50 protein-coding genes (2 of these 50 only partly in view) are annotated in these 57,671 nt (G+C 42.5%); 2 read left to right on the top strand and 48 right to left on the bottom strand.

From position 1 onward, the window contains the following. From trmD to JI665_RS03430, 26 genes are all read right to left on the bottom strand, one after another. Positions 1-553 carry the 5' portion of a tRNA (guanosine(37)-N1)-methyltransferase TrmD gene (gene trmD / locus JI665_RS03555; RefSeq protein ID WP_206837649.1) on the bottom strand. The gene continues 185 nt to the left of window position 1, outside the view, so only the first 553 of its 738 coding nucleotides appear in the window; its start codon is at positions 551-553; its stop codon lies off the left edge, out of view. Next, positions 553-1,074 (bottom strand): ribosome maturation factor RimM, encoded by a 522-nt coding sequence (rimM, locus tag JI665_RS03550; RefSeq protein WP_206836328.1) that lies wholly within the window; start codon positions 1,072-1,074, stop codon positions 553-555. Before rimM ends, trmD begins: the two co-directional genes overlap by 1 nt. 12 nt (positions 1,075-1,086) lie before the next feature. Then, the gene (locus JI665_RS03545; RefSeq protein WP_206836325.1) at positions 1,087-1,473 is read right to left on the bottom strand and encodes a YlqD family protein; all 387 of its coding nucleotides are present in this window, start codon (positions 1,471-1,473) and stop codon (positions 1,087-1,089) included. Between the two features lie 148 nt (positions 1,474-1,621). Beyond that, positions 1,622-1,852 carry a KH domain-containing protein gene (locus tag JI665_RS03540; protein ID WP_009330783.1) on the bottom strand — a complete coding sequence of 77 codons (231 nt, stop codon included), beginning with the start codon at positions 1,850-1,852 and terminating at the stop codon, positions 1,622-1,624. 11 nt (positions 1,853-1,863) lie between these two features. Further along, entirely contained in the window at positions 1,864-2,136 is a 273-nt protein-coding gene (gene rpsP, locus JI665_RS03535) for a 30S ribosomal protein S16 (protein WP_009330784.1), read from the bottom strand. Between the two features lie 109 nt (positions 2,137-2,245). Next, positions 2,246-3,598: a signal recognition particle protein gene (ffh, locus tag JI665_RS03530; protein ID WP_206836322.1), complete on the bottom strand. Its 1,353-nt coding sequence runs from the start codon at positions 3,596-3,598 to the stop codon at positions 2,246-2,248. 12 nt (positions 3,599-3,610) lie between these two features. Then, a complete protein-coding gene (locus tag JI665_RS03525; RefSeq protein WP_009330786.1) occupies positions 3,611-3,943 on the bottom strand; it encodes a putative DNA-binding protein in 333 nt (110 codons plus the stop codon). Between the two features lie 258 nt (positions 3,944-4,201). Then, positions 4,202-6,982, bottom strand: a complete 2,781-nt coding sequence (locus JI665_RS03520; RefSeq protein WP_206836319.1) for a VWA domain-containing protein — start codon at positions 6,980-6,982, stop codon at positions 4,202-4,204. Continuing rightward, positions 6,966-8,738 carry a vWA domain-containing protein gene (locus tag JI665_RS03515; protein ID WP_206836317.1) on the bottom strand — a complete coding sequence of 591 codons (1,773 nt, stop codon included), beginning with the start codon at positions 8,736-8,738 and terminating at the stop codon, positions 6,966-6,968. The genes JI665_RS03520 and JI665_RS03515 overlap by 17 nt, the downstream gene beginning before the upstream one ends. A 7-nt stretch (positions 8,739-8,745) precedes the next feature. Continuing rightward, the gene (locus JI665_RS03510) at positions 8,746-9,612 is read right to left on the bottom strand and encodes a DUF58 domain-containing protein (RefSeq protein WP_206836315.1); all 867 of its coding nucleotides are present in this window, start codon (positions 9,610-9,612) and stop codon (positions 8,746-8,748) included. Then, positions 9,612-10,616 (bottom strand): AAA family ATPase, encoded by a 1,005-nt coding sequence (locus tag JI665_RS03505; RefSeq protein ID WP_206836313.1) that lies wholly within the window; start codon positions 10,614-10,616, stop codon positions 9,612-9,614. The genes JI665_RS03510 and JI665_RS03505 overlap by 1 nt, the downstream gene beginning before the upstream one ends. A gap of 5 nt (positions 10,617-10,621) precedes the next feature. Further along, positions 10,622-12,250, bottom strand: coding sequence for a hypothetical protein (locus JI665_RS03500; RefSeq protein ID WP_206836310.1), 1,629 nt, complete (start codon positions 12,248-12,250; stop codon positions 10,622-10,624). A gap of 31 nt (positions 12,251-12,281) precedes the next feature. Continuing rightward, on the bottom strand, positions 12,282-13,130 hold the full coding sequence (locus JI665_RS03495) for an ABC transporter permease (protein ID WP_206836305.1): 849 nt from the start codon (positions 13,128-13,130) through the stop codon (positions 12,282-12,284). Continuing rightward, the gene (locus JI665_RS03490; RefSeq protein ID WP_206836302.1) at positions 13,127-14,062 is read right to left on the bottom strand and encodes an ABC transporter ATP-binding protein; all 936 of its coding nucleotides are present in this window, start codon (positions 14,060-14,062) and stop codon (positions 13,127-13,129) included. The genes JI665_RS03495 and JI665_RS03490 overlap by 4 nt, the downstream gene beginning before the upstream one ends. Continuing rightward, the gene (locus JI665_RS03485) at positions 14,059-16,434 is read right to left on the bottom strand and encodes a hypothetical protein (protein WP_206836299.1); all 2,376 of its coding nucleotides are present in this window, start codon (positions 16,432-16,434) and stop codon (positions 14,059-14,061) included. Before JI665_RS03485 ends, JI665_RS03490 begins: the two co-directional genes overlap by 4 nt. A gap of 301 nt (positions 16,435-16,735) precedes the next feature. Next, complete coding sequence (gene ftsY / locus JI665_RS03480) at positions 16,736-17,737, bottom strand: signal recognition particle-docking protein FtsY (RefSeq protein ID WP_206836296.1); 1,002 nt, start codon at positions 17,735-17,737, stop codon at positions 16,736-16,738. Positions 17,738-17,809: 72 nt separating this feature from the next. Continuing rightward, the gene (smc, locus tag JI665_RS03475) at positions 17,810-21,376 is read right to left on the bottom strand and encodes a chromosome segregation protein SMC (protein WP_206836294.1); all 3,567 of its coding nucleotides are present in this window, start codon (positions 21,374-21,376) and stop codon (positions 17,810-17,812) included. A 43-nt stretch (positions 21,377-21,419) separates the two neighbouring features. Beyond that, positions 21,420-22,160 (bottom strand): ribonuclease III, encoded by a 741-nt coding sequence (gene rnc / locus JI665_RS03470; RefSeq protein WP_206836291.1) that lies wholly within the window; start codon positions 22,158-22,160, stop codon positions 21,420-21,422. 487 nt (positions 22,161-22,647) lie between these two features. Next, the gene (locus tag JI665_RS03465; protein WP_009330799.1) at positions 22,648-22,881 is read right to left on the bottom strand and encodes an acyl carrier protein; all 234 of its coding nucleotides are present in this window, start codon (positions 22,879-22,881) and stop codon (positions 22,648-22,650) included. A 92-nt stretch (positions 22,882-22,973) separates the two neighbouring features. Continuing rightward, the gene (gene fabG / locus JI665_RS03460; protein WP_206836289.1) at positions 22,974-23,717 is read right to left on the bottom strand and encodes a 3-oxoacyl-[acyl-carrier-protein] reductase; all 744 of its coding nucleotides are present in this window, start codon (positions 23,715-23,717) and stop codon (positions 22,974-22,976) included. Continuing rightward, on the bottom strand, positions 23,714-24,661 hold the full coding sequence (gene fabD, locus JI665_RS03455) for an ACP S-malonyltransferase (protein ID WP_206836285.1): 948 nt from the start codon (positions 24,659-24,661) through the stop codon (positions 23,714-23,716). The genes fabG and fabD overlap by 4 nt, the downstream gene beginning before the upstream one ends. Before the next feature lie 26 nt (positions 24,662-24,687). Next, the gene (gene plsX / locus JI665_RS03450) at positions 24,688-25,692 is read right to left on the bottom strand and encodes a phosphate acyltransferase PlsX (protein ID WP_206836283.1); all 1,005 of its coding nucleotides are present in this window, start codon (positions 25,690-25,692) and stop codon (positions 24,688-24,690) included. 20 nt (positions 25,693-25,712) lie between these two features. After that, complete coding sequence (gene fapR / locus JI665_RS03445) at positions 25,713-26,273, bottom strand: transcription factor FapR (protein ID WP_206836280.1); 561 nt, start codon at positions 26,271-26,273, stop codon at positions 25,713-25,715. A 111-nt stretch (positions 26,274-26,384) separates the two neighbouring features. After that, positions 26,385-28,433, bottom strand: a complete 2,049-nt coding sequence (gene recG / locus JI665_RS03440) for an ATP-dependent DNA helicase RecG (protein ID WP_206836276.1) — start codon at positions 28,431-28,433, stop codon at positions 26,385-26,387. Positions 28,434-28,663: 230 nt separating this feature from the next. Then, on the bottom strand, positions 28,664-30,340 hold the full coding sequence (locus JI665_RS03435; RefSeq protein WP_206836274.1) for a DAK2 domain-containing protein: 1,677 nt from the start codon (positions 30,338-30,340) through the stop codon (positions 28,664-28,666). 16 nt (positions 30,341-30,356) lie between these two features. After that, positions 30,357-30,719: an Asp23/Gls24 family envelope stress response protein gene (locus JI665_RS03430; RefSeq protein ID WP_009330806.1), complete on the bottom strand. Its 363-nt coding sequence runs from the start codon at positions 30,717-30,719 to the stop codon at positions 30,357-30,359. Between the two features lie 446 nt (positions 30,720-31,165). Between JI665_RS03430 and rpmB the strand changes: the two genes are divergently transcribed. Continuing rightward, the gene (rpmB, locus tag JI665_RS03425; protein ID WP_019381740.1) at positions 31,166-31,354 is read left to right on the top strand and encodes a 50S ribosomal protein L28; all 189 of its coding nucleotides are present in this window, start codon (positions 31,166-31,168) and stop codon (positions 31,352-31,354) included. A 147-nt stretch (positions 31,355-31,501) separates the two neighbouring features. Here rpmB and spoVM read toward each other — a convergent pair whose 3' ends face one another. From spoVM to JI665_RS03340, 17 genes are all read right to left on the bottom strand, one after another. Beyond that, positions 31,502-31,582: a stage V sporulation protein SpoVM gene (gene spoVM / locus JI665_RS03420; protein WP_019381739.1), complete on the bottom strand. Its 81-nt coding sequence runs from the start codon at positions 31,580-31,582 to the stop codon at positions 31,502-31,504. 177 nt (positions 31,583-31,759) lie between these two features. Then, positions 31,760-32,407: a thiamine diphosphokinase gene (locus JI665_RS03415; protein WP_206836271.1), complete on the bottom strand. Its 648-nt coding sequence runs from the start codon at positions 32,405-32,407 to the stop codon at positions 31,760-31,762. Positions 32,408-32,470: 63 nt separating this feature from the next. Beyond that, positions 32,471-33,121 carry a ribulose-phosphate 3-epimerase gene (rpe, locus tag JI665_RS03410; protein ID WP_206836268.1) on the bottom strand — a complete coding sequence of 217 codons (651 nt, stop codon included), beginning with the start codon at positions 33,119-33,121 and terminating at the stop codon, positions 32,471-32,473. A 3-nt stretch (positions 33,122-33,124) separates the two neighbouring features. After that, the gene (gene rsgA, locus JI665_RS03405) at positions 33,125-34,006 is read right to left on the bottom strand and encodes a ribosome small subunit-dependent GTPase A (protein WP_206836265.1); all 882 of its coding nucleotides are present in this window, start codon (positions 34,004-34,006) and stop codon (positions 33,125-33,127) included. A 15-nt stretch (positions 34,007-34,021) separates the two neighbouring features. Next, a complete protein-coding gene (gene pknB / locus JI665_RS03400; RefSeq protein ID WP_206837645.1) occupies positions 34,022-36,016 on the bottom strand; it encodes a Stk1 family PASTA domain-containing Ser/Thr kinase in 1,995 nt (664 codons plus the stop codon). Beyond that, entirely contained in the window at positions 36,009-36,773 is a 765-nt protein-coding gene (locus tag JI665_RS03395) for a Stp1/IreP family PP2C-type Ser/Thr phosphatase (RefSeq protein ID WP_206836263.1), read from the bottom strand. Before JI665_RS03395 ends, pknB begins: the two co-directional genes overlap by 8 nt. A 4-nt stretch (positions 36,774-36,777) precedes the next feature. Then, a complete protein-coding gene (gene rlmN, locus JI665_RS03390; protein ID WP_206836258.1) occupies positions 36,778-37,863 on the bottom strand; it encodes a 23S rRNA (adenine(2503)-C(2))-methyltransferase RlmN in 1,086 nt (361 codons plus the stop codon). After that, positions 37,864-39,219 (bottom strand): 16S rRNA (cytosine(967)-C(5))-methyltransferase RsmB, encoded by a 1,356-nt coding sequence (gene rsmB / locus JI665_RS03385; protein WP_206836255.1) that lies wholly within the window; start codon positions 39,217-39,219, stop codon positions 37,864-37,866. Continuing rightward, entirely contained in the window at positions 39,216-40,166 is a 951-nt protein-coding gene (gene fmt / locus JI665_RS03380) for a methionyl-tRNA formyltransferase (protein WP_206836252.1), read from the bottom strand. The genes rsmB and fmt overlap by 4 nt, the downstream gene beginning before the upstream one ends. Then, positions 40,163-40,648 (bottom strand): peptide deformylase, encoded by a 486-nt coding sequence (gene def / locus JI665_RS03375; RefSeq protein WP_206836249.1) that lies wholly within the window; start codon positions 40,646-40,648, stop codon positions 40,163-40,165. Before def ends, fmt begins: the two co-directional genes overlap by 4 nt. Before the next feature lie 191 nt (positions 40,649-40,839). Beyond that, positions 40,840-43,254, bottom strand: coding sequence for a primosomal protein N' (gene priA / locus JI665_RS03370; protein ID WP_206836246.1), 2,415 nt, complete (start codon positions 43,252-43,254; stop codon positions 40,840-40,842). After that, positions 43,251-44,459, bottom strand: a complete 1,209-nt coding sequence (coaBC, locus tag JI665_RS03365; protein ID WP_206836243.1) for a bifunctional phosphopantothenoylcysteine decarboxylase/phosphopantothenate--cysteine ligase CoaBC — start codon at positions 44,457-44,459, stop codon at positions 43,251-43,253. Before coaBC ends, priA begins: the two co-directional genes overlap by 4 nt. 197 nt (positions 44,460-44,656) lie before the next feature. Further along, on the bottom strand, positions 44,657-44,878 hold the full coding sequence (rpoZ, locus tag JI665_RS03360; RefSeq protein WP_206836240.1) for a DNA-directed RNA polymerase subunit omega: 222 nt from the start codon (positions 44,876-44,878) through the stop codon (positions 44,657-44,659). A 2-nt stretch (positions 44,879-44,880) separates the two neighbouring features. Next, positions 44,881-45,495, bottom strand: coding sequence for a guanylate kinase (gmk, locus tag JI665_RS03355; RefSeq protein ID WP_206836237.1), 615 nt, complete (start codon positions 45,493-45,495; stop codon positions 44,881-44,883). 10 nt (positions 45,496-45,505) lie between these two features. Next, positions 45,506-45,769, bottom strand: coding sequence for an extracellular matrix/biofilm regulator RemA (remA, locus tag JI665_RS03350; RefSeq protein ID WP_009330821.1), 264 nt, complete (start codon positions 45,767-45,769; stop codon positions 45,506-45,508). Between the two features lie 60 nt (positions 45,770-45,829). Continuing rightward, entirely contained in the window at positions 45,830-46,702 is an 873-nt protein-coding gene (locus JI665_RS03345) for a YicC/YloC family endoribonuclease (protein ID WP_206836233.1), read from the bottom strand. Positions 46,703-46,881: 179 nt separating this feature from the next. After that, the gene (locus tag JI665_RS03340) at positions 46,882-49,560 is read right to left on the bottom strand and encodes a calcium-translocating P-type ATPase, SERCA-type (protein WP_206836230.1); all 2,679 of its coding nucleotides are present in this window, start codon (positions 49,558-49,560) and stop codon (positions 46,882-46,884) included. Between the two features lie 358 nt (positions 49,561-49,918). Between JI665_RS03340 and JI665_RS03335 the strand changes: the two genes are divergently transcribed. Beyond that, positions 49,919-51,634 carry an Rqc2 family fibronectin-binding protein gene (locus tag JI665_RS03335; RefSeq protein ID WP_206836229.1) on the top strand — a complete coding sequence of 572 codons (1,716 nt, stop codon included), beginning with the start codon at positions 49,919-49,921 and terminating at the stop codon, positions 51,632-51,634. 55 nt (positions 51,635-51,689) lie between these two features. Here JI665_RS03335 and pyrE read toward each other — a convergent pair whose 3' ends face one another. The 5 genes in view from pyrE to carB are tightly spaced (each overlapping or abutting the next) and all read right to left on the bottom strand, a layout consistent with a single transcriptional unit that may run on beyond the window. Continuing rightward, on the bottom strand, positions 51,690-52,322 hold the full coding sequence (gene pyrE / locus JI665_RS03330; RefSeq protein WP_206836226.1) for an orotate phosphoribosyltransferase: 633 nt from the start codon (positions 52,320-52,322) through the stop codon (positions 51,690-51,692). Beyond that, on the bottom strand, positions 52,312-53,028 hold the full coding sequence (gene pyrF / locus JI665_RS03325) for an orotidine-5'-phosphate decarboxylase (RefSeq protein WP_206836223.1): 717 nt from the start codon (positions 53,026-53,028) through the stop codon (positions 52,312-52,314). Before pyrF ends, pyrE begins: the two co-directional genes overlap by 11 nt. Beyond that, positions 53,000-53,941 (bottom strand): dihydroorotate dehydrogenase, encoded by a 942-nt coding sequence (locus JI665_RS03320; protein ID WP_206836221.1) that lies wholly within the window; start codon positions 53,939-53,941, stop codon positions 53,000-53,002. Before JI665_RS03320 ends, pyrF begins: the two co-directional genes overlap by 29 nt. After that, entirely contained in the window at positions 53,938-54,714 is a 777-nt protein-coding gene (locus JI665_RS03315; RefSeq protein WP_312886138.1) for a dihydroorotate dehydrogenase electron transfer subunit, read from the bottom strand. The genes JI665_RS03320 and JI665_RS03315 overlap by 4 nt, the downstream gene beginning before the upstream one ends. After that, on the bottom strand, positions 54,714-57,671 hold the 3' portion of the coding sequence (gene carB, locus JI665_RS03310; RefSeq protein WP_206836216.1) for a carbamoyl-phosphate synthase large subunit. The gene runs 255 nt beyond the window's last position; only the last 2,958 of its 3,213 coding nucleotides appear in the window; its start codon lies off the right edge, out of view — the gene reads right to left on this strand; its stop codon occupies positions 54,714-54,716. The genes JI665_RS03315 and carB overlap by 1 nt, the downstream gene beginning before the upstream one ends.

Below are 57,671 nucleotides of genomic sequence, written 5' to 3'. Positions count from 1 at the left end.
CCGGACGGGTATAATGAGGGTGTTCAAGAAAACCTGTGCTGAAAGAGTCTTTCATATGTGATTCTTCGTTGCCCAATACTCCAGGCAGCAAACGGACCACACTATCGATTACGACCATGGCTCCGAGCTCTCCTCCAGTAAGCACAAAATCACCAATCGAAATTTCATCGGTTACCACATGTTCCCGTATTCTTTCATCATACCCCTCATAATGGCCGCAAACAAAAATCAGGTGATCCATTTTTGCAAGCTCTTCAGCCTTCTTCTGTGTAAAGCGTTCTCCTTGAGGACACAGAAGAATAACCCTCGGAGATGCCCCGCTTTTACTGCGAAGATCATCTACAGCATCAAATATGGGCTGCGGTTTCAAAACCATTCCTGCCCCTCCGCCATATGGATAATCATCTACCGTTTTGTGTTTATTGTCGGCGTATTCCCTAAAGTTGACCACATTGTATTTCACTGCTTCATTTTCAGCTGCCTTTTTTAAAATGGAATGCCCAAAAACTCCTTCAAACATTTCAGGAAACAGCGTGAGCACATCAATATTCATCATGAAAGCAATCCTTCTATCGCATTTATTTTCACAAGTTTGTCTTCTACATTAACTTCCTTGACAACATCTGCAATATACGGAATCAGAATATCCTTCCCGCCTTTTGCTTTGATTACCCAAACATCATTTGCTCCAGGAGAAAGAATTTCCTTGATTTTACCTACTTCTTCACCATCAAGCGTTTCAACTGTACACCCTATGATTTCATGGTAGTAAAATTCATCTTCTTCCAGATTGCCTAACTGATCTTCTGAAATTTTCAGGATGCCGCCCTTCATTTTTTCAATCCCATTAATATTTTCGTATCCTTCAAAGGTAAGCAGATCGAAGGATTTATGGGTACGGTGAGATTTCACTGTCAGCTCAATTGGATCACCCTTTGTGTCAGGCATGAACAAATAAAGTTTATTTCCCGGCTTATACCTTTCTTCTGCAAAGTCTGTCTTGGAGATGACTCTTGCTTCTCCTTTAATGCCATGGGTGTTCACGATTTTTCCTACATTGAACCATTTCTGCATTTACTATCACCTCTAGCGAATTTCATCAACAATTCCATCTCTTATGATGATTGTTTTCCCTTTTTCTATGTCTTCCCAGCGGGTACCCTTTTGAACCTCAATAATCGCCTGGACTTCTTTTTCCTTTAATTCACTTCCTAATGGTAGCATATGTAATTGTTCTATTTGAAAATCGAGCAGCTGGACTTTTTCCTGCCTCATTTGAATTTCCTTTTCAAAATGCTTTTTTAGACTGGCCGGATGCAGTTTTTTGGTTTTTTCCTGTTTTTTCAGTTCAAACCTCAACTGATCACTTTCTTTTTGCAGCTGTTTTTTTTGGGCAATATAGCCTTCCAGCAGTTCGTTCTTGCTGTTTTCTGTCAGCACCTGCTTAACTGTAACCGATTGAATAATGTTCATGTACAGCGCCTCCCAAATTGATCCGATTAAAAAACGGCTTTACTGACTGCTGTCAAATTCTTAGTTGGCGATGTTTATTTTTTTAGATTGTAAAAAAAGGAGGGGAAACCCCTCCTTTTTTGGTAATACCCTGCTCAGTGCAGGATAATTATTCGATGATCTCTAAAAAGATCTTCTTTTGTTCTGATGAACCTGCTGCATAGACAACGGTCCGTATTGCTTTCGCAACGCGCCCTTGCTTCCCAATTACTTTCCCCATGTCATTCTTGTTGACGGAAAGCTGATAGGTTACGCGCTGATCCTCTTCTTGGACATTCACTTGAACATCTTCCGGAAAATCAACAAGGGGCTTAACAATCGTTTCGATAAGCTCTTTCATCTTATAATGAATTACTTACCGTTTTTAGCGTTATGGAATTTCTCCATAATGCCTTGCTTAGAGAAAAGGTTGCGTACTGTATCTGATGGCTTAGCACCTGTCTGAAGCCATTTAAGAGCCAACTCTTCATTGATTTCAACGATCGCTGGCTGAGCAACCGGGTTGTAAGTTCCTACTGTTTCAATGAAACGTCCGTCACGAGGAGAACGAGAATCAGCTACAACAATACGATAGAAAGGGTTTTTGTGAGCACCCATACGCTTTAAACGAATTTTTACTGCCATTTTAAAAAGCACCTCCGAATAGTTTCACACAAGATAGTATAATATCAGATAGTTAATTAGTTTGTAAAGGTTTTTTTCTTTACATCTTATGAAAAGCTTTACTGACAGCTTAAAAAGGGTTAAAAGGAAGCTTAAATCCGCCTTTTTTCTTGCCCTTTTGCTGCATGCCAGCCATTTGCTTCATCATCTTTTTCATGTCTTCAAATTGCTTCAGCAGACGGTTTACTTCAGGAACGGTTCTTCCGCTTCCCTTGGCAATCCGTTTGCGGCGGCTTGAATTGATGATTTCCGGATGAGTTTTCTCTTCTTTCGTCATCGATTTAATAATCGCTTCAACATGAGTGATTTGCTTCTCATCTATTTGGATATTATTCAAGCCTTTAATTTTGTTTGCACCAGGCATCATTTTCAGCAGCTCATCGAGCGGTCCCATGCTGCGGACCTGACCAAGCTGATCCAAAAAATCATCGAATGTGAAAGAAGCCGTGCGCATCTTCTGCTCAAGCTCTTTTGCCTTTTCTTCATCCACATTGGCCTGTGCTTTTTCAATTAGGGATAGGACATCTCCCATACCTAATATACGGGACGCCATCCGTTCTGGATGGAACGCTTCAAGCGCATCCAGTTTTTCCCCAAGACCGACGAATTTAATCGGCGTGTTCGTCACGGATCTAATGGATAGAGCCGCACCGCCTCGAGTATCGCCATCCAGCTTCGTCAGGACAACCCCAGTAAGACCCAGTAGATCATTGAAGCTTTGCGCTACATTAACCGCATCTTGACCAGTCATTGCATCGACAACAAGGAATATTTCATCTGGATTGGAAAGCTCTTTGATTTGCTTTAGCTCATCCATTAAGGCTTCATCCACATGCAGCCTTCCTGCTGTATCGATCAGAACATAATCATGATGATCCTCTTTTGCCTTTGCGATTGCCTGTTTTGCAATTTCAACAGGACTGACTTGATCACCAAGGGAGAAGACCGGCATATTAAGCTGTTTGCCAAGTGTTTCGAGCTGTTTAATCGCCGCAGGGCGGTAAATATCTGCAGCAACAAGCATCGGATTGCGGTTATACTTTTTGCGGAGCAGGTTTGCAAGCTTTCCGGTTGTAGTCGTTTTACCGGCACCCTGAAGACCGACCATCATAATGACTGTCGGGGGACGATTGGAGACAGCAATTTTGCTTTGCTCTCCGCCCATCAGTTCCGTTAATTCTTCTTTAACAACCTTAATGACTTGCTGTCCTGGCGTCAGGCTCTTTAATACTTCCTGTCCGACAGCACGTTCGCTGACTTTTTTGACAAACTCTTTGACGACTTTGAAGTTTACGTCCGCTTCCAAAAGGGCGAGACGGACTTCACGCATCATTTCTTTTACATCCGCTTCATTGATTTTGCCTTTTCCGCGGATCTTCTGAATTGTATTTTGCAGTCGGTCGGCCAATCCTTCAAATGCCATATATGCCGCCTCCTAATCTAATTTCTCAAGCTCTGCCACTGCTTCTTCCAATGCTTCTCGGGAAGGGGAGCCTTCCTGAAGCATCACTTTTATTTCTGCAATCAGCTTGCTGCGCTCTTGAAATTTATGAAATAATAATAGCTTTTCTTCATACTCTTCAAGCATTGCTTCTGTTCTTTTAATGTTGTCATATACCGCTTGCCGGCTAACATCATATTCCTCGGCAATCTCTCCAAGCGAAAAATCATCCAGGTAGTACAGGGACATATAGCTTCTCTGCTTAGGAGTTAACAACGATTGATAGAAATCATATAGGTAGTTCATCCTCGTTGTTTTTTCGAGCATTCCCTATTCCCCCTTGTTAAGTGAAAAGCCTTTACAAAGTAAGTTTACATAGAAGTTCATAGCATGTCAAGAAAATATCTTTACAGGGTTAATTATTCATTTTATTTTCACTTTATAATTTAGCCCGTTGATTTCAGTACGGGGCACTTGGCTTTCCGCGGGGAGCCTCTGAGCATGAGTCAAGTGCCCTCCGCTGCAATCAGCTCAGCGATCTATAATACTTTTCTAAATCCAGCATACGTTATTGAAAAATCCCACTTACTTTTTCCTGTTTTTTGCATCCAGCAGCCTTTTCATGCGTTCTTCTCTTTCTTTCGGCGAGGATTCTGCTGGAGGTTTTGGCCGGTTTGGTTTCTTCTTTTCTTTTGTTTTTTCCGGTGTTTCTTTTACAGAAGTTCCCCCTTGAAGTTTATCAGGCATCTGCACGGAAGGAGATTTTTTTTCCCTGGAAGCTTTAAGGTTTTGAATTTTAATAGGAGCCTCTGGCTTTTCCTTTTTATTTCTGTTTTTCTTCAAAATTCCCGCAGCGATAGCAGTTAAGCCAAAGCGCCTTAAAGCGATTTCTAAAAAAAAGATCAGGAATGCAGCGAGAAGTAGCCATTCGCTGATTGGCTGTTTGGTGCTGGCTGGTTTTTTCAGCGGTCGGAAAGCTTCTTCTCCGCTTTTCAGCTCCTTGCCGCCAGTCATTTTTGAGAGTGTCTCCAAATGCTCTTTATTTGTTCCCTTTTGCAAATACTCTTCTGAATAGGGAATAGTAAAACCAGTCTGATGAACCTGTATATTCCCATTTTGATCTGTCTGTTTAATATTTAAAAAATACATTCCTGCACTTTCAGGCATTGCCGCCTCATATTTACCTGGAGCAGTAAGCCTAATATTGGCTTCTATCTGATCGCCCGTTTCCGATACGATGGATGCTTCAATTGGCAAAGATCTGCTTGCCGCAGACTCCAGGCTGAGCACTGTATTGCCATCCTTATTCTCAACAGCAACCCTGTATGGTTCACTTTCATATTGCGGCAGGGTTTTGGTGACAAGCTGATTAATAAATGATGGCCACTTTTCCCATCTGGCCCAATCTCCTGACCATTTGCCCGAGGAGTCGGATGTAAAGGCAGCTGCCCGCCCCATTCCGTATTGCCATTCAGCAAGTACAGGATCCTCTTTTTCGCTTAACAGCGGCACCTGTGCTCGCGGCTTGGCCGTAGCAGCTATATAGGCATTCATTTCTGGAACACCTTTTTCAAAGAGTGAGGACCAGTCCGGGTAGGGCTGAACACTTGGAAAGAATGGATTGTCTTCGATATAGGTTCTCGTAGCCATTACGGTTTCACGTGATAAAATGCTCGGAATGACGGAAGAGTCTGTAACATCATAAAAACGCCCTGATCCCATTCCCGCAAGATCTTCAAGAAGCCCTCTATCAGCATCCTGACCAAGTGCAACAGTTGATAGAGTGATATTTTTCTCTTTCCCGCCTTCGATTAAAAGCTCATAGTCTCCATTTGTGGCAGATTGGCCATCTGTCAGCAAAATAATATGCTTTCTCTGAAGCTGCAATTCTTCAAGCTCACTGTAGGCTTGTTCCAGAGAAGTAAAGATTTCTGTCCCCCCGCCTGAAGTTATAGATCTGATTTTTTCAATTGCCTTCTTTTTATCCTTGAGAGGCTCGGTTTCAAGGATTTCCCATGGCCGGTCATCAAATGCAATGAATCCGAGTGTATCTTCATCACGCAGCAGTTCCACTGATCGGACAGCCGCTTCTTTTGCCAATTCAATTTTATTACCGGCCATGCTTCCAGAGCGGTCCATAACTAATACCAGGCCTAAGGAAGGCATTTCTTTCTTGCCCTTGATATCCATATCCACCGGCAGCAATTTCTCAATCGGAGTTTTAAAATAGCCCCCCAGCCCAAAGCTTTCTTCACCGCCGAACATAATAAAACCAGTGCCGAATTCCTTAACTGCCTTCTCCATCAGCGTCATTTGATGCTCTGAGATAACTGTTGCAGGAACATTATTAAAAATAATCGACTGATATTGCAAATACCCTGAGAGAACGGTTGGAAGCTTCTCTGGGAGAACCGTGTCTGTCTCCAGGCCGGAACCTTTTAACAGATTCGCAATATCACCCGCGTCCTTCCCTTGTACGATCAGGACCTTAGGAGTTCCCTTAACATTAACAACCGAGTGCAGTGTATTGTTTTCAGAGAAGGTGTCCTGGTCAGCAGCTATCTCTGCTTTATATACCGTTAACCCTGCAGTATCTGCCTTGTGAGTAAAGGTATATACATTTTTCCCTTCATTCACTTGAACGCTTTCCTTTAAAACCTCTTTATGATTTACAGATAATCTGATATCAGCTTCTTTGGCAATATTGCTGGTAACTTCTATTGTAATCGGAGCCTCTTCTCCTAAATAAAGTGATGGAGGCATCTTTAATTCTGAAATTGATACATCGTCACCTGCTGCTGTTCTTAATGGCACATGGTCAATCTCGATATTTCGATTCTTTAAAACTGAGGCAGCCTCCAGGCTTTTGCCTGCCGTTTCATTTCCGTCCGTCATCAAGACAATTCTGCCAGAAGAATCCCTCGGAATGAGTGAAGCGGCAAATTGCAGGCCTGCTTCCAGATTCGATTGAGAATCATCTGCTTTCCCGTTAAATTCGGTAATAGCTTCACGGTTCCTGCCCAAATTCTGTTCAAGCACTACATTTTTGCCAAAAGCCGCCACCGCAAATTGATCCTCACTTTTCCTGTTGCTGGCACTGTTTTCTATCCAGGCAAGTGCTTCATCATTTGAACCGATGCTTGCAGAGCGGTCTGCGAGATATACGACGGTCTGCCCCTTAACCGGAAGGAGGACCTGCGGGACGGTTAGTGCAAAAATCAACAATGAGAAAATGACCAGTCTTAGACTGGCAATCCAAAATTTTTCGTTGCCTTTTCCTCTGTGATTTCGAATAAACAAAAAAACCATAATGACAGCAGGAATCAGGAACAGAAACAGGAAGGGGTATTTAACCTCGATGCCCACGGCGATATACCTCCCATTCGATAGCAATCAGGATAAAAGCAATTAAAGCCAGCCAGAACCAGAGGCTTTCGTTGGGCCTTTGGATCATGCTGTTTTTTTCAGATGATTTGTCATTCACTATGAAAGATTCTTCTATTTCTGCATTTTTCTCCCTTTCATCCAGAAGGACAGAAAAATAATAAATTTGATTTCCTGATACCGCCTGGTAAGTTCCGGGAATCACAGGAGCTTTAAAGTTTTCTTGGTTTAAATCAAGGGAGTAGAGATTTTCGTCTTTATTATTGAAAATCTCCCATCTTCCATTTCCTTTGCCAATATTTATCCATCTCTCTTCTCCGGCGCTGAAATATCCAAGGAAATCTGATTGCTGGGATAACCACTGGTAAGAGTTATACAAAAAGATCGGAAAACCTGGCAGGAGCGGCCAATCTGTGTCAGATAGATCGAAATTGACAATAATAATTGGCTGTCCATTCTGCATTCCCCACTGTATTAAAGGAATGTCTCCACTTTTCAAAACAGTCTCCCATTCTCCTTTCAATGCAGCGGAAACGGAACTGATATACACACGCTCAAAGTCTGCATATTCAAATAAAGGATCCTCATCCCCCGAAATTGCCTCTTTTAGTTTTGTTTTTTCCTTACCTGTGTTAAAAAAGATCATTGGCAGCTCTGGAAGTTCCGATAATGTGCTTCCTTCTGCTACAACCACACCCTTCATTTCAAAACCTTTGAGAGCAGCTGGATCCGTCTGCAGCAATTCGGCTCCTATGGTTTGAAAGCCCTTCACCGCAAACGGATTTACATCCCCCATTGTGTATACCTTTGGTTTTGGGTCTGTGTAAATAGAGGCTGCGAAATTATCTGCTCTGTAGCCGTCATTAATGGAAACGGATGCCTCATAATAAGGTTTTTCAGGCAGGTTTTTAATTTGGACGGTTGTTTGTTCATTTGCTTTCAATGATAAGTTTTGTTCAAACAAGACTTCATCCTCAAATTGGACGGTAAAACCTGTTTCTATATTTTCGGAAGACTGGTTTTCTATCACCGCAATGGCTGAGATACCATCACCAGCTGCAGCTGTCCCAAACGATTGCAGCGAGACGTTCCTTGCATCCTCTCCGATATTATGTGCAACAGTGTATAGGCCAGCCAGTTCCTCCATTAAATCATTCTTTACAGCAGAATCTGAAAAAATATGAAGAGCTGTGTCTTTTCCAGAAGATAAGGAACCTGCCAAAAGAATGGCTTTATCCATATTTTCATGTTCATAAGTAAGTTTCAGCCCATCAATGGTTCTGCGAATGGCATTTGGATCATCTTCACGGCTTAATAGGATCTCATTTTTCTCTCCTGCTTTAATCAGGGTTACCTGCTGGCCATTAAGTTTGCCGGCAAGGTCAAGCATTTCCTCTTTTGCCATCTCAAAACGGCTCTTTCCTCCGTGTTCAGCCGACATAGAGGCGGATGGGTCTATAATGATGATTAAATGTTCTCCTTTTAAAGAATCTTCAAGCCAAAATGGGCGCACAAGGGCCAGCATCAATAAGATCAGAGCCAATAATTGCAGCCAAAATAATAGATTCTGCTGAAGATTTTTCAGCCAAGGGGAAGCCTGCCATTCGTTCAGCACCTGCTCCCAGAGCAGATTGGATGAAACGGTCTTTTCAGTGTACTGCTTCCGAAAGAAATAAAATAAGATAACTGCCCCTATGAAAATGGCTAATACAAAATAGATAGGATTTAAGAATTGCATTGTGTCCTCACCTGACCAGCCCCTTCGCATACAGATCCCTGAAAAGAACGGACTGAAGATCTCTTGTTTCCGGAGCAAAGATATACTGGCCGCCATACCGTTTGCATAAAATCTCAAGCTGTTCATTATGTTCTTTTAGGCGCTTTTCATATTCAGCTAATATGGAAGGGCTCATGCTGACATTTACAGCAGTCCCTATTTCACTATCAATCAACTTTATATCTCCAGAATATGCAGGAGTAAGCTCTTCATCTGCCTGCACCTGAAATAGCCAGAACTCCTGTTTTAACCCCCTGAGCTTCCTAAAAAGGCTTTCCCAATCCTGAAGGGGCTCAAAGCCATCCGCTATTATTACAGCAAGCTGCTGATATTTAGAAAGAGTTTCGTTCAGACAGCCCAGAAAGTTTGTGGACTGAGCTGCAGGTTCAATTTTTTGGATTTCCATGAACGTTCGCCTGCTGTAAACAGAGCCTTTCCCTTTAATAGGCTGTACGCCTGCAGAAGAAACTGCTGAAAAGAAAAGCCGGTCTTCACTTGAAAGCACCATAAAGCTTAAAGCTGATGCCAGCGCTTTGGCATATTCCCATTTCTGCTGGATTTTTGTCATTGAAGACGTTGCATCCAGGTAAACTGCAATAGAAAGCTCCTGCTCATCCAGGAAGCGCTTGATATAATGTTTTTGTGTTCTGCCATAGACATTCCAATCTATTTGCCGAATATCGTCACCAGGCTGATAGGCCCTGAAATCAGAGAATTCCATGGAAGATCCGAATTTATGGGATTTCCTGGACCCTGAATGAAATCCTCTTTTCCTTGTCTTTGCAGCAATCTTTCGTTTTTGAAGCTTTCCAAGAAGAGCATGATGGCTGTTCATCAGCTCTTAGTTCCCCAGGAAGTTTCGTTTAACAAAGCTTCAATAATTGAATCCGCTGAAATACCCGCTGCTTCTCCCTCAAAGTTCAAAATAAGACGATGCCGCAAAACCGGATAGGCAACGTTTTTAATGTCCCCTATTGATACATGGAATCGTCCGGAGCACATGGCTCTTGCTTTTGCCATACTTATCAGACTCTGAAGGCCGCGTGGACCGCTCCCATATTGGACGTGCTTTTTCACTGTTTCTGGTGCCCCCTCTGAATCCGGGTGCGTGGCAGTGACCATCCAAACGGCATAATCCAGGATTTCATCTGATAGGAGAATTTCTCTCGAAAGCTCCTGAAGAGCAATGACATCCTTCAATCCGGCAGCTTTATTTAAATGGATTTTTTGCGTCCCCGTAGTCCTCCTGGCAATTTCTTTTAATTCTTCTTTCGTCGGATACACAACATTCACCTTGCATAAAAACCGGTCCGTTTGTGCTTCCGGCAAGGGATAAGTCCCTTCCATATCAATCGGGTTTTGAGTTGCAAGTACAAAAAATGGCTTTTCCATCTTTTTGGTTTCGCCCATAATCGTGACCGTTTTTTCTCCCATTGCCTCGAGCAGGGCACTTTGTGTTTTTGGTGTTGCCCTGTTAATTTCATCTGCCAGGATGATGTTGGCGAAAATGGGCCCTTTATGAAAACTGAATGTTTGCCTGCCGGCTTCATCAGGCTGAAGCAGCATGGTTCCAGTTATATCGGATGGCATAATATCAGGGGTGAATTGAATGCGTGAAAATTTAAGATCAAGTACTTCAGCAATGGTTTTAATCAGCATAGTTTTACCAAGTCCTGGCAATCCTTCAAGCAAAACATGCCCTCCTGAGAATATGCTCCATAGTACATGTTCGACCACTTCTTCCTGGCCGACTATAAATGATTGAATTTCATCTTTTACTCTTGCAATAATAGCTGTTGCTTGTGCGAATTGCTGTTCTTTTTCCTGTATTACCGACATTGCATTCACTCCTTGTCAGGATCTATACTAGTAAAATAACTTTTAACGATTTCCTCTAAATCAGCCGGAAGCTTGTACCGGTCCGTACTTTGCCTGTATGCCTTTTCATAATTCCCAAACACTTCACTGTACGGTCTGATATTCCCTTTTAAGACAGGACCTTCCCCTTCAAACTGCTGTCCTGTACTCCCCTGTCCAAGGCTGCCGTTGTCATTTTCAATATTCGTCTTCCCTTCCATGCCAGATGGAATGGTGAGCAGATCCCTGGCTCCCTGTCCGAGCCCGGCACCTCCTCCAAGACCGCTGCCTGACCCATTCCCTGAGCCTGCCCCGGTACCAGATCCAGATCCGGTACCAGAACCCGAACCATTGCCTGAGCCGGATCCATTGCCTGAGCCGCTGCCTGAACCCGCTCCGCTGCCATTGCCACTGTTTGTGCTATTGCCAGCTTGATTTGGATTATTTTGCTGATTTGAATTATTCTGCTGCCCCTGCTGAGACGTATTTGAAGCGTTTCCTGAACTGCCTGTCTGGCCAGGCTGTGAAAACGCGAGCTGGTTAGGCGGCATTCCATTCGAAGCCATTTGCTGCTGTAATGAAACACCTGAGCTCTGCAGGGCTTCTTGTGCTGCAGCCAGCTGTTTTAAAAGCTCTTCTGATTGCAATGCCTTTTCGAGCTGATACAGGAGACTTGAGAGCTCTTCTTCAGACAACTGCGAATCACTGCCAGTAATCTCCTTCAAAGCCTTTCTTTGATCTTCATCCAGTTCCGTCCTCTGCTTATCAAGCTTTGACAACTCTTCCCTGAAGGAAGCCAAATCTTTTTCTTTCAGCTTCCGGCTTAATTGTTCTAACCCGCTCTTATCAAGATTGTTTTTCATGTTTTCGAGGGCTATTGATCTTTCTTTTTCTTTCATTGCTTTTAACTCCAAGCTTTTTGTTTGTTTCGCTAATTCCTTCAAAGCTTCATCAGCTGACTTTTTTTCTGCAATCTTGTCTTTTGCTTCCTCTAATGCTTTTTTCACTTTAGGATTTTTTTCCTTATCAGCTTTTTTCTCTAGTTCTTCTATTGCTTTTTCAACAATCTTGATTTCTTTTTCCTGTTTTAAAGCCAATTCCATTTTCTCACCTGGAACCATGTATAAGAGGACTGCAAGACCAAGAAAAGCCACAAACATTAAAAAAGGTTTGGGAAGAAGGAGATTCTTCTTCCTGCCTAAAACATGATGGTGCACCTTTTTCATATGCTTTACTGCATCTGCCAGCTGCAATCTTGCAAGAATGCCATCATCATGAAGGAAAGAATGGGCTGTAATGACCCTGTCTTCCGCTACAAATGTGTTATACAATGATGCAGCCTGGATCATGCCAGGACGCTTCTTCCAAATTCGAAAAGCTGCATAAAGAGCAGACAGAAATAAAATCATCAGGAGATAGTATTGCAGAAATGGGATAACAAAAAATCTTGCTGCTATCATAAGTAAAAAGGCTAAGACAGCCGCTGATAAAAGGAACACCTGGAATTCCTTAACGAACAGCTGAAATAGGAGCTGTCTTTTTACCGGTTTTAAAAGTCTAAGATATTGATTGCGGTTTTCCACCGATATCATTCCCTTATTAAAATTTACGGGCAATCCCGTCTCCAGGGATTTGCCCGAATAAATACTAGCCCTTTTTCATATTGGGACGGAGTTTTTTTATGCTCAGCAGAATTGCTCCAATGAAAATCAAAGTGTACGATATTAAGTATGAAATCCATAAAGGAAATTCAATGCCAGTTGATCTGGCAATTTCATTGGTCATTTCCGGCTCAAATGTGCTCATTAGAATAATGACCGGGTTAAGCATAGCCGGGAAGTATGCAAGAGGATTTGTTGGCTGAGTCCCTGTATAGCCATATGCATTGGTTAATTGCATAAAAATCAAAGTCAGGAATGCCGTTCCTCCAGCTAGGAATAAAGTAACCCCATAGGTGGTAACCATCGAGACAATTGTTTTTCTAATGAGCGTTGAAAATAATATCCCGAGACTTCCATAAACCAGGATGGTAAATAAATAAAATCCCATTGTCGTAAGCAGCTGACCTGGGGAAATACCTCCAAATAAAAACACAAAGCTATAAAGAGGCAAACTTGCCGCAATAAGCAAAATCAAATATGAAATGGAAGAAATCAGCTTGCTCAAAATAATGCTAGAAGAGCTTTGGGTCGTTGTAAGCATGATATTTAAGGTCTGCCTCTCTCTTTCACTGCTGATAACCCCTGCTGTTAAACCGGGAGTAATAAACAGAATCAAGCCAAGCTGCAATATTGATAGGACCATAAACATTGTCCGGCTCTGATCAGGTTTAAAAAAGCCCTGCATGTTATTTGACAATGATTCTATAAAGATAAATCCAACAATGATCAGGCCTAATGCCAGGAGGTAAAAGAGTACCCCAAGGTAGCTTTTAAAGCTGCGGAAGCGGAGCTTAAACTCTTTATTCAGAACAGGATTTACGACTAAATTCTTCATGTCAGCTCAACTCCCTTTGTAATTTCCATAAAGACATCTTCCAGATCCGTTTCTGCTTCAGCAAAGCTGGTGATCGCTAAATTATTTAAAATGGCTCTTTTCAGCAGATCTGTTTGTTCTTCAGCTGTCCCTTTATAAATAAACTGAAACGATGCTCCGTCCTCCAGTAAAGCCAATTTAAATATATTAGGATCATCCTCAAAGAAAGAGACGGCCTTTTCCGAGCTTCCATGAACTTTTACAATGATCAGCCTTTCTCCCCTTAGCTGTGACTGAATATCAGCAACAGACCCCTGAGCCACCAGTTTTCCCTGGTCAATAATGCCTATGGTATCGCACATTTCTGCAAGTTCAGGCAGAATATGTGAAGAGATTAAAATAGTTTTGCCCATGCTTTTCAATTCTTTTAATATTTCCCTCATTTCAACCCTAGCTCTTGGGTCAAGTCCTGATGCAGGTTCATCCAGAATCAGCACTTCAGGATCATGGATAAGGCACCTGGCCAGGCAGAGGCGCTGCTTCATGCCTCTTGATAATAGGTCTACATATGATTCTCTTTTATTTGACAAGTTGACAAGGTCGAGAAGCTGCGGTATCAGCTTCTCACGTTCTGCAAATGGTATTCCGTAACTCGCACCGTAGAAGTGCAGATATTCATCAGCCTTAAGCTGGTCATAAACCCCGAAGAAATCCGGCATATAGCCTATCTGCTTCCTCACGAGCTTTGAATCCTTTTGAACATCATACCCGTTTACGTAAGCAGAGCCCGAAGTGGGAGCAAGTAAGGTTGCCAAAATGGAGAAGGTTGTGGATTTTCCTGCACCATTCTGTCCGACAAAACCAAATACACTGCCTTTTTCTATATTTAAATTTAAAGAATCAAGTGCTGTAAATTTTCCGTATCTTTTTGATAAATCCATAATTTCGATCATTTCGCCACCTCCCCTTTGATCGTAATAGCAGGCAATTGAACGAATGGATCACCCTGAGCTGATTTATTCAGCTTCATAATAAAACGGCCTTCTTTCGAAACGAACTGGGTTAAGTCATCTTTACTTGTCAGCTTTACGCTCCTTTGATCCGATTCAATCGGCAGCCACTCACCTGTCTTTTGGTTTTTTATTGAATACTGTACGTTTTGGCTATTGATCCTTACCGATATTTCTTCTAATCTATATGTTTTCTCTTTCAGCTGCTTCGGGAGGCTGAGAATATATTCATATTCTCCGTCTTCAAGCATCATTTCTGCATTCGTGCTGCCCATGCCTTTTTCATAAATCTGGCCCTGAATCACATTCCAATCAGCTGCCATCATTCCATCTTTCAGTGTAAAGGCTCCGGAGAACTCATTTATGGCCTCAAATGGCTGAAGGATCATATTTGTGTTATTCTGTTTTTCCTTTTTCCCTCTCATGGCTACATCAATAATTGATTCTTTTGTGATTCCCGCAATGACTGGCTGAGCAACATCCCCAAGCAGAAATGTAGTGGATGCATATTCCAGCTTTTCTCTTCTTAACCTATTTATATCATTTTGACCATTGGCAGGGTATGCGCCATTAAAAGTTCCTCCATATGGTCTGCTCAGCAGGGATTGTTTTGTGGTTTTATCCACTTTAATTGTCTCATCTTTCTTGATTGGCCCTAATTTGATCGCTTCATTGCCTGACCATATATATAATTCTTCAAAATCATACTCACTTTCGTTTTTGATTGTTCCAGTTAATCTTTTTTCCTTAAGGGTGAGGTCCGCTTTAAACTTCCCATTGATCTCGGTCTTGGCCTTTCCGTATATTGTTTTGGATGACCAATATTCTACCTCAGGGAAAATAATCTCATTGTTTTTTACCTTTTCAGCCATAATTCCGCTTCTAAAGGGATCTGATGAAGTGGAATTGTTTGAATAAACCACTGCATTAAATTCACCTTTGGGCATTGAGAGGATATATTCACCGCTTTTATTTGAAAGCAGGGTTGAAGCCTGATATCCGGTAAGCAGATTGTTATTCACTTTATAGATCCCCATCTGGTTCAGCTGAGGCTGAGAAATTCTGTCTTTTGCTCCCATTCCAAAGACAGCTGTCCCCATTAATATGGCGATGGAAGGAATGATCCACCAGGAATGCTCCCGCTTATCAAGCTTTCTTAAGACAAAATAAAGAACAGGCACTATCAGAATAATATAACCGGCAAAAAGCCCAATAAGCTGCCCTATAGAAAAATTGGATGCAGGGAAGAATTCATTCACTTCTGCAAATTCCCAATAAAGCTGGTCCAGGTAATCCTGAGAATATGGGCTGGATCCAATGGCCGCACCTGATGACTGTTTAATAAAGTCGGCAAACCATGTGTCGTATCCCTGCCATGAAGATAAAGGCTCATCTCCAAGTGAAAAAGCTGTCTGCAGGACCGTCCCGCTTCCATACTCCTTTTTCACCGCTGCTGGAAGATCTCCGCTTTCCGCGATAACTTCCGTACCCGTATCAACTGGACCAGTATAGAAGTTGAGCTCTTTAAAATCCAGCTCCTCTCCCTTTGCCGCCTGCAGGAATTTCACTGCACCAGCGGATTCGTTTTGAGATTTCATTGGCAGCAATGAATATAGCTCTCCATAGGCACCACTTGCATCAGGTCCGCCTCCGGCAATCAATGCTCCACCGTTGTAGACCCATTCCCTTATAGCAGATTGCTGTTTGTCACTAAGCTGGGAAATCTTGTATTCATCAATCAGCAAATAATCGAGTGTTTCCAATCCTGTCGCTTCATCCGGCAAATCTTCCTTATTGAGTTCAATCATCGTTTTTGAAGGAAGTGTCCTCAATTCTTTTACACGGTCATAGTTTTCACTGAGAACACCAATTACTTCAGTTGCCATATCTATAAATTTCGGCTTTAATGTATTTTCGCCTTTAAAACTAACCTTTTTTCTATCTTTCCAATCTCCTTCATAAAGAGTCAGCAATGGAATGTTCTGATACATGGAAGGGTGGTCCTCTGTCATGCCAGGGATGGAAACCAGGTATTCCTTAGCTGTTCCGGCAGGAAGCTCTACTTTTACAGTAACCGCACCGCTCGTATTGTAAGATGGATGGTAACTTATCAGCAAATCCCCGCTAAATGCCTCTCCTGTATTTTCCATCTTAATCCGCAGAGGAAACCCCTCTCCTCTTTTCACTTTTCCGCCAAAGCCCTCATCTAGAGAAACTTTGATGTCTGTGCTGGCAGCTTCTGCTGATTGGAATGGATAAATCATTAACACAAAGCAGAATAAAGCCATAATGATCACTTTTAATTTTCTGTACAACCCAATCTCCCCCATTAAAAATCGTAAGTATCAGCCTTTTGTTTTTTTATAGGCAGTCTTTAAAACTACAATTTATTACAGCCTGATGACTTCTTCCATAGTATAGACGCAGCTTACTGACAAAAAGTTCCTGTGGATAATTATTTAATTCGTTTACAGGACCTCATTTGAAATAAATTTATCAGTATAGTGTAATTTTACACAAAAAATATAAATTTCAAACTATTTATTAAATTGAAATATATATCATTTTCGATAGAAAAACAGCCGGAGAACTCGCTCTCCGGCTGTTTTTCTATTCTTATTGTTCCTCTTCTTCTACTTCTTTTTCGACTATGTCGGCAAAGAGCCCATAGACATATTGTTCTGCATTGAATTCCTGCAGGTCATCCATTTTTTCTCCTAAACCTACAAATTTCACCGGGATTTCAAGTTCATTTCTGATTGCAAGAACGATGCCTCCCTTTGCAGTTCCATCCAGCTTTGTAAGAACAATACCAGAAACATCAGTGGCTTCCTTGAAGGTCTTAGCCTGAATCATGGCATTTTGTCCAGTTGTAGCGTCCAGAACAAGCAATACCTCATGCGGGGCACCAGGTACTTCCCTTTCAATTACACGCTTCACTTTCTCCAATTCTTTCATCAGATTGACTTTGTTCTGCAGACGTCCCGCAGTGTCACAGATTAATATATCAGCTTTGCGCGACTTTGCAGATTGAACGGCATCATACATGACAGCTGCAGGGTCAGAGCCAGCTCCCTGCTTAATAACATCAACGCCGACACGTTCGCCCCACACCTCAAGCTGTTCAATCGCTCCCGCACGGAAGGTATCGCCTGCTGCAAGCAGGACATTTTTCCCTTCATTTTTGAATTTATGGGCAAGTTTTCCTATCGTCGTCGTTTTTCCGACTCCGTTAACACCAACAAACAGGATAACAGTTAGTCCCTCAGACTGAATATTTAATTCTGTGGAGGTTTCGCCTGCGCTGTCATAAATTTCTACAAGCTTTTCTGAGATGACAGCCTGCACATCGCGAGGATCCTGAATATTCTTGCGCTTTACTTCCCTTCTCAGCTCTTCAACCAATTCCATGACAGTGTCGAATCCAACATCCGCCCCAATTAAGATTTCTTCCAGTTCCTCAAAGAATTCCTCATCCACTTTACGATACCTTGAAACAAGGTCATTTACCTTATTTGAAAAATTATCGCGCGTTTTGGTTAATCCGTCCTTAAATTTTTCAGTAACACTATCTGTCTGCTGTGTGATTTTTTCTTTTAGTTTTTTAAAGAAACTCATGTTTTCACTTCCTTTTAAAAGCAATATGTATAGGTGCGGAACAGTGTTATAAGCTGTCCCGCATTAAAGCTGCTATTGAGTAATTAGTTCCCTGGTTTCTTCCAGACGTACAGATACCAGTTTGGAAACACCGGATTCCTGCATGGTTACACCGTAAAGGACATCCGCTTCTTCCATTGTTCCTTTTCTGTGGGTGATAACGATGAACTGGGTTTCGTCGCTGTATCTCTTTAAGTATTTGCTGAACCTTTGCACGTTTGCTTCATCCAAGGCTGCCTCTACTTCATCAAGGATACAGAATGGAACAGGACGTACTTTCAAAATGGAAAACAGCAATGCAATTGCAGTAAGCGCCCTTTCTCCTCCCGATAATAATCCGAGGTTCTGCAGTTTCTTGCCTGGAGGCTGTGCGACAATTTCCACACCTGTATTCAATAAATCATCAGGCTGGGTCAAGCGTAAATCGGCTCTGCCGCCGCCGAATAAAGATTGGAAAACCGACTCAAAATGAAAACGGATCCCTTCGAACGTTTCTTCAAATCGCCTTTTCATTTCAACATCCATTTCATCGATAACCTGGAATAACGTATCTTTTGCTTCCTGAAGGTCTGTTTTTTGTTCAAGCAGGAATTCATATCGTTCAGATACTCTGTCATATTCTTCGATTGCCCCAAGGTTCACAGCCCCAAGCTCTTCGATTGCCAGCTTTATGAGTTTTACTTTTTTTCGCGCTTCATCAATCTCAATATCCAGCGGATATTCCTCTTTAGCACCTTCAAAAGACAGCAGATATTCTTCCCTTAAATGATTCAGCCTATTTTCCAGCTCAACATCAAGCCGGTTCTGCTTAACTTCCTCATCTTTCAAAACTTCTACCAGGCCTTTATGCTGGCGTTTTAATTCTTTTGCCTCAAGTTCCAGTTCCTCTAAGGATGTTTGGAGCTTTAAGCGCTCATCCCTTCTTGAAGCAATTAATTCAAGCGTTTCATTCTTTTCCTTTAATTTTTGCTGTGCTGCCTCTTCCAGATGCTGCTCACCTGAAGAGCTATTCGTCATTTCGGATGATAGCAGTTCTAAATCCTCTTTTACTGTCTTCAGCTTATCCCTGTTAACAGCAAGCTCAGAAATTAGTGCGGCTAGTTTGTCCTCAGCATGATTCAGCTGTTCATTTTTGGAAGCAAAGCCGATTTTCAGCTCATTTATTTCAGATACAACAGTTTCCTTTGAAGTCTGCTGGGTGTTTTTTCTTTCTGTTAATGCTTTAATCTCATTATCAAGATCAGCTATTTGTTTTTGCTGCTGCTCCAATAGATCTGCAAGCTCACTCTTTCTGTTCAGCAGTCTTTCTCTATCTTCCGAAAACTGTGCTTTGTCCATATCATAAAGAGATAAGCGCTCATTAATGCTTTTCTCCTCAAACTCTACTTCCAGAAGCTCTCCTTTTACCCTCTGTTCCATCAAACGAAGCTCTTCACCTGTTTTTCTAAGCTGTTCAATGCGTGTTTCCTGTTTTTGAATTTCGCTTTTTTGCAGTTTCACTTGTTTTTCGAGGTTAGCTGTTTTGGATTCCATGTCCACAATTCGTGATTTCAGCTCTTCAAGTTCACCTTTGCGTGAAAGAATAGAAGTGCTTTTCTGTTTCATGGCTCCTCCCGTCATGGACCCGCCGGGATTAACCACATCTCCATCAATAGTAACGAGTCTCACACGGTATTGAAGAAGCTTCGCCAGTTCATTGGCTCCCTTAAGGTCACGGGCAATAACAACATTGCCAAGCAGGTTTTCAATAGCGGACTGATGCCTTCCTTCAAACTGGATCAGCGAAGCAGCTTCACCAATAAAGGCGGGATGGGCTTGAACCGATTGCAGTTGCCCGGTATTAAGCCTTTTCCCCTTCACTACACTTAACGGCAGGAAAGTTGCTCTTCCGTATGAATTCTTTTTCAGGAATTGGATGGCACTTCTCCCATCCTGCTCATTTTGTACGATGATATGCTGCATGGAACCGCCAAGAGCCGTTTCAATCGCCGTTTCGTACTCTTTTGGCACCTGAATTAATTCCGCTACGGCTCCTTCAATTCCCTGCAGCTTGCTGCCCCTTGCTTTCAATACTTCCTTTACACCTTGGAAAAAGCCCGAAAAGTCTTCTTCCATTTCTTCAAGCATTTCCTGCCTGGATTTTGCCTGCTGCAAATACTGATAAGCCTGATACAATGTTTTTTCCTGCTTTTGATAATTATTCTTTAATGATTCAAGCTTGCGGTCTTCATTGCGGAACACATGTACCTGACTCTCTATTTCTTTTTGCAGGCTTTCAAGTTCTGATTGTATCTTTTGCTTTTTCTCTTCGTTTTTCTTGCGGTCGGCAATATACTTTTCGTTATCCATCTCAAGCTTAGAACTGCGCTGACCCTGCTGGCTGAGCTGCTGTTCAATATTCTGCAGTTCGTTTCTTGAAGCCGCCTGGCTATTCAGCACTTCAATATAATCACTTTTCAGCGATTCAATTTTCTCTTCCGTATTTTCACTGAAGAGTTTGAGCTGATCCTGCTTTTCCTTTAATGCTTTCTGAAGTTTAACTGCTTCTGCCTTTACTTTTCCTTTGAGAGTCAACTGCTTTTCTTCTTGCTCTTTTAACTCAGTTATCTTCGAAGAAAGTTCTTCCATATTTCGATGAAGCTGGTCTTTATTCTGGCTGGCATTTTTTTTTCGCTCTTTTAGGACTTCTTTTCTGCCTTCCAGTTTTTCAAGCTCTTCACTGGCATGAAGGAGTACGTCCTGTAAATCATTTACTGATTCATCGATTGCAGCAATATGATCCTTTAACTCTTCCATTTTGGCTTCTTTGTTCTGAATAACTGCCGATAGCTTCATTTCATCTTCTGTATGCCGTTCAAGCTGACGTGAAAGCTGCTCCCATTTTGAATGCAGGTCTTCTATCTCATAGACTGTAAGGGCAACTTCTATTTTCTCAAGCTCTTCCTTCTGCTGCAGATAATCTTTCGCAATCGAAGCCTGAATTTTCAAAGGCTCTACCTGGCTTTCCAGTTCATGAAGAATATCATTCACCCTGTTTAAATTATCCTGGGTTTCAGAAAGTTTGCCTTCCGCTTTTTTCTTTCTTGTCTTATATTTAAGCACACCAGCCGCTTCTTCGAATATCGTCCGGCGTTCTTCAGCTTTGCTGTTTAGAATTTCCTCTACCCTGCCCTGGCTTATTATTGAAAAAGCTTCCCTGCCAAGGCCTGAATCCATAAATAAATCTACGATATCTTTTAATCTGCATGTTTGCTTATTGATTAGGTATTCACTGTCTCCAGATCGGTAGACCCTTCTTGTAACACTGACCTCGCTGTACTCGATCGGCAGACCCTGATCGCCGTTATCAAGGGTCAGTGTCACCTCAGCAAAATTCTGCGCTCTCCGGGAATCACTGCCCGCAAATATGACATCCTCCATTTTCGCGCCGCGAAGGGACTTAGCTGATTGTTCACCCAATACCCAGCGTATGGCATCTGTTATATTGCTTTTTCCGCTTCCATTTGGACCTACAACTGCCGTGACGCCAGGAACAAAATCAACCGTAATCCGCTCAGCAAATGACTTAAATCCAATAACATCAAGCCTTTTTAAAAACAACCCTGCTCCCCCTCTGTCTCCTCCAAGTTTCTATTCTTTGATGTCACTTGATATGATTCTTCAATACTTCAAGGGCCATTTGGGCTGCATGCTGTTCTGCTTCTTTCTTTGATCGGCCAGTGCCTGTCCCAAGCTCCCTGCCATTTAGGGAAACAGTGGAAACAAATTCACGATTGTGAGCAGGCCCTTTTTCCTGAAGGATTTTATATTCAATTGCACCTGCACCATCCCGCTGAACAAGTTCCTGCAGCTGGCTCTTGAAATCCATCACATGCGAAAAAGCACCTGAATCAATCTTTGGAAAAACAACTTTTTCCAAAAAACCGACAACCGTATCTAATCCTTTATCCAGGTATAGTGCACCTATAAAGGCTTCAAATACGTCTGCAAGCAGGGCAGGACGGGTTCTTCCCCCTGTCATTTCCTCCCCTTTTCCAAGCAGTACAAGGCTGCCGAATGACAATTCGTGGGCAAATGAGACCAGGGAGGGTTCGCAGACAACCGCGGCCCTCAGCTTTGTTAATTCCCCCTCGCTCATCATAGGATATTTTAGGTAAAGGAACTTTGAAACAGTCAGTTCCAGGACAGCGTCACCCAAAAATTCCAGCCTTTCATTGTCTTCATAGGGTTTTCTCCGATGCTCATTCACATAAGATGAATGGGTAAAAGCCTGTTTTAATAATTTTTCATTTTCAAATTGAATTCCGATTTCCGTCTGGAATTCTTTAAATTGTTTTTCGATTGCGCGAAATGATTTTCTTTCCTTATCCTTATTGCTGCGCATAATGCATCCACCTTGCTAAAAATTAATATTCTGCATAAGTAAAAAGCTTAAATGGTCTTCCCTAAGTTTACGGAATAAAGATGAAAAACGCAAAAAAACTTCTATTTACAAAGCAATTTTAGTTTCATTTGGGTACAGCCATCTTCACAGAAGAAAGCCCCGTTATTCAACGGAGCTTTTGCCTTACATATTTACTGTCCACAGCCACCTGCTTCCGGGCTGCAGATTTTTCTCATGCTGCCTTCAATGCCACAGGTAACACCGGACAGTAAACATCTGCTGATAAATTGAAACTCAATCAGTGGGGTGCTTTTCCACAATGATTGTTAGTTGAACCAATCGGGCCATTACGGGCAGTTTGGCTCACGCTTATTAGTTTTTGAGTTCCTCTAAGTCTAGAAACGGGAGTCTTACTGCCCGTTAGACTGCGATAAAAAATTGCTGCAGCGAGGGGCATACCCTCACTGCAGAGTGGTTCAACTAACGATTATTGGCTAGCTTTTATGTAATTTACAGCGTCACCGACTGTTGCGATTTTTTCAGCATCATCGTCAGAAATCTCCATGTCGAACTCGTCTTCTAATTCCATTACTAATTCTACTACGTCAAGGGAATCAGCACCTAGATCATCTTTGAAAGAAGCTTCCAATTTAACTTCAGACTCTTCAACACCAAGACGGTCCACGATGATCTTTGTTACACGTTCTAATACTTCTGCCATGCTTGTTCACCTCCCCTCAAGTATTATAGATTATTTTTAGACTTAATTGAAAGGTTTTATAAAAGTTTTTTGCATTACAAGCCTGTTACAAGTTACATGACCATTCCGCCATCAACATGAAGGGTTTGCCCTGTCATATAGCGGCTGTCCTCGGAAGCAAGAAACACTGCCACATTCGCAATATCTGCAGGGTCGCCAAAACGCGCCAATGGAATTTGCTTAAGCATCTGCTCTTTTACATCCTCGTTCAGCTTATCAGTCATATCAGTTGTGATAAAACCTGGTGCAATGGCATTGACCGTTATGCCTCTTGATGCAAGTTCCTTTGCAGAGGTCTTTGTCAGGCCAATAACACCTGATTTGGCGGCGACATAATTAGCCTGACCAGGATTGCCGCTTACTCCAACAATCGAAGAAATATTGATAATACGCCCGCTGCGCTGTTTCATCATCTGCCTTGTAACAGCTTTTGTACAAAGGAATACACCTTTCAGGTTAATGTTAATTACATCATCCCATTCGTCTTCCTTCATTCTCATAATCAGGTTATCCTTCGTAATCCCAGCATTATTAATCAGAATATCAAGCTTGCCAAACTTGTCTACTGTTTCTTTTACCATGCTTGCCACGGAATCACTGCTGGATACATCGCATTGGATAGCAAATGCATTTCTGCCTAATGCTTTTATTTCATCAACTACTTCGTTCGCCCTTGCCTCACTTCCGGAATAGTTAACCGCGATATCTGCACCTTGCTTAGCAAGACCCAAAGCGATTTCCCTTCCGATTCCGCGGGAAGCTCCCGTTACTAAAGCGGCTTTTCCCTCTAGCTTCATCTCAATTCCTCCTTCAAGGATTCTGTAACCGTCTGGCAGGATTCAGCATCGGAAACGGCATACGTTTTAAGGGAACGATCTACCTTTTTCACTAATCCTGACAGTACTTTTCCAGGTCCTATTTCTATAAATGTGTCTACTCCAAGCTCTATCATCTTGCGGATTGAATCCTCCCAGAGTACAGGAGAATAGAGCTGTTCAATCAATCTGCTTTTTATTTCTGCAGCGGAAGTCATTTCAGAAGCCGTCACATTTGCAATGACAGGAACAGATGCATCTTTGATTTCAATCTCGTCCAGGATCTGCCTGAACTTCTCCGCAGCAGGCTTCATTAATTCAGAATGGAATGGACCGCTTACTTCCAGTGGAAGCACACGCTTGGCACCTTCTTCTTTAGCCTTTGCAGAAGCTAGTTCAACACCTGCCCTTGAACCTGAAATCACAATCTGTCCAGGACAGTTTAAATTTGCGAGCTGAACCGGATTGCCGCCTGTAGATACCTCTTCTGTGACTGCAGTAAGCTTGTCCCTGTCAAGTCCCAGTACCGCTGCCATTGTTCCCTCGCCATTAGGAACTGCTTCTTCCATGAACTCTCCTCTTTTACGGACAGCATAAACACCGTCCTCAAAGGATATAGCTTCCGATGCAACGAGTGCAGTATATTCACCAAGGCTGTGGCCAGCCACAAAATCAGGTGCTACGCCCGACCTTTTAAAGTAATCGAGGATAGCAATGCTAGTAGTCAACAAAGCTGGCTGGGCATTTGTTGTTAGCGTCAATTTTTCCTGAGGCCCTTCAAAAATAAGTTCTGATAGTGAAAAGCCAAGTTTTTGATCAGCACTCTCGAAAAATGATTTTACTTTCTCATCCTGTTCTGCTAGTGCTTTTCCCATTCCTGCAGCCTGCGATCCCTGCCCAGGAAATAAAAAGGCGATTTTACCCATCGTGCTTCCCCCCAAGTAAAATAAGTTTATTTAATGGCTGATTTTTCTGCTTCTTTTTCAACTGCTTCCTTAATCGTTTGAGCGACATTGTTTTCTACCATATTCCTGGTCTGTCTGACTGCACTGAATAAAGCTGTTGCATCTGAGGAACCATGAGCCTTAATAACCGGCGCCTTTAATCCGAATAATCCAGCACCGCCGTATTCCGAATAATCCATCTTGGATTTAAGCTGGTATAAGTCAGGCTTTAAGGCAGCTGCTGCCAATTTCGTTTTAAAGCTGCTGGTCAGAGCTGTTTTTAGCATTTTAAATACAGATAGAGCAGTACCCTCAATTGTCTTTAGCACCATATTTCCGGTAAAGCCATCTGTCACTACAACATCTGCAGCTCCTTCAAGCAAATCGCGCGCTTCCACATTGCCGATAAAATGGATATCAGCATTCTTCAGAAGGTCAAATGTATTTTTCGCCAGCTCATTGCCTTTTTTCTCTTCAGTTCCGATATTTAGAAGGCCCACTCTCGGATTGGAGACACCCCGGACCTTTTCTGTATATATGGATCCCATAATCGCATATTGAAGAAGATGCTCAGGTTTCGCGTCTACATTCGCACCTACATCCAGCAAAAGGAACCCTTCCCCGCCTATCGTTGGAAGTGTAGGTGATAATGCCGGGCGTTCAATGCCTTCTATCCTTCCTACCACAAAAAGGCCTGCAGCCATAAGAGCACCCGTGTTTCCTGCAGAAATGCATGCATCCGCTTTACCATCTGAGACAAGCTGTGCTGCAAGCACCATTGAAGCATTTTTCTTTCTGCGCACAGCCCTTACTGGTTCATCATCCGGCAAGATGACTTCATCTGTATGTAAAATTTCAATACGCTCGTTTGAAGTAAGGTATTCCTTTATTTTTGACTCATCGCCAACAAGGGTAATGTGTATATCCTTAAACTCCGCGGCAGCTTTCATTGCGCCAAGGACAATTTCCTTTGGGGCATTGTCGCCCCCCATTGCGTCTATGGAAATTTTCATGATGTTTCATCCTTTAGTGATTATTTTTTTCTGAACATGTCGAATTCGCCCTTAAATACCTGTTCATTATTTACAAAGCTATTGACTTCAACAATCGTCCTTCCGCTATCAATATCGATTGTAAGAACCTTGGCTTTTGCTATCACACGTTCACTTAATCGCACTGGCCTTGTAAATTGAATATTGGCTTTTGCTGTCAATGCCAATTCATCATTTATTACTGCAACCGCCAGTGAGTTAGCCTGGGCAAACAAGTGATGACCCCGGGCTATTCCATTCCGCTTGAAAACATGTTCATTTTTCACATCGAAAATGGATATAGCCGTTTTATCCAATTCTATATCTATTATTTCACCGATTATTTCTTCTATGGGTAAAGATCGGACTTCATCCTCGAAAGTTTTTTCAGCAACATGCTTGATTCTCTCCCGCAATTCCGGAATAGATAATTCCAAGCGGTCGAGCCTGATTGTCTGGACGCTGACAGAGAACTTTTCTGCAAGTTCCTCGTCCGTGACAAATGGATTTTCTTTTATTGTGTCCGTTAATAAATTCTGGCGTTCTTTTTTATTTCTTTTCATTAAAAATCCCACCGTCCGAGATATTAAGACTAGGTACTAATAGTAGTATATAATCAAAAAAAGCAGATTGCAAGAAAGAACTTTTCTGCAATCTGCTTGTTTACCTTGTGCCTAGTCCAGTTTTTCCCCTTCCAGCACTCCTGTTTCCTTTAAATAATTTCTCAATGGCCGGTACTCATCTGAATGCCAAAATTCATGTGATTCAACAAGAGAAGCTGCATCGTTTCTAGCGGTTTCGAGCGCGCGGTAATCATGGACCATATCAGCGACTTTAAATTCCGGAAGCCCGCTTTGTTTTCTTCCGAAAAAGTCTCCAGGACCTCTCAGCTCAAGGTCTTTTTCACTTAGAGCAAAACCATCATTGGTTTCTGTCATGATTTTCATGCGTTCTTTTCCAACTTCCGATTTCGGGTCAGCCAGAAGCACACAATAAGATTGTTTATCTCCTCTTCCTACCCTGCCCCTCAACTGATGAAGCTGTGCAAGTCCAAAGCGCTCCGCATCATAGATCACCATCATCGTTGCATTCGGAACATTTACACCCACCTCGACAACCGTCGTTGAAACAAGAATCTGCTTTTCATTTCGGCTGAAAGCTTTCATAACATTTTCCTTTTCATCTGGATGAAGCCTGCCGTGCATGAGGCCGACATCATAGCGGCCATGAAAATGATGCATCAATGTTGCATGGACATCTATAGCGTTTTGAACATCCAGTTTATCTGACTCCTCAATAAGGGGACAGATCACATATACCTGCTGACCTGCTGAAAGCTCCTTTTCCATAAAACCAAGAACTCTGTCCAGCATTTCAGGTTTTGCCCAATAAGTTTCAATCGCTTTTCGCCCTGCCGGCATTTCATCTATGATGGAAACATCCATTTCCCCAAAAACAGTAATGGCCAATGTTCTCGGGATTGGCGTGGCAGTCATAAACAGAACATCCGGACTCTCGCCTTTTTCCCTGAGGATGCGCCGCTGCCCGACACCAAATCTATGCTGTTCATCAGTAATAACAAGCCCCAGTTTATTAAATTCCACTTCTTCCTGGATGAGTGCATGTGTGCCTATAAGAACATCAATTTCTCCATCCTTTAAATGCTGAAGAATTTCTCTTCTGCGCTTTCCCTTGACGGAGCTTGTCAGGAGTTCACATCGTAAGCCAAATGGCTCAAGCATCGTTTTTAAAGATTCCGCATGCTGCTCTGCAAGGATTTCGGTCGGCACCATTAATGCTCCCTGGAAATCTGCTGTCCTGCTGGCAAATAGGGCGATCGCCGCAACAGCCGTTTTACCGGAACCAACATCCCCCTGTAATAGCCTGTTCATCCGATAAGGCGATTTCATATCAGACAGAATCTCATTAACCACCCTTTTCTGGGCACTGGTTAAGGCAAATGGCAGAGAGTCTATAAACTCTATAAGCCTCGAAAGATCATAAGCTTGCGCAATCCCTTTAGACTGCTCTCTTTCAATCTTTCTTAGTGCCTGCATTTTTAATTGAAAATAGAAGAATTCTTCATAAACAAAGCGCCGTCTTCCCTGTTTAAGTTCCTGATCATTGGCAGGAAAATGGAGCGATCTCATAGCATCCCGCCTATTCAAAAGCCTATATTTCAAAAGATATTTTTCAGGCAAAGTTTCTGATATCTCATTCCCATACTGTGAGAAAGCCAGTTTTATAAAACGTCTGATTCCCTTGACAGTGATACTTCCTTTCACCGCATAAACCGGCTCAAAATCCTTGTTATTGGAGGCACTTCCTATTTTTAATTCATTGGCTGTTATGATTTGGCGGTGCTGGTCCCATTTGCCTGTCACAGTAACAGTTTCGTTCAATGTAATTTTGTTCTTTATATATGGCTGATTAAACATGACCACTTGTATCAGATATCTGCCTGCAAGAACTCTCACAGTCAGCCTGGACCGTTTCCTTCCATAATAGGCGAGTGAAGGTTCACTGTGGATCTTTCCTTCCACAGTTACTCTTTCATCATGCTTAATCTCTTCCAGGTCCTTGAGCCTGTAATCCTCATATCTATATGGAAAATATTCAAGCAAATCTTTTACAGTATTTATGTTCATTTCAGCAAGTGATACTGCTGTTTCCTCTCCGATGCCTTTAACAGCTGTAACAGACTGATTATAATTTGGATTCACGTTTATTGAACGGCTGCCAAATATATTTTCTCAAGGCAGTCCGCCACCCCTCCCTGCTCAATTACTTTTAACTGCAGGCTTATGCAGCGCCTGCTTTATAACTAGCACATTATCATTTAAATAGGCAAGTAAGTAATCTTTAACCAAATAATAAATTTTTCCGAAGCTCGCTAAAATATAAACGTTTAAAATGGCAAAAGCGAAGGCTGGGCCCTCGCTTTGTTTATTAGTTATTCAATTGAGAAAATAAAAGAGTACAGCGGCTGTTTGCCATCATGGACTTCGACTTCAACATCTTCATACTTATCTTCAATATAGCTGATAAGTGCCTCCATTTCCTCTTCTGCCGCATCTTCACCTTTTAATACGGTTAGGATCTCAGAGTCTTCATCGATCATTCCATCGAGAAGATCTTTGGCAGCCTGCACTCTATCCTTGTTCTTGACAACAATTTTCCCATCTGCGATGCCCATGAAATCATCTTTTTCAATTTCAAGGCCATCGATGCTTGTATCACGGACTGCAAATGTAATTTGGCCAGTCTTCACATGCTGAAGGGCGCCTGTCATTCCTTCTTCATTTTCCGCGAGTCCGGCACTTGGGTTAAAAGCAAGCAGGGCTGCCATTCCCTGAGGAACTGTCTTGGAAGGAACAACCACTGCTTCTTCTTCAGTCACTTCTGCAGCCTGCTGTGCAGCCATGATGATATTCTTATTGTTTGGCAAAATGATTACTTTCTTGGCATTCACTTCTTTGATGGCCTTTACGATATCTTCCGTACTGGGATTCATCGTCTGGCCGCCCTCAATGACTGCATGTGCACCTATGCTTCGGAAAAGATCCGCAATACCGCTGCCCATTGATACTGTCACTATTCCGTACTCCTGCTTTTCCTTTGGCTTAGCTTCAGCTGCCAATGGTGTAGGGACATCTTCGATCAAATTAGTGTGCTGCTGGCGCATGTTTTCAATCTTCATATTGACTAAACTGCCATAGCGCTGTCCGTATGTCAGGCAATCTCCAGGCTGTTCAGAGTGGATATGTACTTTAACAAGCTGTTCATCTGCAATCACAAGAAGTGAGTCGCCATATTTGCTTAAGTCCTGGCGGAACTTGTCTTCTGAAAAAGGATTGGCAGATAGCTTTTCAGCTTCGAACTTTACCATAAACTCAGTGCAATAACCAAATTCAATATCTTCAGTGTTCATAAAACTATGAACATTTTTATGGTGTTCCGCGCTAACCAGGTCATCCATCTTTGGAAGGGCTGCTGGTGTATCAGGAAGTTTTTCGCCCTTGAGCTCGGCAAGGAATCCTTCATAAACAAAAACAAGACCCTGGCCGCCGCTGTCTACAACCCCAACCTCCTTTAAGACTGGAAGAAGATCCGGAGTACGGTTTAAAGAAGCCCGGGCTTCTTTTAAAACTTCCTCCATAATCACTACGATATCATCTTCATTTTTTGCAGCCTGCACCGCTTTTTTGGCGGAATCTTTCGCAACGGTTAAGATCGTTCCTTCAACAGGCTTCATCACTGCTTTATAAGCAGTCTCTACACCTGAATTCAAGGCATCAGCAAACTCTTTGCCATTTATGGATGATTTCTGTTCAATGTGCTTTGAGAACCCTCGGAACAGCTGGGAGAGAATTACTCCAGAGTTCCCGCGTGCCCCCATCAGCAACCCTTTAGAAAGAGCAGAGCCCACCTTACCAATATGTTCCTGAATATTAGCTTTTACTTCCTTTGCACCGGAAGTCATTGACAAATTCATATTTGTTCCTGTGTCTCCATCAGGAACAGGGAAAACATTTAACGCATCCACTAATTTTGCATTAGCAGATAAATGGTTCGCTCCTTGTATGACCATTTCGGCAAAAAGCTTCCCATCTAAATCTCTTTTTGACACAAGTCTTTCCTCCTCACTACGGGTTCGTTACACGAACTCCCTGAACGTAAATATTAACCGAGTCCGTACTTAGCCCAACTGTTTTATCAAGGGTGTATTTCACTTTAGATTGCACATTGTGGGCAACCTCGGAAATTTTCGTTCCGTAACTTACAATAATATACATGTCGATATGTACTTCATCTTCTTCCTGGCGGACAATTACACCGCGAGTAAAATTCTCTTTTCGAAGTATATCTGTAAGGCCATCTTTAATTTGATTTTTAGAGGCCATCCCTACGATGCCGTAGCAGTCAACTGCTGCTCCGCCTGCGATTGTTGCAATTACGTCATTAGAGATATCAATTTGCCCGAAATTCGTTTTTAATTCGATGGACATGGTTCGTTCCCCCTTTGGAAATTGCTTTTAATAAAAGCTTCTTCAGGCACTCCCGCTTAACGGAAGCGCTGGCGTTCCCCATTAATTGTAATATGGAGGCAAGCTTGCTGTTATAGGATTAATGCATCCTTTTCAGCTGGGCAGCGTTACTAACTCCAAAGCTTTATGCATACCTTATGATATTTTACTATATGGGCTGTAATATTGAAAGTCATACTTCCCCATCTCTATTATAGCTCATGTTCCATGCCCCTATGTCAAGGAAATTTTCTTGAAAGCAAACTATTGCAATCAGAAGGGTTGTATGATAAATTATTAAAGTATCTTTTAATGTCGAAATCCGAAAAGGAATTCCACATTAATTCAGATGGATGAATCTGACTATTGCAAATGAAAGCATTGAAAAATAGTTTCAGCTTATGCTTTTAGTAAGGAGGGAAACATACATGCCACGCAAATGTGTTGTAACTGGTAAAAAAACAACTTCAGGTAACGCACGTTCTCACGCAATGAACGCTAACAAGCGTACTTGGGGTGCTAACCTTCAAAAGGTACGTATTCTTGTAGACGGTAAACCTAAACGTGTTTGGGTTTCTGCAAGAGCACTTAAATCAGGTAAAGTTGAGCGCGTTTAATCTGCTCAGGGACATCCTTTTAGGATGTCCTTTTTATTTTCCCTTTTTATAATCCACTATCATTCTCCCCCATTCAGTCAAAAAATAAAAGCACCCCATAGAGGTGCCCAGTTTTTTGATGCTATTTTCTTTTTCATTTATGGGCGTTTACCCTTTTTTGAAGGTCCCTAACATGGCACGCACAATGCCCCCTAAAAATTTAGGAAGTTTGATTGTATAAAATCTCATTACTCGTGTCCCTCCTCACAATCTACGCATCCATTCTGTCCTTAAATCGTCTTTACCATCTTATTCAAATAATGAAAGATGAGTACTCATGATTAAAAAAAAATGATCAGAAAGCAATTCATGCCAAGACTCATATCCAGCTTCCCAGAACCTTGCAGGGCAGCACTGGCCCGGCACTTAATCCTTGCTTCTTACAACCATTAATATGCCTTCAGTAAAAGAAAAAGTACCACAATCATCAATAAGTTCATTGCTGATACAAAGAGTAGAACCTGCAGGGACGGTCCGATATGTGAGCGGATACTTGAAATTTCTTAAAGTGAGGCCTTTAATTTCCATCGTGATAGGGACAAAAGAAATGTATTTGAAATATGGATTTTGCTTTATGCTATATTCACCTGGACCCTTAATATAAATCTTATTTTTTTGGTCAATAATTTCGACAGGAACAAAGTTTTCTGCAAGTACAGGCTTTATTAACAGCTGAATATTTGCAAATAAGTGGTCAAGCCGGCCCCCTGTGGCGCCAAACAAACGGATTTTTTCAGGATTTTGGCCCAGTGCCCAATTCAGGGCAAGCTCCATGTCGGTTTCGTCTTTCTCCGGCATGAATCTGTTCAGCTCTTTTACATTTTCTTCAATAGTTAATAGTTCTTCATTTGACACAGAATCAAAATCGCCAAATGCCATTTTCGGCTGTATGCCATTTTGAATAAGAGTAAGCACTCCTCTATCTACTCCGATCCAGAAGTCACAAGCAACACTGAACAAAGACAGTTCAGGCAGCAAATCCTCAGGGCCGCCAGCTAAAATATTTATAATCATTTCACATTGCTCCTATCATATCTTAAATTATAAAAAGCCAGCTGTATTCCAGCTGGCCCTTTTTTATTTTGAACCTTTTAAAGCAGCAATCGCCCCGGCTCTGTCTTTCTGATTATAAATTGCCGACCCGGCAACAAGCACATTGGCTCCAGCTTCAATGCACAATTGTGCTGTTTCTTCATTCACTCCGCCGTCCACTTCAATTTCAATATTTAGACCTTTTGCGTCAGCCATTTTCTTAACGGCCTCAATCTTAGGAAGAACCCCATGGATGAATTTTTGTCCTCCAAAACCAGGATTAACAGACATAAGCAATACCATATCAATATCATCAATAACATGCTCTATCATATTAACTGGTGTAGCCGGGTTAAGAACCACACCTGCCTTGACGCCAAAAGATTTAATTAAATGAATTGTTCTGTGAAGGTGTTTGCAAGCTTCTGCATGTACAGTGATATAATCTGCCCCCGCATTAGCAAATGCCTCAATGTAGTTATCTGGATTTTCTATCATCAAATGAACATCCAGGGGCAGCTTTGTTACAGGACGGATTGCATCAACAATTAAAGGGCCAATTGTAATATTAGGTACAAAATGGCCGTCCATTACATCAACATGAATATAATCAGCGCCGCCGATCTCTACATCTTTAATCTCTTCTCCCAATTTAGAAAAGTCTGCCGATAAAATAGAAGGTGCGATTTTTATCATGAATTAATACCTCGGCTTTCTATCTTTTATTTCCTGCAGAAAGGTTTTGTAGTGCTCATATCTATAGGAAGGAATTTCACCGTTTTCACTGGCGGCCTTTACAGCGCATTTCGGCTCTGCCATGTGCAGACAGCCTCTAAATTTGCATAGATCGCTTTTCTCCTGAATTTCTGGAAAGCAATAATTTAGATCTTCCAATTCGATATCTGTAAATTCAAGGGAGCTGAATCCCGGTGTATCAGCAACAAGCCCTTTTCCAACCTCTATCAGCTCTACATGCCTGGTTGTATGCTTTCCTCTGCCCAAATGTGAAGAAATATCATTTGTTTTCAGCTCCAAGTCTGGTCTTAAAACATTTAACAAAGAAGATTTCCCCACACCTGACTGTCCTGCAAAAACGGATATCTCGCCTTCCAGATATGGCATTAATTCTTTAACACCTTCTTCTGTTTCCGAGGAGGTCAGCAAAACATCATAGCCGGCTTTGCGGTAATCTGATGCATATTGCTGAATTTCCTTATACTCATCCTCGTCTGTCAGGTCTATTTTAGTAATGCAGATGATTGGCTTTATATAATTGAATTCAACCAGCACCAGGAAACGATCTAATAAAGAGGTGCTGAAGCCTGGTTCAACAGCTGAAAATACAAGAATGGCCTGATCAACATTTGCAATCGGGGGACGTATCAGCTCATTTTTCCGTTCTTTTACCTCTAAGATGTATCCTTCTGTAATACTTTCTGCCTGAAACACAACTTCATCACCGACTAGCGGGTTAACCTTATTTTTCCGGAAAACTCCGCGGCCTCGGCACTGAATGGTTTCATTTCCGCTTAAAACATAATAAAACCCGGCTAAGGCTTTAATAATTTTGCCCTCAGGCATAGCAACACTCCTTGCTTATGATTCTTCTTCCGGATAAGGGATTTCCTTTTCCTCAAAAACCTGTCCATCCCGCAGAACCTTATAAGTAGCATTCTGTCCAGGAGCAATCGTAATATCAATTGGTATTACAGTATCTTCATAAATCAGCTCCGTATGAACTGGTTCAGAGCCAGGATTATTCATATCCTTGATTATAATCTGAACTTCATTTGGCTCACCTTCGGCTGCAGGCTCATATGGAACGCTGATCTCAATATTTTCAGTTTTAGGAAGAAGTTCTTTTTTCCCTTTTGAAAGAATCACTGTCACTTTCTGTCCCCTTGTCAGGTTTGTGCCTGGTGCCGGGTCCTGTTTGATGACTAGTCCTTCAGGGACTTCCTCATGATATTCTTCTTCACCATACTCTACTTTCAATCCGGACGATTCTTCATACTCCTGCAGACCCTTTTCGTTATAACCGCGCAGATCTTTTAAGGCAATTGGCGCAGGGCCTTTGCTTACAGTGAAAATCAATTCCGTATCATCAGGAACGACAAGGTCGCCTTCTGAGAAGTTTTGGTCCAGGATGGTCCCAGGTGGCTCACTCTCATTATTTTCTTCTGTTTTTTCAATGCTTTTAAAATTTTTGCTTTCAAGCAATCGGACTACATCATCATATTGCCTTCCCTGGTAATCGGCTAATTCAAATTTTTCTTTGCCAGTGCTTTCATAGATATCAATGGAAGTTCCTTCTTTGACGGTTCTGCCTGCTTTCGGATCGGTTTTAACCACCAGACCTTCTTCCACATCAGGGTCACTTATCGGCTTTGTATCCCTAACCGTAAACCCTGCGGCAATAAGCTCTGCTACTGCATCTTCCACCTCTTTACCGGACACATCAGGAACCTGGACATCCTTTGGCTCAATAAGATCGGGGAACACAGTTATGGCCAGCACGCCTAATACAGCCATAAACAAAAAGACTGACACTAGAATAATTGGCCATTTCTTTTTTTTCTTTTTCTTCTTTTTTTCCTTCTTCTTCTTTTCAGGGAGAGGTTTTGCCACAGGCTGCGTGTCTCCCTTTGGATCCTTTGCATGCACAAGTGTTTCGTCCATGCTTTGATATGGGCGGTCATCTGTAATAACAGGGATAGCCTTTGTAGCATCATCGTCAATCGGGACCATAAACTTTTCTTCATGAAGCCTTTCGGGTTCAAGAGCTGTTCTGATATCCTCTTCCATTTCTTCAACGGAATCATACCTGTGAAAAGGATCTTTAGCTGTCGCTTTTAAAACGATATTTTCAACACTTTGCGGTATGGAGGGATTCCACCTCTTAAGGGAAGGCGTCTCTGACTGCAGATGTTTGAGAGCTATTGATACAGCGGATTCACCTGAGAACGGAAGCCTGCCTGTTAAAAGCTCAAACATAACAATGCCAAGGGAATAGATATCAGATTTTCTGTTGGCCATTCCCCCCCTGGCCTGTTCCGGAGAAAGATAATGAACAGAGCCTAACACAGAATTGGTCTGGGTTATACTGGTTGCACTTAATGCCATGGCAATTCCAAAATCAGTAATCTTAACATTACCATGCCTATCTATCAAAATATTATGCGGTTTAATATCCCGGTGTATAATATGGTTTTGATGTGCATGAGATATGGCAGAGGTCAGCTGTTTCATAATTTCCAGCGCATCATCTATACGAATCGGGCTGTTTTGCTGTATGTATTGCTTTAAGGTTTGTCCATCTACATATTCCATCACAATATAATAGATTGAATCCTCCTCGCCAACATCATAGATATTGACGATGTTCGGGTGGGCTAAGCTGGTAGCAGACTGGGCTTCACGATGAAAACGGCGAATAAATTCTTCATCTTCGGCAAAGTCCATCCGAAGCACTTTCACGGCAACATCGCGATCCAGAATCATGTCATGGGCAAGGTAGACATTTGCCATGCCTCCTCCGCCAATCATATCAAGAATCTTATAGCGGCCGCTTAATCTTCTTCCCTTAATCATCATTTATCATCCCGCTCTCATTGCTTTCATCATACTCAGCAATCACGAGCGTAATATTGTCTTCGCCGCCATTATCATTGGCCTGATCAATCAGCACTGCGGCTTTTTCCTCAAGAGTACGTCCACTTTTGAGGATTTCACTCATTTCAGCCACAGGTACCTTGTTGGACAATCCGTCGGAGCATAATAATAATAAGTCGCCTTCTTCAAAAATAATGGTCTTGATATCCATCTCAACCGCTGCTTCAGTCCCCAATGCCCGGAGGAGCACGTTTTTTCTTGGATGATGCTCAGCATCCTCCTTCGTAATCTGCCCGGACCTTACAAGCTCATTCACCAGGGAATGGTCCTCCGTCAGCTGCTGAAAACCAGATTCATTCAAGATATAACATCTGCTGTCACCGATATTGGCAATCGTGGCAAAACGATCTGTACATATTGCAGCAACAACAGTTGTTCCCATGCCTTCACATTGTTCATTTTCTTTCGAATGTTCATAAAGAATGGTGTTGACCTCTGCAATATGCTTCAGCAGCCATCCCTCCGCCTCTTCGGCAGTCTGAAAGTCATCTGTCTCATCCCAGAATCCTTTTAAACTTGTTAATGTCATTTCGCTTGCCACATCGCCAGCCCGGTGGCCGCCCATGCCATCTGCTACGATGGCAAGGCGCTGCCCCTTGCTGTTCACATAGATGCCGCCATTATCTTCATTATGCTGCCTGACTTTGCCTTGATCTGTCATAAAAACAGCTTTCATTCTGTCACCTCGTCTCCTCTTTTCGCTCCTTTGCACGAAGTTGTCCGCATGCTGCATCTATATCATGACCGTGCTCCCTGCGAATGGTTACATTAATGCCGTGGTTCTTCAGTGTCTTTTCAAAAGCAAAAATTTGATCCTTTGGTGTCCTTACATAATCTCGTTCAGGCACATAGTTTACTGGAATCAGGTTAACATGGCACTTTACATTTTTTATTAACTTCGCCAGCTCTTCAGCATGTTCCACCTGGTCGTTGACCCCTCCGAATAACCCATATTCGAAACTCACCCGTCTGCCTGTCTTATTTATATAATACCTGATTGAATCCATAAGGTCCGGCAGCTTATAAGCTCTATTGATTGGCATTAGGCGGCTTCTGATTTCGGTGTTTGGAGCATGTAATGAAATCGCGAAATTGATCTGCATATTTTCATCTGCAAATTTATAGATTTTTGGGATGATTCCACTTGTCGAAACAGTGATATGGCGTGCACCGATATTCAGCCCTTTATCATGGTTGATAATTTTCAGGAATGACAGCATACTGTCATAATTATCAAATGGCTCACCAATTCCCATAATAACAACCGAGCTGACCCGTTCATCTGTCTCATCTAGTGCCTGTTGTACTTTTACGACCTGAGCAACGATTTCTCCTGCTTCAAGATTGCGTTTTAATCCGCCTAAAGTTGAAGCACAGAATGTACAGCCGATTCGGCAGCCAACCTGAGTAGTTACACATACCGAATTACCATAGTCATGCCTCATCAGTACCGTTTCAATTGAATAGCCATCATGAAGTTCAAATAAAAACTTTATTGTCCCATCAGCTGACTCCTGCTGAATGATCGTTTTAAGAGTTGTCAGCGAAAAATTTGCTGATAACGTATCTCTTAACCCTTTTGACAGGTTCGTCATATCCTCAAATGATGTGACTCTTTTTGTGTATAGCCAATCAAAAATTTGCTCAGCCCTGAAAGCTTTCTCATTATTTTCTTTAAGCCAATCCTTCAGCTCAAGCAGCTGTAAAGTATAAATGGATGGTTTTTGTTCGGCTGCTGTTATTTTCTCTGCTGCTGTTTGTTCCATTTATTGCACCTTCTTTCTCAGACAGGCAATATAAAACCCGTCCGAACCAATATCCTGCGGTAATATCTGCAGTTCAAAACTCTCTATAAACGGAGCAATTGGGTTAGGCATTCGCTCACGAACAGATACGTCCCCCTCAAATTCCGCATTTTCCTTTAAAAATGACTGGACAACATGCTGATTTTCTTCCTTGTCCACTGTACACGTACTATAAACTAGAATACCACCTTTTTTCAGCAAAGGTGAAACGGCATTCAACAGATTTCTTTGAATCTTATGGAGATGATATAAATCATCTTCTTTTTTTGTGTATTTCATATCCGGCTTTCTTCTCATAACTCCAAGGCCTGAACATGGGGCATCCACTAAAATGCGGTCAAAAGATTCTTTTTCATAATGCTCCTGGACTTTTCTGCTGTCAAGGGCATTTGTTTTAATATTTGATAGTCCCAGTCTATCGGCATTATCATTAATCAGCTTTACTTTATGTTCGTGAAGATCCAATGAAATGACCTGTCCGGTATTTTGCAGTTTTTCTGCTATATGAGTGGTTTTTCCTCCGGGAGCTGCACAGGCATCCAGGATCTTTTCATTCGGGTTTCCTCCAAGGGCATAAGCAGCAAGCATGGAGCTTTCATCCTGAATCGTAATCAGGCCATCTTTGAAGGCACGGGAATTGGCCAGGTTGCCTCTTAAACATTTAATGGCAATTGGTATAAACGGACTTGGTTCCACTTCAAATCCTTCTTCCTTTAGAAGTAACAGGCATTCTTCCCTGGAAGCCTTTACCTCATTTACCCTTGCAGTCTGCAGTGGAGCAGTCAAATTTATTTCACACATTTTCTTGGTTTCTTCAAACCCAAGCTGATCGGCCCATCTTTTTACCAGCCACTCGGGATGGCTGGTCTCAATGGAAAGACGCTCAACACTGTCTTCAATTTGTTCAAGATCAGGAAGTCCCTTCCTTTGAATATTCCTGAGCACGCCGTTGACCATGCCGGAAATCCCTTTATGCCCCCAACGTTTTGCTATTTCTACTGCCTCGAAAATAGCTGCGCGGTCGGGAATTTTATCAAGATAAACCATCTGATACAGAGTAAGTCTTAAGAGCTGGTTTACCCAGCTTTCAATTTTTTTATTGCCTGCCAGAAACGGCTGCAGGTAAAAATCGAGTGTCATCCGGCGCTGAAGGGTACCATAAGTCAACTCCGTAAGAAGCCCGATATCCTTCTGGTCTATTTCGTTCTTTTTTATGGCGTTATTCAGTAAAAGATTGCTGTAGGACTGATTTTTTTCAATGGCTTCAAGAAGTTCCAGTGCAGTTTCTCTTACATTTTTCTTTTTTAGCTTTTTCATTCGGTGTCTCCGAAACGGCCGCCGGCAGTTAGATGGGACCCTGAGCCTCTTAAAAATTGTTCTGCTGGCATCTTTTTCTTACCGGAAGGCTGCAGTTCAGTAATTTTAATGGATGTCTCATTCCCTGCTGCCACAACGATTCCATCTTCCTCAAGCCTGATAATTGTTCCCGGTTTTATGCTTTCAGCAGATTTAACCTTCTCCGAGTTCCAGATTTTAATCACTTTGCCGTCAAAAGTGGTATAAGCAACCGGCCATGGGTTTAACCCTCTAATGTGGTTATAGATTTCTTCTCCAGTTTTGCCCCAGTCGATTTTTTCCTGTTCTCTTTTAATATTATAAGCAAAAGTGGCTTCTTCATCATTTTGCCTGATGGGAGTGAGTTCACCATTCAGGAGCATTGGCAGGGTTTCAGATAAAAGTTTTGACCCTGCAGCGCTAAGTTTATCGTGAAGAGTGCCAACTGTATCTTTTTCCGTAATCGGCACTTCCGCTTGTGTTAAAATATCACCGGCATCAAGCTTCTCGGCCATATACATAATGGTGATTCCTGTTTTTTCTTTCCCCTGCAGAATGGAGTAGTGAATGGGTGCACCGCCTCGCAATTCAGGAAGCAATGATGCATGTACATTAATGCAGCCGAACTTGGGTGCATCCAAAAGCTCCTTCGGCAAAATTTGCCCAAACGCAGCTGTAACAACCAGATCAGGCTTAAGAGCAAGAACTTTCTCCAGCTCTTCTGGCTTGCGGATTTTTTCGGGCTGATACACAGGGATTCCCAGTTTTACTGCTTCAACTTTTACAGGCGGGGGAGTATGGACCTTTTTCCTTCCAACGGGCCTGTCAGGCTGAGTAACCACTCCGATTACTTCATATCCGTCCTTTATTATTTGCTTCAGTATAGGCACTGAAAAATCGGGTGTGCCCATAAATACGATTTTTGTCATTCAGCTTCCAATCCTTCCAACTCTTCTTCGTTCAAGTACCTTGTAACTTTTGAGGTAAATAGCACCCCATTTAAATGATCAATTTCATGGAGGATCGCTCTTGCCAGGAAATCCTCAGCCTCGAGTGTGAAATATTTCCCTTTGCGATCCTGCGCCTTGATTTTGACATATTCAGGCCTTGTTACTTCACCATATAACCCAGGAAAACTCAAACACCCTTCAGGGCCTGTCTGTTCCCCATTTATTTCAAGGATTTGCGGATTAATCATTTCAATTGTTCCGAAATCATCATCTATATCAACAATAGCAATTTGCCTGCTAATTCCGATTTGTGGAGCAGCAAGCCCGACACCATCGAATTCGATCATCGTATCATACATATCATTTAACAATTTGCCCAGCTTCTTATCAAACACCTTAACGGGTTCGCATTCTGCCTCCAGAATCTCAGCCGGATAAGTTACAATTTTTTTTACCGCCAAAACATTTCCTCCATTTTTATCTATTTTCAACCAATTCGGATTTATTCATAACCACAAAAGCGGAAGTTCTTGAGCCGCTCCTTCAAAAAATCTGACGCCCAGTCGTGCGATATGAAGCTGTCGAAGCGTTCCTTGCGAGGACAGCACTTCTCAAAATTCAAACATTAAAATCTTATTAAGGCTTTAAGAAACTACATTAAAATATATGGATTCAGGTCAATGGAGACGTAAAGGCCCCCAGTGGCCATATCCTGCTGATAATTATCCAGAATTTTCTTCAGCGCTTGGCCAAGTTCCGGCTCCCGCTTGTATTTTATCAGACATTGATACCGATATCTATTATTGATCCGCGGTATCGGCGATGCAACTGGACCAAGGACTATGCTCTCTGCAGATAATTTTGACTGAATGTACTGCGTGATCTTCTCAGTTACCGAAACAGCCTTCATTAATTCCTCGTGGCTGACGGTGACAAGGGATATATAGTAGAAAGGGGGATATCTATGGATTTTGCGGACCATCATTTCTCTTTCATAAAATTTATCGTAATCCTGCTCCCCCGCCAGTTCAATACTATAATGTTCAGGAGTGTAGGTCTGAATAATTACCTCACCCTCCAATTCATGCCTTCCAGCACGCCCGCTTACCTGAGTCAAGAGCTGAAAGGTTTTTTCAGAAGAGCGGAAATCAGGCAGGTGCAGCATCGTGTCTGCCGAGAGTACGCCTACTAATGTAATATTGGGGAAATCAAGGCCTTTAGCAATCATCTGAGTCCCGAGAAGAATATCTGCATGCCCTTCCTGGAATTGATCCAGGAGCTTTTCATGTGCACCTTTCCTGCTGGTTGTATCGACATCCATACGGATTACCTTCGCTTCCGGCAGAATTTTTGCCAATTCCTCTTCCACTTTCTGGGTGCCGGTTCCGAAATAGCGGATATGCTCACTTTCACATTCCGGGCAAGCATTCGGAACGGGTGCCTCATAGCCGCAATAATGGCATTTCATTTGCTGGTTATACTGATGATAAGTCAAAGATATATCACAATGAGGACAATTAATAACATACCCGCAGTCCCTGCACATAACAAATGAGGAATGCCCTCTTTTATTTAGAAATAATACAATCTGCTCTTTTTTTTCAAGTCGGTCTTTAATTTTTTCGAGAAGCTTTCTTGAGAACATCGAGCGGTTTCCTTCACGCAGCTCTTCCCGCATATCAATGATATCAACGGAAGGAAGAGCCTGATTGTTCATTCTATTTTCGAGAGTGAGGAGATGGTAAACTCCTTTATGTGCTCGCGCAAAAGATTCCAAGGAGGGAGTTGCACTGCCAAGCACCACAGGACATTTATGATTTCCCGCTCTCTTGATGGCGACATCCCTTGCATGGTATCTTGGGTTTTCTTCCTGCTTATAGCTGGTTTCGTGCTCCTCATCAATGATAATGATTCCGAGGTTTTCAAAAGGGGCAAAGATAGCCGATCGCGCTCCGACAACAACCTTGACTTCCTTCCGCTGAATCTTTCTCCATTCATCATACTTTTCCCCCGCTGAAAGGCCGCTGTGCATGACGGCAACCTGATTGCCAAACCTTCCCTTAAAGCGTTTGACCATCTGCGGAGTTAAGGAAATCTCAGGAACAAGGACAATGGCTTCTTTGCCATCCTCCAGCACTCGCTGAATGGATTGCAGATACACCTCAGTTTTTCCGCTTCCTGTTACCCCATAAAGCAAAAAAGTTTCATGCCTGTTATCTTCAATAGAATTAAGGATGGGGATTATGGCCTTTCTCTGTCCATCGGTCAAAGAAAGCGGTTCAGTTCTTTCGAATTCGCGGTCTCCAAATGGGTTTCGGTAAATTTCCACGTCCCTTTGGCCAAGCAGCCCTTTTTGCATGAGCCCTTTTATGGTGGAAGAGGTTATTCCAAGCAAGGAAAATAACTCTTTCTGATCGACCGGTCCCTCCGCATGAAGAAAATACTCAAGTACTTCTTTCTGTTTGGTTGCGTTGCCTGGAAGCTGCTTAAGGTAATCAGCAAGCTTATTAGGGGCAGCAGCCGCGAATACCTGCCTTACTTTCTTCTTTTTCACCCGCTCTTTTACTTGGTATATAATCTCGATATTTCCATGGGATGCTTCCTTTTGAAGAAGCGGCAAAGCTCCGCTCTTTACTGCATCATCCCATGTAATTTCTTCAGTTTTCTGGAAGAGAGTACATAATTTTTCAGGAAGCAGTTTACAATCTGCATTCCTTGCCATTACAAGCTTCTTTTCATATTTTGCCTTCAATGCTGCAGGCAGCATAGCCTGAAAGGCAGAAATTTTGTAGCATAATGTTTTTTCAGTCAGCCATTCACCAAGTGTCAAAAGCTCCTGGTTAAGAACTGGATTTAAGTCCATTGGCTCTGAAATGGATTTTAACTGCTGAAAATCCGACTCTGCTTTTAATGCTGTTACAAACCCCTGGATCTTTCTTGGTCCAAATGGAACGACAACCCTCATGCCGGGGAGAATGATACCTTTCAGATGAGAGGGTATTTTGTAGTCAAATGCCCGGTCAGTCTGTTTGGCAGGTACATCGACAATTACACTAGCAATATTCATTCATGCTCATCCTTTAGCAAGGTCGCAGCTTCTTCAAGAATTTTTACAGCTACATCCTTTTTTGACATAAGGGGGAGCTTTTCTAAAGACCCATCTTTTTTGAAAAATGTCACTATGTTAGTATCCGTTCCAAAGCCTGCGCCTTCAGCAGTTACATTATTGGCAACAATCATATCGGCATTTTTCCTTTTTAGCTTGCCCTGTGCATACTCATCAACCTGTTCGGTTTCAGCCGCAAACCCTATAAGGATTTGCTTCTTCTTTTTTTGTCCCAGTTCGAATAATATATCTTTTGTTCTTTCAAGCTCCAGTACTTCATCCCCAGGCTGTTTTTTCATTTTTTGGTCAGAAGGCACCTTTGGACGATAATCGGAGACTGCAGCGGTCTTAATGACAACATCTGCAAGATCAAATTCGCTTATTGCTGCTTGATACATTTCCTCGGCAGATTCTACCCTTATCAGTTTTAAGCCGGCAGGAGCATTAATTGTAACCGGACCGGATATCAATACAACTTCAGCTCCTGCAGATACAGCTGCTTCCGCAATTGCATAACCCATTTTGCCCGAAGAATGGTTGGTAATATAACGGACAGGATCAATTTTTTCCCTAGTTGGACCGGCAGTTATGACCAATTTCCGTCCAGTTAGATCCAATCTGGAAGACTTAAAAAATTCACCAATTGTTTCTGTAATTTTCTCTGGTTCTTCCAGTCTTCCTTTTCCAACATAGCCGCATGCAAGATACCCTTCTGAAGGCTCTATAAATCTGCAGCCAAAACGATATAAGGTTTCAATATTTTTCTGGACAGCCGGATGGCTGTACATATGTACATTCATTGCAGGCGCAATCCAGATCGGTGATGATGCCGCCAAAAGGGTTGTTGTAATCATATTGTCTGCAATCCCATTGGCCAGCTTTCCGATTACATTTGCTGTAGCCGGAGCAACGAGGATCAAGTCGGCCCAATCAGCCAGGTCTATATGAGCAATAACCTTCGAATCTTTTTCATCGAAAGTGTCGGTGTAAACATCATGTCTTGAAAGAGCCTGAAAAGTTAATGGTGCAACAAATTTTGCGGCCGATTCACTTAGGATAACTTTCACATGCGCTCCGGCCTGCGTAAGCTTGCTCGTTAAGGCTGCAGCTTTATAAACAGCAATTCCGCCGGTTACGCATAATAATATTTTCTTTCCACTCAGCATTATATGACCCCACCAATCTCAAAAATAATTCATCTCTATGAAAAGCGGCCTGGCTATATATTTCTATAAGAAGCACTGGCCATTAATGGCTATTAGCTTTCATGATAGTTTTATTATGCAAGAAGAGCAGTGAATTTTCATCTAATAAAACCTCAAACAAAAATAACAACCTTTTAAAAGGTTGTTATTCAGCGATTTTACTCGTATGATTCATTTGCCGTCTTTTCACCCAGTCGGTAATGAAGCTGGTCTGCATGGATTTCCTCAAGTGCTTTCCCCACATTTTTATGTGATTTATAGCTCTCAAGCTGCGGTTTGGCATGGAGCTGAAGCTTGCGGGCACGCTTGGCAGCAACAGAAACAAGTGAATATTTGGAATCAATCTTCGTCATTAGAGAATCAATAGAAGGATAAAGCATATTTATTCTACCTCCAGCATCTTTTTGTATTTAGGTTCTACACGTTCCCTGCGGCAGTGTTCTGCAACTACAATGGATTTTATTCTTTCACAGGCAAGATCGATTTGATCATTCTCTACAACATAATCATATAAGTTCATCATTTCAATCTCTTCTTTCGCTGCACTCATGCGATTGTTGATTATATCTTCTGTCTCCGTCCCTCTGGTTACAATACGGTTCTTAAGCTCAGATAAACTAGGCGGAACCAGGAAGATGAACAAGCCGTCCGGGAATTTCTCGCGTACCTGACGTGCACCCTGAACTTCGATTTCAAGAAAAACGTCTTTGCCCCGGTCCAATGTTTCTCTTACATAATCAACCGGCGTTCCGTAGTAGTTCCCGACAAACTCTGCATATTCAAGCAGCTTATCCTGCCTGATCAGCTCTTCAAACTCCTCACGCGTTTTGAAAAAATAATCAACTCCATTGACTTCTCCCGCTCTCGGAGATCTCGTTGTCATTGATATAGAATATTCAAACGCAGTATCAGGCTGAGCAAATATCTCTTTTCTTACTGTTCCCTTTCCTACACCTGAGGGTCCGGATAGAACAATCAATAATCCTTTTTCATTCATTTATAAAATCCTACCCTTCCTCAACAATTTCATCACGGTCATTTAATCGGTGCGCAACAGTTTCCGGCTGGACCGCAGACAAAATAACATGGTCACTGTCCATGACGATAACAGCCCGGGTGCGCCTGCCATACGTAGCATCTATTAAAGAGCCCCGGTCACGTGCGTCCTGAATGATCCGTTTAATCGGGGCAGATTCTGGACTGACAATTGATATTATCCGGTTGGCAGAAACAATATTGCCAAATCCGATATTGATCAGTTTAATTGACATTTGGGTCCTCCAATCATCAGTTATTTATTTTGACCCTCAGAGCCGCAATCTAAACAACTGCTATTCAATATTTTGAACTTGTTCCTTCATTTTTTCCAATAAACTCTTTATTTCAACCACTTCGGCAGCAATCTCTGCACTATTAGCCTTAGAGCCGATCGTATTGGCCTCTCTATTCATTTCCTGCAGAATAAAGTCAAGCTTTCTGCCAGCAGGATCTGTAAGCTGAAGTGTGTTCTCAAACTGGCTTATATGGCTTTGCAGCCTTGTCAGCTCCTCATTGATATCCGCTTTATCAGCGAACATCGCTACCTCTGTTAAGATTCTCGGTTCATCCACCTGGCCATCAAGAAATTCTCTCATACGCTTTTCCAATCTCTCCCGGTAAAACTGCACGACCAGTGGTGCATACTCTCTCAGCTTGAGGACTCTGCTGCTTAAAAGACTAAGATGGCTACGGAGATCTTTTTCCAGTTCATCCCCCTCAAGCCTCCTCATATCCGTTAACTGCAGGCACGCCTCTTCAGTTGCAGAAAGGACCAGCTGGCTCAATTCCTCATTGCCGGAATCCTTTTCCTCTATGCCAATCAATTCTTCGCGTATAACATCCCCGATGGATAGATCCGTTTGGATTTGGTACTTTGTTTGAATTGCAGTTATGTATTGATAATATTCATCTAATAGTTCCCAGTCAACATTAACTTTCCTGCTGGACAGGCCATCGCCGTCAATGGTGATATAAACCTCAATTCTGCCTCTTTTGATATGCCTGTTAAGCATTTTCTTTATTTTGTCTTCAATATGCATCAGCTGTCTGGGCATTCTTATCTGAAACTCGGAAAAACGATGGTTTACAGTCTTAATCTCAACCGTAATGGATCTTTGCCCGGAATCTTTCTTGCTTCTTCCATAACCAGTCATGCTTACTGCCATTTCTCACACTTCCTTTTGGGAAAAGCACAGCTTGTAAAAAGCACTATTACTTTCAGTTAGCGGCATGATGCCTGTGCAGTCTATGTATAAAAATCAAGTAATGACAAAGATATTTATGTTTGCGCAAAAAAGAAAGGTAATAGAGTTCTTCTCTACTACCTAAAGGATTATAACATATTTCATTTTGTTTTTCTTGCCAAAAATGTGCCTGCCAGTAAAAATGTTGGAATGGCTGAGAGTCCTGTGATCATAAACCAGTCGCGCAATTCAATAGGGACGGTGTGGAAAATTGGCTGAAGCGGCGGATAGTATATGACCATCAGCACTAAAGCAAGGGACGAAATGACGGCCCAGACTAAATATTTATTGCCGAAAGGATTTCTTGAGAACACTGATTTTTCACTGCGGCAATCAAATACATGAATCAGCTGTGCCATTACCAATGTAGCAAATGCTACTGTCTGTGCATAAGCAAGATGATCAGGATTTGCCCTATAGGCAAAAATGAATGCCAGTAATGTCACAAGTCCAATTAGAAATCCTCTGGACACCACTTTCCAGCCAAGCCCTCTTGAAAAAACACCTTCCTTAGGGCTCCTTGGCTTTCGCTTCATCACATTTTCCTCTGGCTGGTCAAGGCCAAGAGCCATTGCCGGAAGTCCATCCGTTACTAAGTTCACCCAGAGAATCTGGATTGGCACTAAGGGCAGCGGAAGGGCAAGTAGCATGGCAAACAGCATAACCAGAATTTCACCAACATTTGATGCAAGCAGATATCTGATAAACTTTCGAATATTCTCGTAAATATTTCTTCCTTCTTTTATTGCCGCTTTTATGGTAGCAAAATTATCATCGAGCAGTACCAGTGCGGATGCCTCTTTCGCAACATCGGTCCCTGTAATGCCCATTGATATTCCGATGTCTGCCGCTTTAATGGCAGGGGCATCATTGACTCCATCACCTGTCATGGCAACAATATGACCTCTATTCTGGAGTGCCTTTACAATTTTTAATTTATGCTCAGGTGATACTCTGGCAAATACTGCGACATCTTCAACCACATCTTCAAGATCTTCAACCGGCATCTCAGCCAGATCCTTGCCCTGAAGGACTTTAGAGCCTTGTGTTAAAATGCCTAACTGCTTAGCAATAGCCTGTGCTGTAATCACATGATCCCCTGTGATCATAATGGTTTTAATTCCTGCTTCCTTGCATTCCTTGACTGCTTCCCTAACCTCTGGCCTTGGCGGATCAATCATCCCTTGAAGCCCGATAAATGTTAATCCCTTCTCAGCCTCTTTTTCATCAAGAATGACATTTTTTGAAGGGATTTCCTTATAGCCAATTGCTATTGTTCTTAAGGCTTGAGAAGCTAGATCTTCTATAGCTCCCTGAATTTCACCTGAGAGCTCCCCCGAAAGAATCTGCCGCCTGCCCTCCCAAAGAACCGATTCACTTTTCCCGACTAATACATCGGGTGCTCCTTTGGTTACAATAAATTGCCTTCCATTATGGTCCTTTACCACAACACTCATCATTTTTCGGGCAGAGTCAAACGGAAACTCATTGATAATCTGGAATTGACTTAAAAGACTGCTCCGATTATAGCCCGCCTTCATGGCCGCTACCAGCAGAGCCCCCTCGGTCGGATCTCCATCAATCACATACTCATTATTTTTCTGCTGTATTTCAGCATGGTTGCATAACATGCCAAACATCAGCATTTGCTGGAGTGCCTTATCACTCTTCGGTTCAATTTGATTCTCATTTCTATAAAATAGGCCCTGGGGCTCATAGCCGATACCATCAACTCTCCACTCTTTCCCGCCGCTCCAGAGATGCGTGACAGTCATTTTGTTTTGAGTCATTGTGCCGGTTTTGTCTGAGCATATCACAGATGCACAGCCCAGTGTTTCAACCGCTGGCAGCTTTCGGACGATTGCTTTTTTTCTTATCATTCTTTGTACCCCAAGCGACAGAGCTACTGTTACGATGGCCGGGAGTCCTTCTGGAATGGCTGCTACTGCCAAAGAAACGCCAGCAAGGAACATTGTATATAATTCCTGCCCCTGCACAACACCAGCCACAACGACAAGAACAGTCAGTAAAATAGCTGCCGTTATGAGGATTTTGCCCAGCTGTTCCAATCTTCGCTGAAGCGGAGTGGTCATGGTTTCCGCATTCTGCAGAAGATCAGCAATCTGTCCCATGGCAGTATTCATCCCTGTTCCGACAACTACACCCAGCCCATTGCCGCGTGTTACCATAGTTCCCATGAAAGCCATGTTCTCCATATCCCCAATAGCCAGATTTGCAGTTTTCAAGGAACCGGTTCTCTTTTGGACAGGCAGAGATTCTCCCGTCAAAGCGGATTCCTCAATTTCCAGGCTATTGGACTCTACGATTCTCATATCCGCTCCAATCCTATCCCCTGCTGCAACTTTCAATAGGTCCCCTGCCACCACTTCTTTGGAGGGGATCTTTTTCCATTGTCCTTCACGTAAAGCAATAACTTGAGGAGCTGATAATTCCTTAAGTGCGTGTAAAGACTTTTCCGCTTTTCTCTCCTGAAAGAAGCCCAAGAAGCCATTTATGACTACAATTGCAATAATGGCAATTGCATCAATATATTCACCAAGCAGCCCCGATATTAAGGTTGCTGCTAATAGGACAAGAACCATGAAATCTTTAAATTGACTAAAAAATAAGAGTAAAGCCGACTGCTTTTCTCCCTCTTTCAACTCGTTATACCCATATTGTTTATGCCGTTTTTTTACATCATCCTCTGTTAAGCCCACCTTAATATCTGTATTTAAGGCTTGCTCAACCTCCCTTTCATTCATTTCATGGAACTTCATCCGGACATCACACTTCCTCCTTTGTAGTTTGAGAAAAGCCATGAGCTGCATGGAGAAGGGATACAATAGTAAAAAATTCATCAGCACTCACAGCCAGACTTTAAGAGAATCCGCCAGATGGCAGACCGTCCTGCTTCTTCTGGTAAATCAAGTGAAGCAGAGTTGTCCAATCTCACTCTAAAGAAAGCATATTCAGCCCTGTCCAAAAAAATGCTATTATTAATAAGAAAAGCGGAAGCGCCTTGTGCAGACATGAAGCCAAGCCTTAAAACTTGATTTATATTATTTAAATGAAAGAATAATGTATATCTTCAGCAAGTGATAGGCTGTTATTTTTAATAGAAGAGGATGTTCCAATATGTCATTTGATGGTTTGTTTACAAGAGCTATGACGAAAGAGCTTATAGATACTTTAAAGGGCGGCAGAATTAATAAGATTCAGCAGCCTTATAAGAATGAAATTATTTTAGTTGTGCGGTCAAATGGGAGGAATCACAGGCTTTTGCTGTCAGCTCATCCAAGTTATGCGAGAGTCCAGCTTACTAATGAAGCACACGAAAACCCTTCAGAGCCGCCCATGTTCTGCATGCTTTTAAGAAAGCATCTGGAAGGCTACATACTTGAAGATGTCCATCAAATCGGGCTTGACCGTATAATCGTGTTTGAAGTTAAAGGCAGGAATGAGATTGGTGATATATCCTATAAACAGCTGATTGTTGAGATAATGGGCAGGCACAGCAATATTACGCTAGTGGATAAATCCCGCAATATTATTCTCGACAGCATCAAACATGTTTCTTTTGCTGTTAATAGCCATCGTGCGATTTTGCCCGGGCAGGAGTACATTCTCCCCCCTTCTCAGGATAAAATGAATCCTTTTGAGGCAGATAAAAACGATTTATTGCGAAAGATCGATTTTAACAGCGGGAAAGTTGATAAACAGCTAGTAGCGAACTTCGCAGGAATCTCACCGCTACTTGCAAAAGAAGTTATACACCAGGCTGGCCTTGTTAACAGGACAACTGTTCCAAATAGCTTCCAGCATTTATTAAGCTCCCTAAAAGACCATGCTATAAGACCGGCCATAACAGCTGGCGAACAAAAAGAAAGCTTTTATTTATTGCCCCTCCAGCATATAAAAGGGGAAAGCCGGGAATTTAATACCTTGAGCGAAATGCTGGACCGCTTTTATTTTGGTAAAGCGGAAAGAGACCGGGTCAAACAGCAGTCCAATGACCTTGAACGTTTCATAGTAAATGAGAAAGAAAAGAATGAGAAAAAAATTGAGAAGCTGAAAAAAACCCTGCATGAAGCGGAAAATGCTGATAAACATCAATTGTATGGAGAATTGATCACAGCCAATATTTATGCGATTCACAAGGGAATGAAGGAAACCGAAGTCATCAATTATTACGATGAAAATGGCGGGACAGTTACCATTCCTTTGGATCCCCTGATGACCCCATCAGAGAATGCACAAAAATATTTTATAAGATACCAAAAAGCAAAAAATGCCGTAATCGCAGTAAAAGAGCAAATAAAGAAAGCAGAAGAGGAAGCGTCATACTTTGATTCTCTTCTGCAGCAAGTGGAAACTGCATCAACAAGGGACATTGCTGAAATAAGAGAGGAGCTTGTTGAAGGAGGTTATATTAGAGAAAGGCAAAAGCGGGGCAACAAGAAACAGCAGAACCTTAAGCCTGTACTTGACCGCTATACCGCCTCAGATGGAACGGAAATTCTGGTTGGAAAAAACAATAAGCAGAATGATTATTTAACGAACAAATTGGCCGCAAGGGATGAGATATGGCTGCACACAAAGGATATCCCCGGTTCACATGTGGTTATCCGAAGCAAGGAACCAGCAGAAAATACAATTCTTGAAGCTGCATCCCTAGCAGCATACTTCAGCAAAGCACGCCATTCCAGTTCGGTTCCTGTTGATTTCACCCTAGTCCGTCATGTAAAAAAACCAAGTGGTGCGAAACCTGGATTTGTCATATATGACCAACAGCAAACCGTTTACGTTACGCCTGATGATGAAACTGTTCTGTCATTAAAACAACGTATGTAAACAAATAAAAAAAGCAAGCTCAGACGCTTGCTTTTTTTATTTGTCAAAAACTGCTTTATTGTGTTACTTTTCCCCACTCAGCAGGATCTTTTCGCCATTCAATCAGCTTCTTCATATCCTTTTCCTGGATATAGCCATTTTTAACGGCTACTTCTGTCAGAGCTTCAATATCAGTCAAAGTATATGCTTCGATTTTCTCTTCGTCCAGCATTTCCTTTCCTTTTTCCAGCTGGTAAGTAAAGATAGCCGCAACACCCAGCACTTCACAGCCTGCTTCTCTTAAAGCCTTGACAGCAGTTATGGCACTTCCTCCTGTTGAAATTAAGTCTTCAACAACAACAACCTTCTGGCCTCTGTCAGCTTTTCCTTCAATTTGCTTCCCTTTCCCATGGCCCTTTGCCTTGGATCGGACATAGCACATTGGCAGTTCCATAATGTCACTTACCCAGGCAGCATGCGGAATGCCCGCTGTTGCTGTTCCTGCAATTAGTTCTGCTTCAGGAAATTTATCCTGAATGATTGCCTGAAGGCCGGCAGCAATTTCTTTTCTAACTTCAGGATAAGACAATGTGAGACGGTTATCACAATAAATAGGAGCACGCAATCCCGAAGACCATGTAAATGGATCGTTTGGGTTTAATGCAACTGCTTTTATATCTAATAATTTTTCTGCTATTTTACGCTTCATTTAGAACGCCCTCCCAAGATTGCTTGCATAGCATATACTTTTCAAAAGGATTTTCCGCTCTGGTAATCGATCGGCCTACTACTATTGCGGAAGCCCCTTCATTTCTGGCGAATTCAGGTGTGGCTACTCTTTTCTGATCTCCGGAGTCGTCAGATGAAAGGCGTATTCCCGGTGTTACAGTCAAAAAAGAAGATCCTATTCGCGAACTTATTTCCCTTGCCTCAAAGCTTGAACATACTACTCCGTCAAGTCCTGCTTCTTTGGCAAGATTGGCATAATGAAGAACAGATTCGTTTAATGAAGCAGGAATTAATTGCTCTGATTTCATTTGCTGTTCGGATGTGCTTGTCAGCTGCGTCACAGCAATACAAGACGACCTTTTCCCTGAGCTTCCGGCTTCAAGTCCTTCACATGCTGCTTCCATCATGGCTTTCCCACCTGAGGCATGTACATTAACCATATCGCAGCCAAGCCCCGCAAGTCGCTTCATGGCACTTTTAACGGTATTAGGAATATCATGAAGCTTGAGATCAAGGAAAATCTCATGTCCTTGTTCTTTTAAATCGTGAACGATAGAAGGCCCCTCCTGATAAAATAACTCCATGCCGACCTTTAGAAATAATTTTTCATTTTCAAAGTTTTTCAGAAAATGATTAACTTCCATTTTTCCCGAAAAATCAAGAGCAATAATGAGCGGCTTTTTCATGTTTCTTCCAGCTCCTTCCTACACATTCTGAAATATGTTCATATCCCAGCTTCCCAATAAGCTCTGGCAGCCCATCGATAATTTTTGGACACACAAAAGGATCAACGAAGTTAGCTGTACCAACCGCTACTGCACTTGCACCTGCATAAAAGTATTCAATGACATCCTCTGCTGATTCAATGCCGCCCATTCCGATGATCGGAAGGGACACCCGCTGGCTCACTTCATATATCATCCGGAGCGCGACAGGCTTAATGGCTGGCCCTGAAAGTCCCCCAGTTTTATTTGCCAAAATCGGATTGCCTGTTTTTAGATCTATTCTCATGCCAACAAGCGTGTTAATCATCGTTAAACCGTCAGCTCCGCCGTCTTCCACTGCTTTTGCCATTTCTACAATATTTGTGACATTTGGTGAAAGCTTCACATAAACAGGTACCTCTGAAACCTCTTTTACTTTTTTCGTTAAGTTTTTAGCAATTTCAGGAATAGTGCCAAATGCAATTCCGCCTGTTTTTACATTCGGACAGGAAATGTTGAGTTCAAGTGCATGTACATTAGGGCTTGCAGAAATTTTTTTGGCAACTGCAACATAATCTTCTTCCTGCGAACCGGCTACATTGGCAATAATCGGTACATCAAATTGCTCAAGCCAGACCAGCTCATCATTCACCACTTTTTCCAGGCCTGGATTCTGCAGCCCAATTGCATTCAGCATCCCTGCAGAGGTCTCAGCCACTCTTGGTGTTGAATTTCCAAAACGGGGCTCAAAGGTTGTCGCCTTGATCATGATCGCACCCAATTGGCTCAAATCATACAGCTGGCTGAATTCTCTGCCGAAGCCAAAGCATCCAGATGCAGGCATGATTGGATTTTTTAATTCCAGTCCAGGCAGACTGACATTTATCGAGTTCATAGAACTACCTCCCCTGCTTTAAAGACTGGTCCGTCACTGCAGACTTTTTTATAACTGTATCCATCAGGGTCATCCCCTGTATGGCAAACGCATGCAAAGCACGCCCCTATGCCGCAGCCCATCCGTTCTTCTAATGACAGGTATACGTTTTTATGAGAGTATTGATTTTCAAGCGCCTTCAGCATCGGAGTCGGGCCGCAGGAATATAAAACATCGAAATTAATATTAAATCTTTTAATAACATCTGTAACAAAGCCTTTTGTTCCTGCACTTCCATCAGCTGTAGCCACATAGGTCCCGCCCAGCTGTGCAAACTTTTCTTCATAGAAAACGGCACTTGCTGACTGAAAGCCAAGGATATGAATCACATTAACACCACGGCTTACAAGCTGTTTGGACAACTCATATAGAGGGGGTACTCCGATTCCTCCTCCCACAAGAAGTGCTGTATCCCCCCGGCCTGCTTCACAGATAGGAAACCCATTTCCCAGCGGCGCCAGTACATCTGCGTAATCGCCAGGTTTTTTTTCTGAAAGCATATTCGTTCCTCTGCCTTCAGCACGGTATATCATCTTAAACTGGCTTTCATCAGGTAAAATCTCAGCAATGCTGATCGGCCTTCTTAGCATCGGGTCATACCCCCCGGAAATTTTCAAATGTACAAATTGCCCGGGCTCCTTCATTTCATGAACAAGCTCACCTTGTAGGGTGAGCTCGAAAATGTTTTCTGCTAGTTTTTTTTGCGATATTACAGTGCATTGTTCCTGTCTGATCAAGATAAAACCGCCTCCCGGACTTGTTCTGATTTATCCATCGCATCTGCTGAGAAATTCATTGATTCGATTACTTGAAGGATTGCTTCTGCCGTATCTAGAGAAGTAAGGCATGGCACCCCATTTTCCACAGATTCACGGCGGATGCGGAAGCCATCTCTGGCAGGCTGTTTTCCTTTTGTTAGAGTATTTATCACAAATTGGGCTTCGCCATTTCTAATCACATCCAGAAGGTTTGGCCCTTCTGACCCTATTTTTCCAGTCACTTTTACAGGAATGCCCGCAGTTTTAAGGAATAAAGCTGTTCCGCTTGTCGCCATTAGCCTGTAGCCGATGGATACAAATCTCTTTGCCAGCTGCAGAGCTTCTTCTTTATCCTTATCTGCGACAGTCATTAATACTGTTCCAAACGGCTGGATTTTCATGCCGGAAGCAACAAGGCCTTTATAAAGGGCTTTTTCAAGCGTTGAATCTTTCCCCATAACTTCTCCAGTTGACTTCATTTCAGGCCCTAAAGTGATGTCTACTCTTCTTAATTTCGCAAATGAGAACACCGGTACTTTTACAAACACGCCTTTTCTCTCCGGCAGAAGTCCGGAACCGCAGCCCTGCTGAGCCAAAGTTTGGCCCATGATAACCTTCGTGGCGATTTTGGCCATTGGCACATTTGTAATCTTGCTCAAGAAAGGAACGGTCCGGCTTGAACGCGGGTTGACTTCAAGGACAAATACTTCCCCTTTTGCCACTACATACTGGATATTCAGGAGTCCTATAATGCCAAGGCCCTTAGCCATCTTCTCGGTATACTCAACGAGCTTGTCTTTGATTGCCTCGGAAATGTTTTGCGGAGGATAGACTGCTATGGAATCTCCTGAGTGAACTCCAGCTCTTTCAATATGCTCCATGATGCCTGGAATGAGCACATTTTCTCCATCCGAAATGGCGTCCACTTCAATCTCCTTCCCAGTCAGATACCGGTCGATTAATACTGGGTGCTCCGGATTCACTTTTACAGCGTTTTCCATATAATGCAGAAGCTCTTCTTCTTTATAAACTATCTCCATGGCTCTTCCGCCAAGTACATATGATGGTCGGACAACCACGGGGTAACCGATTTCACCGGCAATCGCTACTGCCTGCTCCACAGATAGGGCAGTTTTTCCTTTTGGCATCGGAATGCCCAGCTCTGCAAGGGCATGCTCAAATTTATCACGGTCTTCTGCCCGGTCTAAGTTTTCAAGAGAAGTCCCGAGAATTTTCACACCTCTCTTTACAAGATCCGCTGCAAGATTAATAGCTGTTTGTCCGCCAAATTGCACAACTACACCTTCCGGCTTCTCAAGGTCAATGATGTGCATAACATCTTCAATCGTAAGCGGCTCAAAATAAAGCTTATCGGAGATGCTAAAGTCAGTAGAGACAGTTTCCGGATTATTATTAATGATGATTGCTTCATAGCCTGCTTCCTTGATTGCCCATACTGCATGGACAGTTGAGTAGTCAAACTCCACTCCCTGGCCAATCCGGATTGGACCTGAGCCCAGGACAACAACACTTTTGCGGCCAGTTACCTCCGATTCGTTCTCTTCCTCGTATGTTCCATAGAAATACGGTGTTTCAGATTCAAATTCTGCCGCACATGTATCTACCATTTTATAAACCGGTACAATATCATGTTCTTTTCTCCAGCTGTAAACTGCCATTTCACTTGAATCCCAGAGCCTCGCAATTACCAGGTCGGCAAATCCCATTTCCTTTGCAGCTTTCCCTGTTTCAGGGTCAAAAGGATTTTCTGTTAATACACTCTCAAAATCTACGATTTTCTTAATCTTATGAAGGAAGAATAGATCAATCCTGCTCCATTCATGGATCAACTCGATGGTAACTCCCCTTCTGATGGCTTCTCCGATATAAAACAAACGTTCATCGCCTGCTTTTCGAATCCGCTTTTCGATCAGTTCATTAGAAATTTGGTCAGCGTCCTTCAGCTCAAGATGATAAATGTTTGCTTCAAGTGAACGGACTGCTTTCAGAAGAGATTCTTCAAATGTGCGCCCTATCGCCATTACTTCACCTGTAGCCTTCATTTGGGTTCCAAGCGAACGGTTAGCCGATTCGAATTTATCAAACGGCCAGCGCGGGATTTTTGAGACAATATAATCCAATGCCGGTTCAAAACAGGCATATGTTTTTCCTGTGACAGGATTCATCATTTCATCAAGTGTCAGCCCCACCGCTATCTTGGCTGCCAATTTGGCAATCGGATAGCCTGTTGCCTTTGATGCAAGTGCTGATGAACGGCTGACACGCGGGTTAACTTCGATGATGTAATAATTGAAACTATCCGGATCAAGTGCCAGCTGGACATTGCATCCTCCTTCGATCTGAAGAGCCCGGATAATTTTTAATGAAGTGTTTCTTAGCAGCTGATACTCACGATCACTCAAAGTTTGGCTTGGAGCTACTACAATGGAATCACCTGTGTGGACACCTACAGGATCGAAGTTTTCCATATTGCAGACAACAATCGCATTGTCATTGGAGTCCCGCATCACTTCATACTCAATTTCTTTGAAGCCCGCAATGCTCTTTTCCAGCAGGCACTGTGTTACAGGGCTGTTCTTCAAGCCGCTAGTCACAATTTCGATTAACTCCTCTTCATCGTGGCAGATTCCCCCGCCTGTTCCCCCCAATGTGAAAGCAGGGCGTACGATGACCGGATAGCCAATCCTATTTACAAACTTATACGCTTCCTCCAGGTTATGGATAATTTCACTGTCAGGCACCGGCTCGCCAAGTTCATTCATCAGATTTCTGAAAAGATCCCGGTCTTCCGCTTTTTGAATAGCAGATAATTTTGTACCTAGGATTTCAACCCCGCATTCATCCAAAACTCCTGATTCAGCAAGCTCTACTGCCAGGTTTAATCCTGTCTGCCCCCCAAGAGTAGGCACAAG

Source organism: Bacillus sp. NTK034 (assembly GCF_017303275.1).
Taxonomy (GTDB): Bacteria; Bacillota; Bacilli; order Bacillales; family Cytobacillaceae; genus Cytobacillus.
The sequence above is the reverse complement of the archived record's forward strand: the minus strand, read 5'-3'. Positions and strand labels throughout refer to the sequence as shown.

What these genes read in the sequence shown, in the direction of transcription:
- ftsY (WP_206836296.1), bottom strand. Translation starts at nt 17,737, where the DNA reads ATGAGTTTCTTTAAAAAACTAAAAGAAAAAATCACACAGCAGACAGAT.
- JI665_RS03525 (WP_009330786.1), bottom strand. Translation starts at nt 3,943, where the DNA reads ATGCTCGAAAAAACAACGAGGATGAACTACCTATATGATTTCTATCAA.
- rpsP (WP_009330784.1), bottom strand. Translation starts at nt 2,136, where the DNA reads ATGGCAGTAAAAATTCGTTTAAAGCGTATGGGTGCTCACAAAAACCCT.
- fmt (WP_206836252.1), bottom strand. Translation starts at nt 40,166, where the DNA reads ATGACAAAAATCGTATTTATGGGCACACCCGATTTTTCAGTGCCTATA.
- pknB (WP_206837645.1), bottom strand. Translation starts at nt 36,016, where the DNA reads ATGATTAAGGGAAGAAGATTAAGCGGCCGCTATAAGATTCTTGATATG.
- JI665_RS03340 (WP_206836230.1), bottom strand. Translation starts at nt 49,560, where the DNA reads ATGAAGTTCCATGAAATGAATGAAAGGGAGGTTGAGCAAGCCTTAAAT.
- JI665_RS03430 (WP_009330806.1), bottom strand. Translation starts at nt 30,719, where the DNA reads ATGTCCATCGAATTAAAAACGAATTTCGGGCAAATTGATATCTCTAAT.
- spoVM (WP_019381739.1), bottom strand. Translation starts at nt 31,582, where the DNA reads ATGAGATTTTATACAATCAAACTTCCTAAATTTTTAGGGGGCATTGTG.
- priA (WP_206836246.1), bottom strand. Translation starts at nt 43,254, where the DNA reads ATGAATATTGCTAGTGTAATTGTCGATGTACCTGCCAAACAGACTGAC.
- fabD (WP_206836285.1), bottom strand. Translation starts at nt 24,661, where the DNA reads ATGGGTAAAATCGCCTTTTTATTTCCTGGGCAGGGATCGCAGGCTGCA.
- rpe (WP_206836268.1), bottom strand. Translation starts at nt 33,121, where the DNA reads ATGATAAAAATCGCACCTTCTATTTTATCGGCAGACTTTTCTAAATTG.
- JI665_RS03490 (WP_206836302.1), bottom strand. Translation starts at nt 14,062, where the DNA reads ATGATCGAAATTATGGATTTATCAAAAAGATACGGAAAATTTACAGCA.
- rsmB (WP_206836255.1), bottom strand. Translation starts at nt 39,219, where the DNA reads ATGAAAAAGCTAAAAAAGAAAAATGTAAGAGAAACTGCACTGGAACTT.
- plsX (WP_206836283.1), bottom strand. Translation starts at nt 25,692, where the DNA reads ATGAAAATTTCCATAGACGCAATGGGGGGCGACAATGCCCCAAAGGAA.
- JI665_RS03465 (WP_009330799.1), bottom strand. Translation starts at nt 22,881, where the DNA reads ATGGCAGAAGTATTAGAACGTGTAACAAAGATCATCGTGGACCGTCTT.
- rlmN (WP_206836258.1), bottom strand. Translation starts at nt 37,863, where the DNA reads ATGGAACAAACAGCAGCAGAGAAAATAACAGCAGCCGAACAAAAACCA.
- JI665_RS03540 (WP_009330783.1), bottom strand. Translation starts at nt 1,852, where the DNA reads ATGAAAGAGCTTATCGAAACGATTGTTAAGCCCCTTGTTGATTTTCCG.
- rpmB (WP_019381740.1), top strand. Translation starts at nt 31,166, where the DNA reads ATGCCACGCAAATGTGTTGTAACTGGTAAAAAAACAACTTCAGGTAAC.
- ffh (WP_206836322.1), bottom strand. Translation starts at nt 3,598, where the DNA reads ATGGCATTTGAAGGATTGGCCGACCGACTGCAAAATACAATTCAGAAG.
- rpoZ (WP_206836240.1), bottom strand. Translation starts at nt 44,878, where the DNA reads ATGCTTTATCCTTCTATTGATTCTCTAATGACGAAGATTGATTCCAAA.
- remA (WP_009330821.1), bottom strand. Translation starts at nt 45,769, where the DNA reads ATGTCAATTAAACTGATCAATATCGGATTTGGCAATATTGTTTCTGCC.
- coaBC (WP_206836243.1), bottom strand. Translation starts at nt 44,459, where the DNA reads ATGCTGAGTGGAAAGAAAATATTATTATGCGTAACCGGCGGAATTGCT.
- gmk (WP_206836237.1), bottom strand. Translation starts at nt 45,495, where the DNA reads ATGAATGAAAAAGGATTATTGATTGTTCTATCCGGACCCTCAGGTGTA.
- JI665_RS03515 (WP_206836317.1), bottom strand. Translation starts at nt 8,738, where the DNA reads ATGCAATTCTTAAATCCTATCTATTTTGTATTAGCCATTTTCATAGGG.
- JI665_RS03545 (WP_206836325.1), bottom strand. Translation starts at nt 1,473, where the DNA reads ATGAACATTATTCAATCGGTTACAGTTAAGCAGGTGCTGACAGAAAAC.
- JI665_RS03345 (WP_206836233.1), bottom strand. Translation starts at nt 46,702, where the DNA reads ATGGCAGTAAGCATGACTGGTTATGGAAGAAGCAAGAAAGATTCCGGG.
- JI665_RS03395 (WP_206836263.1), bottom strand. Translation starts at nt 36,773, where the DNA reads ATGAAAGCTGTTTTTATGACAGATCAAGGCAAAGTCAGGCAGCATAAT.
- fabG (WP_206836289.1), bottom strand. Translation starts at nt 23,717, where the DNA reads ATGAAGCTAGAGGGAAAAGCCGCTTTAGTAACGGGAGCTTCCCGCGGA.
- JI665_RS03505 (WP_206836313.1), bottom strand. Translation starts at nt 10,616, where the DNA reads ATGTCGGTAATACAGGAAAAAGAACAGCAATTCGCACAAGCAACAGCT.
- JI665_RS03415 (WP_206836271.1), bottom strand. Translation starts at nt 32,407, where the DNA reads ATGATTATAAATATTTTAGCTGGCGGCCCTGAGGATTTGCTGCCTGAA.
- JI665_RS03495 (WP_206836305.1), bottom strand. Translation starts at nt 13,130, where the DNA reads ATGAAGAATTTAGTCGTAAATCCTGTTCTGAATAAAGAGTTTAAGCTC.
- rsgA (WP_206836265.1), bottom strand. Translation starts at nt 34,006, where the DNA reads ATGCCTGAGGGCAAAATTATTAAAGCCTTAGCCGGGTTTTATTATGTT.
- rimM (WP_206836328.1), bottom strand. Translation starts at nt 1,074, where the DNA reads ATGCAGAAATGGTTCAATGTAGGAAAAATCGTGAACACCCATGGCATT.
- fapR (WP_206836280.1), bottom strand. Translation starts at nt 26,273, where the DNA reads ATGAAAAGAAATAAAAAAGAACGCCAGAATTTATTAACGGACACAATA.
- JI665_RS03335 (WP_206836229.1), top strand. Translation starts at nt 49,919, where the DNA reads ATGTCATTTGATGGTTTGTTTACAAGAGCTATGACGAAAGAGCTTATA.
- rnc (WP_206836291.1), bottom strand. Translation starts at nt 22,160, where the DNA reads ATGCGCAGCAATAAGGATAAGGAAAGAAAATCATTTCGCGCAATCGAA.
- JI665_RS03320 (WP_206836221.1), bottom strand. Translation starts at nt 53,941, where the DNA reads ATGAACTCGATAAATGTCAGTCTGCCTGGACTGGAATTAAAAAATCCA.
- pyrF (WP_206836223.1), bottom strand. Translation starts at nt 53,028, where the DNA reads ATGAAAAAGCCGCTCATTATTGCTCTTGATTTTTCGGGAAAAATGGAA.
- JI665_RS03510 (WP_206836315.1), bottom strand. Translation starts at nt 9,612, where the DNA reads ATGAACAGCCATCATGCTCTTCTTGGAAAGCTTCAAAAACGAAAGATT.
- pyrE (WP_206836226.1), bottom strand. Translation starts at nt 52,322, where the DNA reads ATGAAGCGTAAAATAGCAGAAAAATTATTAGATATAAAAGCAGTTGCA.